This is a genomic window from Streptomyces xingningensis, assembly GCF_054957865.1.
In genome coordinates this window covers 1-55,302 of record NZ_JBDJPF010000041.1, presented here as the reverse complement: position 1 = coordinate 55,302, position 55,302 = coordinate 1, and the positions used below count along the sequence as shown (strand labels likewise).

General features: G+C 70.4%; 59 protein-coding genes, 1 pseudogene and 1 riboswitch (1 of these 61 only partly in view). Of the genes and pseudogenes, 29 read left to right on the top strand and 31 right to left on the bottom strand.

The features are described from left to right. Together ABCR83_RS21210 and ABCR83_RS21205 are read left to right on the top strand one after the other, a co-directional pair. Positions 1-609 carry the 3' portion of a beta-ketoacyl-ACP synthase III gene (locus ABCR83_RS21210; RefSeq protein ID WP_462696681.1) on the top strand. 330 nt of this gene lie to the left of the window's left edge, so the window shows 609 of its 939 coding nt (coding positions 331-939); its start codon lies beyond the left edge, outside the window; it ends in the stop codon at positions 607-609. Positions 610-680: 71 nt separating this feature from the next. Continuing rightward, complete coding sequence (locus ABCR83_RS21205; protein ID WP_462696680.1) at positions 681-1,070, top strand: VOC family protein; 390 nt, start codon at positions 681-683, stop codon at positions 1,068-1,070. A 1-nt stretch (position 1,071) separates the two neighbouring features. Here the strand turns inward: ABCR83_RS21205 and ABCR83_RS21200 are convergent, their stop codons facing one another. From ABCR83_RS21200 to ABCR83_RS21190, 3 genes are all read right to left on the bottom strand, one after another. After that, complete coding sequence (locus ABCR83_RS21200) at positions 1,072-1,761, bottom strand: helix-turn-helix domain-containing protein (protein WP_462696679.1); 690 nt, start codon at positions 1,759-1,761, stop codon at positions 1,072-1,074. Next, a complete protein-coding gene (locus tag ABCR83_RS21195) occupies positions 1,761-1,982 on the bottom strand; it encodes a hypothetical protein (protein WP_462696678.1) in 222 nt (73 codons plus the stop codon). The genes ABCR83_RS21200 and ABCR83_RS21195 overlap by 1 nt, the downstream gene beginning before the upstream one ends. A 226-nt stretch (positions 1,983-2,208) precedes the next feature. Beyond that, the gene (locus tag ABCR83_RS21190) at positions 2,209-3,120 is read right to left on the bottom strand and encodes a glutaminase (RefSeq protein WP_462696677.1); all 912 of its coding nucleotides are present in this window, start codon (positions 3,118-3,120) and stop codon (positions 2,209-2,211) included. A 217-nt stretch (positions 3,121-3,337) separates the two neighbouring features. On the opposite strand from ABCR83_RS21190, the gene ABCR83_RS21185 reads away from it, so the two are divergent. Continuing rightward, the gene (locus tag ABCR83_RS21185; RefSeq protein WP_462696676.1) at positions 3,338-4,252 is read left to right on the top strand and encodes a 1-aminocyclopropane-1-carboxylate deaminase/D-cysteine desulfhydrase; all 915 of its coding nucleotides are present in this window, start codon (positions 3,338-3,340) and stop codon (positions 4,250-4,252) included. A 15-nt stretch (positions 4,253-4,267) separates the two neighbouring features. Here ABCR83_RS21185 and ABCR83_RS21180 read toward each other — a convergent pair whose 3' ends face one another. Continuing rightward, positions 4,268-5,869: a Na+/H+ antiporter gene (locus ABCR83_RS21180; protein WP_462696675.1), complete on the bottom strand. Its 1,602-nt coding sequence runs from the start codon at positions 5,867-5,869 to the stop codon at positions 4,268-4,270. A 69-nt stretch (positions 5,870-5,938) separates the two neighbouring features. Here ABCR83_RS21180 and ABCR83_RS21175 point away from each other — a divergent pair, with 69 nt between their 5' ends. The 4 genes from ABCR83_RS21175 to ABCR83_RS21160 all read left to right on the top strand — a co-directional run bounded on the left by ABCR83_RS21175 (position 5,939) and on the right by ABCR83_RS21160 (position 8,486). Next, complete coding sequence (locus ABCR83_RS21175; protein WP_462696674.1) at positions 5,939-6,199, top strand: UBP-type zinc finger domain-containing protein; 261 nt, start codon at positions 5,939-5,941, stop codon at positions 6,197-6,199. Positions 6,200-6,385: 186 nt separating this feature from the next. Continuing rightward, positions 6,386-6,931, top strand: a complete 546-nt coding sequence (locus tag ABCR83_RS21170) for an N-acetyltransferase family protein (protein ID WP_462696673.1) — start codon at positions 6,386-6,388, stop codon at positions 6,929-6,931. Positions 6,932-7,129: 198 nt separating this feature from the next. Beyond that, entirely contained in the window at positions 7,130-7,546 is a 417-nt protein-coding gene (locus ABCR83_RS21165; protein WP_071962378.1) for an ATP-binding protein, read from the top strand. Between the two features lie 40 nt (positions 7,547-7,586). Beyond that, the gene (locus tag ABCR83_RS21160; protein ID WP_462696687.1) at positions 7,587-8,486 is read left to right on the top strand and encodes an RNA polymerase sigma factor SigF; all 900 of its coding nucleotides are present in this window, start codon (positions 7,587-7,589) and stop codon (positions 8,484-8,486) included. Between the two features lie 127 nt (positions 8,487-8,613). Here ABCR83_RS21160 and ABCR83_RS21155 read toward each other — a convergent pair whose 3' ends face one another. Further along, entirely contained in the window at positions 8,614-9,099 is a 486-nt protein-coding gene (locus tag ABCR83_RS21155) for a hypothetical protein (RefSeq protein WP_462696672.1), read from the bottom strand. Positions 9,100-9,205: 106 nt separating this feature from the next. Between ABCR83_RS21155 and ABCR83_RS21150 the strand changes: the two genes are divergently transcribed. Both ABCR83_RS21150 and ABCR83_RS21145 read left to right on the top strand, forming a co-directional pair. Continuing rightward, positions 9,206-10,174 carry a diacylglycerol/lipid kinase family protein gene (locus ABCR83_RS21150; protein WP_462696671.1) on the top strand — a complete coding sequence of 323 codons (969 nt, stop codon included), beginning with the start codon at positions 9,206-9,208 and terminating at the stop codon, positions 10,172-10,174. Positions 10,175-10,492: 318 nt separating this feature from the next. Next, positions 10,493-10,750 carry a WhiB family transcriptional regulator gene (locus ABCR83_RS21145; RefSeq protein WP_004937597.1) on the top strand — a complete coding sequence of 86 codons (258 nt, stop codon included), beginning with the start codon at positions 10,493-10,495 and terminating at the stop codon, positions 10,748-10,750. Between the two features lie 160 nt (positions 10,751-10,910). On the opposite strand, the gene ABCR83_RS21140 is transcribed toward ABCR83_RS21145, so the two are convergent. Then, on the bottom strand, positions 10,911-12,380 hold the full coding sequence (locus ABCR83_RS21140) for a sensor histidine kinase (protein ID WP_462696670.1): 1,470 nt from the start codon (positions 12,378-12,380) through the stop codon (positions 10,911-10,913). A gap of 492 nt (positions 12,381-12,872) precedes the next feature. Next, positions 12,873-13,523: a TetR/AcrR family transcriptional regulator gene (locus ABCR83_RS21135; RefSeq protein WP_462696669.1), complete on the bottom strand. Its 651-nt coding sequence runs from the start codon at positions 13,521-13,523 to the stop codon at positions 12,873-12,875. A gap of 83 nt (positions 13,524-13,606) precedes the next feature. Between ABCR83_RS21135 and ABCR83_RS21130 the strand changes: the two genes are divergently transcribed. Both ABCR83_RS21130 and nagB read left to right on the top strand, forming a co-directional pair. Then, a complete protein-coding gene (locus tag ABCR83_RS21130) occupies positions 13,607-14,368 on the top strand; it encodes an SDR family oxidoreductase (protein ID WP_462696668.1) in 762 nt (253 codons plus the stop codon). Between the two features lie 249 nt (positions 14,369-14,617). Beyond that, entirely contained in the window at positions 14,618-15,403 is a 786-nt protein-coding gene (gene nagB, locus ABCR83_RS21125; RefSeq protein WP_462696667.1) for a glucosamine-6-phosphate deaminase, read from the top strand. A 108-nt stretch (positions 15,404-15,511) separates the two neighbouring features. On the opposite strand, the gene ABCR83_RS21120 is transcribed toward nagB, so the two are convergent. The 4 genes from ABCR83_RS21120 to ABCR83_RS21105 form a co-directional block, all read right to left on the bottom strand. Continuing rightward, the gene (locus ABCR83_RS21120; protein WP_462696666.1) at positions 15,512-16,996 is read right to left on the bottom strand and encodes a glycoside hydrolase family 3 protein; all 1,485 of its coding nucleotides are present in this window, start codon (positions 16,994-16,996) and stop codon (positions 15,512-15,514) included. 10 nt (positions 16,997-17,006) lie between these two features. Further along, positions 17,007-17,837, bottom strand: a complete 831-nt coding sequence (locus tag ABCR83_RS21115) for a carbohydrate ABC transporter permease (protein ID WP_462696665.1) — start codon at positions 17,835-17,837, stop codon at positions 17,007-17,009. Beyond that, on the bottom strand, positions 17,834-18,811 hold the full coding sequence (locus tag ABCR83_RS21110) for a carbohydrate ABC transporter permease (RefSeq protein ID WP_462696664.1): 978 nt from the start codon (positions 18,809-18,811) through the stop codon (positions 17,834-17,836). Before ABCR83_RS21110 ends, ABCR83_RS21115 begins: the two co-directional genes overlap by 4 nt. A gap of 83 nt (positions 18,812-18,894) precedes the next feature. After that, positions 18,895-20,205: an extracellular solute-binding protein gene (locus ABCR83_RS21105; RefSeq protein WP_462696663.1), complete on the bottom strand. Its 1,311-nt coding sequence runs from the start codon at positions 20,203-20,205 to the stop codon at positions 18,895-18,897. A 242-nt stretch (positions 20,206-20,447) separates the two neighbouring features. Here ABCR83_RS21105 and ABCR83_RS21100 point away from each other — a divergent pair, with 242 nt between their 5' ends. The 5 genes from ABCR83_RS21100 to ABCR83_RS21080 all read left to right on the top strand — a co-directional run bounded on the left by ABCR83_RS21100 (position 20,448) and on the right by ABCR83_RS21080 (position 25,583). Beyond that, positions 20,448-21,218 (top strand): GntR family transcriptional regulator, encoded by a 771-nt coding sequence (locus ABCR83_RS21100; RefSeq protein WP_462696662.1) that lies wholly within the window; start codon positions 20,448-20,450, stop codon positions 21,216-21,218. A gap of 91 nt (positions 21,219-21,309) precedes the next feature. After that, a complete protein-coding gene (locus ABCR83_RS21095) occupies positions 21,310-22,359 on the top strand; it encodes an SPASM domain-containing protein (protein WP_462696661.1) in 1,050 nt (349 codons plus the stop codon). A 93-nt stretch (positions 22,360-22,452) separates the two neighbouring features. After that, complete coding sequence (locus ABCR83_RS21090; RefSeq protein ID WP_462696660.1) at positions 22,453-23,862, top strand: AlkA N-terminal domain-containing protein; 1,410 nt, start codon at positions 22,453-22,455, stop codon at positions 23,860-23,862. Between the two features lie 45 nt (positions 23,863-23,907). After that, complete coding sequence (locus tag ABCR83_RS21085; RefSeq protein ID WP_462696659.1) at positions 23,908-24,381, top strand: methylated-DNA--[protein]-cysteine S-methyltransferase; 474 nt, start codon at positions 23,908-23,910, stop codon at positions 24,379-24,381. Continuing rightward, positions 24,378-25,583, top strand: a complete 1,206-nt coding sequence (locus ABCR83_RS21080; RefSeq protein ID WP_462696658.1) for an MFS transporter — start codon at positions 24,378-24,380, stop codon at positions 25,581-25,583. The genes ABCR83_RS21085 and ABCR83_RS21080 overlap by 4 nt, the downstream gene beginning before the upstream one ends. A gap of 10 nt (positions 25,584-25,593) precedes the next feature. Here the strand turns inward: ABCR83_RS21080 and ABCR83_RS21075 are convergent, their stop codons facing one another. Next, entirely contained in the window at positions 25,594-26,469 is an 876-nt protein-coding gene (locus ABCR83_RS21075) for a helix-turn-helix domain-containing protein (RefSeq protein WP_462696657.1), read from the bottom strand. Positions 26,470-26,760: 291 nt separating this feature from the next. Between ABCR83_RS21075 and ABCR83_RS21070 the strand changes: the two genes are divergently transcribed. Continuing rightward, complete coding sequence (locus ABCR83_RS21070) at positions 26,761-27,264, top strand: RICIN domain-containing protein (RefSeq protein WP_462696656.1); 504 nt, start codon at positions 26,761-26,763, stop codon at positions 27,262-27,264. A 45-nt stretch (positions 27,265-27,309) separates the two neighbouring features. Here ABCR83_RS21070 and ABCR83_RS21065 read toward each other — a convergent pair whose 3' ends face one another. The 5 genes and pseudogenes from ABCR83_RS21065 to ABCR83_RS21045 form a co-directional block, all read right to left on the bottom strand. Next, a complete protein-coding gene (locus ABCR83_RS21065) occupies positions 27,310-27,696 on the bottom strand; it encodes a nuclear transport factor 2 family protein (protein ID WP_462696655.1) in 387 nt (128 codons plus the stop codon). A 36-nt stretch (positions 27,697-27,732) separates the two neighbouring features. Further along, positions 27,733-28,617 (bottom strand): hypothetical protein, encoded by an 885-nt coding sequence (locus ABCR83_RS21060; protein WP_462696654.1) that lies wholly within the window; start codon positions 28,615-28,617, stop codon positions 27,733-27,735. Between the two features lie 87 nt (positions 28,618-28,704). Beyond that, positions 28,705-28,881: pseudogene (locus ABCR83_RS21055) on the bottom strand (Scr1 family TA system antitoxin-like transcriptional regulator); the annotation flags it as partial. 300 nt (positions 28,882-29,181) lie between these two features. Next, positions 29,182-29,883, bottom strand: a complete 702-nt coding sequence (locus ABCR83_RS21050; RefSeq protein ID WP_462696653.1) for an HAD family hydrolase — start codon at positions 29,881-29,883, stop codon at positions 29,182-29,184. Between the two features lie 29 nt (positions 29,884-29,912). Beyond that, positions 29,913-30,413, bottom strand: coding sequence for a tetratricopeptide repeat protein (locus tag ABCR83_RS21045; protein WP_462696652.1), 501 nt, complete (start codon positions 30,411-30,413; stop codon positions 29,913-29,915). Between the two features lie 254 nt (positions 30,414-30,667). Between ABCR83_RS21045 and ABCR83_RS21040 the strand changes: the two genes are divergently transcribed. The 4 genes from ABCR83_RS21040 (at position 30,668) to mctP (ending at position 33,309) form a co-directional block, all read left to right on the top strand. Next, the gene (locus ABCR83_RS21040) at positions 30,668-30,997 is read left to right on the top strand and encodes a hypothetical protein (RefSeq protein WP_462696651.1); all 330 of its coding nucleotides are present in this window, start codon (positions 30,668-30,670) and stop codon (positions 30,995-30,997) included. Next, complete coding sequence (locus ABCR83_RS21035) at positions 30,994-31,263, top strand: hypothetical protein (protein WP_462696650.1); 270 nt, start codon at positions 30,994-30,996, stop codon at positions 31,261-31,263. Before ABCR83_RS21040 ends, ABCR83_RS21035 begins: the two co-directional genes overlap by 4 nt. Positions 31,264-31,423: 160 nt before the next feature. Beyond that, on the top strand, positions 31,424-31,687 hold the full coding sequence (locus ABCR83_RS21030; protein WP_462696649.1) for a DUF3311 domain-containing protein: 264 nt from the start codon (positions 31,424-31,426) through the stop codon (positions 31,685-31,687). Then, a complete protein-coding gene (gene mctP / locus ABCR83_RS21025) occupies positions 31,684-33,309 on the top strand; it encodes a monocarboxylate uptake permease MctP (RefSeq protein ID WP_462696648.1) in 1,626 nt (541 codons plus the stop codon). Before ABCR83_RS21030 ends, mctP begins: the two co-directional genes overlap by 4 nt. A gap of 40 nt (positions 33,310-33,349) precedes the next feature. On the opposite strand, the gene ABCR83_RS21020 is transcribed toward mctP, so the two are convergent. The 4 genes from ABCR83_RS21020 to ABCR83_RS21005 form a co-directional block, all read right to left on the bottom strand. After that, on the bottom strand, positions 33,350-35,701 hold the full coding sequence (locus tag ABCR83_RS21020; RefSeq protein WP_462696647.1) for an MMPL family transporter: 2,352 nt from the start codon (positions 35,699-35,701) through the stop codon (positions 33,350-33,352). A 91-nt stretch (positions 35,702-35,792) separates the two neighbouring features. Continuing rightward, on the bottom strand, positions 35,793-36,206 hold the full coding sequence (locus tag ABCR83_RS21015) for a DNA-binding protein (RefSeq protein WP_462696646.1): 414 nt from the start codon (positions 36,204-36,206) through the stop codon (positions 35,793-35,795). Next, on the bottom strand, positions 36,203-36,466 hold the full coding sequence (locus ABCR83_RS21010) for a CopG family transcriptional regulator (protein ID WP_462696645.1): 264 nt from the start codon (positions 36,464-36,466) through the stop codon (positions 36,203-36,205). The genes ABCR83_RS21015 and ABCR83_RS21010 overlap by 4 nt, the downstream gene beginning before the upstream one ends. Positions 36,467-36,483: 17 nt before the next feature. After that, positions 36,484-37,179 (bottom strand): PhzF family phenazine biosynthesis protein, encoded by a 696-nt coding sequence (locus ABCR83_RS21005; protein WP_462696644.1) that lies wholly within the window; start codon positions 37,177-37,179, stop codon positions 36,484-36,486. Between the two features lie 268 nt (positions 37,180-37,447). Then, positions 37,448-37,545: riboswitch (adenosylcobalamin-variant (AdoCbl-variant) riboswitch) on the top strand. 170 nt (positions 37,546-37,715) lie between these two features. Between ABCR83_RS21005 and ABCR83_RS21000 the strand changes: the two genes are divergently transcribed. Together ABCR83_RS21000 and ABCR83_RS20995 are read left to right on the top strand one after the other, a co-directional pair. Then, on the top strand, positions 37,716-40,115 hold the full coding sequence (locus ABCR83_RS21000) for a ribonucleoside-diphosphate reductase subunit alpha (RefSeq protein ID WP_462696643.1): 2,400 nt from the start codon (positions 37,716-37,718) through the stop codon (positions 40,113-40,115). Further along, complete coding sequence (locus tag ABCR83_RS20995) at positions 40,115-41,128, top strand: ribonucleotide-diphosphate reductase subunit beta (protein WP_462696642.1); 1,014 nt, start codon at positions 40,115-40,117, stop codon at positions 41,126-41,128. Before ABCR83_RS21000 ends, ABCR83_RS20995 begins: the two co-directional genes overlap by 1 nt. Before the next feature lie 52 nt (positions 41,129-41,180). On the opposite strand, the gene ABCR83_RS20990 is transcribed toward ABCR83_RS20995, so the two are convergent. Next, positions 41,181-41,495, bottom strand: coding sequence for a hypothetical protein (locus ABCR83_RS20990; RefSeq protein WP_462696641.1), 315 nt, complete (start codon positions 41,493-41,495; stop codon positions 41,181-41,183). A gap of 272 nt (positions 41,496-41,767) precedes the next feature. Here ABCR83_RS20990 and ABCR83_RS20985 point away from each other — a divergent pair, with 272 nt between their 5' ends. Further along, positions 41,768-42,121, top strand: a complete 354-nt coding sequence (locus tag ABCR83_RS20985; RefSeq protein ID WP_462696640.1) for a YciI family protein — start codon at positions 41,768-41,770, stop codon at positions 42,119-42,121. Between the two features lie 14 nt (positions 42,122-42,135). On the opposite strand, the gene def is transcribed toward ABCR83_RS20985, so the two are convergent. From def to ABCR83_RS20945, 8 genes are all read right to left on the bottom strand, one after another. After that, a complete protein-coding gene (gene def, locus ABCR83_RS20980; protein ID WP_462696639.1) occupies positions 42,136-42,765 on the bottom strand; it encodes a peptide deformylase in 630 nt (209 codons plus the stop codon). Between the two features lie 89 nt (positions 42,766-42,854). Beyond that, the gene (locus tag ABCR83_RS20975) at positions 42,855-43,841 is read right to left on the bottom strand and encodes a tetratricopeptide repeat protein (protein WP_462696638.1); all 987 of its coding nucleotides are present in this window, start codon (positions 43,839-43,841) and stop codon (positions 42,855-42,857) included. 321 nt (positions 43,842-44,162) lie between these two features. After that, a complete protein-coding gene (locus tag ABCR83_RS20970; protein ID WP_462696637.1) occupies positions 44,163-45,377 on the bottom strand; it encodes an HD-GYP domain-containing protein in 1,215 nt (404 codons plus the stop codon). Next, complete coding sequence (locus tag ABCR83_RS20965; RefSeq protein WP_462696636.1) at positions 45,374-46,825, bottom strand: HD-GYP domain-containing protein; 1,452 nt, start codon at positions 46,823-46,825, stop codon at positions 45,374-45,376. The genes ABCR83_RS20970 and ABCR83_RS20965 overlap by 4 nt, the downstream gene beginning before the upstream one ends. Positions 46,826-46,981: 156 nt before the next feature. Continuing rightward, positions 46,982-47,314, bottom strand: coding sequence for a mycothiol system anti-sigma-R factor (rsrA, locus tag ABCR83_RS20960; RefSeq protein WP_462696635.1), 333 nt, complete (start codon positions 47,312-47,314; stop codon positions 46,982-46,984). Beyond that, a complete protein-coding gene (locus ABCR83_RS20955; RefSeq protein ID WP_462696686.1) occupies positions 47,311-47,997 on the bottom strand; it encodes a sigma-70 family RNA polymerase sigma factor in 687 nt (228 codons plus the stop codon). Before ABCR83_RS20955 ends, rsrA begins: the two co-directional genes overlap by 4 nt. A 249-nt stretch (positions 47,998-48,246) precedes the next feature. Next, positions 48,247-48,951, bottom strand: coding sequence for an alpha/beta hydrolase family protein (locus ABCR83_RS20950; protein ID WP_462696634.1), 705 nt, complete (start codon positions 48,949-48,951; stop codon positions 48,247-48,249). 42 nt (positions 48,952-48,993) lie between these two features. Continuing rightward, positions 48,994-49,812, bottom strand: a complete 819-nt coding sequence (locus ABCR83_RS20945; protein WP_462696633.1) for an SOS response-associated peptidase — start codon at positions 49,810-49,812, stop codon at positions 48,994-48,996. Positions 49,813-49,953: 141 nt separating this feature from the next. On the opposite strand from ABCR83_RS20945, the gene ABCR83_RS20940 reads away from it, so the two are divergent. The 4 genes from ABCR83_RS20940 to ABCR83_RS20925 all read left to right on the top strand — a co-directional run bounded on the left by ABCR83_RS20940 (position 49,954) and on the right by ABCR83_RS20925 (position 53,560). Continuing rightward, a complete protein-coding gene (locus tag ABCR83_RS20940; RefSeq protein ID WP_462696632.1) occupies positions 49,954-50,718 on the top strand; it encodes a M50 family metallopeptidase in 765 nt (254 codons plus the stop codon). 29 nt (positions 50,719-50,747) lie between these two features. Further along, entirely contained in the window at positions 50,748-52,124 is a 1,377-nt protein-coding gene (gene aroA, locus ABCR83_RS20935) for a 3-phosphoshikimate 1-carboxyvinyltransferase (RefSeq protein WP_462696631.1), read from the top strand. 16 nt (positions 52,125-52,140) lie between these two features. Beyond that, complete coding sequence (rsgA, locus tag ABCR83_RS20930) at positions 52,141-53,148, top strand: ribosome small subunit-dependent GTPase A (protein ID WP_462696630.1); 1,008 nt, start codon at positions 52,141-52,143, stop codon at positions 53,146-53,148. An 88-nt stretch (positions 53,149-53,236) separates the two neighbouring features. After that, entirely contained in the window at positions 53,237-53,560 is a 324-nt protein-coding gene (locus ABCR83_RS20925) for a DMT family transporter (RefSeq protein WP_171167244.1), read from the top strand. Between the two features lie 13 nt (positions 53,561-53,573). Here the strand turns inward: ABCR83_RS20925 and ABCR83_RS20920 are convergent, their stop codons facing one another. Then, positions 53,574-54,200: a TetR family transcriptional regulator gene (locus ABCR83_RS20920; RefSeq protein ID WP_462696629.1), complete on the bottom strand. Its 627-nt coding sequence runs from the start codon at positions 54,198-54,200 to the stop codon at positions 53,574-53,576. 204 nt (positions 54,201-54,404) lie between these two features. Between ABCR83_RS20920 and hisN the strand changes: the two genes are divergently transcribed. Next, positions 54,405-55,199: a histidinol-phosphatase gene (gene hisN, locus ABCR83_RS20915; protein ID WP_462696628.1), complete on the top strand. Its 795-nt coding sequence runs from the start codon at positions 54,405-54,407 to the stop codon at positions 55,197-55,199. Positions 55,200-55,302 lie beyond the last annotated feature (103 nt).

Here is a 55,302-nt window from a genome sequence, read left to right as displayed (position 1 = left end):
GTGGTCTGCTCCGGCTTCACCCACGCCCTGGCCTCCGCCGACCACGCCATCCGCGCCGGTGCGGCGACCAACGCACTGGTCATCGGCGCGGAGAAGTTCACCTCCGTGGCCGACTGGACCGACCGCTCCACCTGCGTCCTGGTCGGCGACGGCGCGGGTGCGGCCGTGGTCACCGCCGCGCCGGAGCCGGGCATCGGCCCGGTGGTGTGGGGCTCGGTACCGGACATGGGGCATGCCGTCCGCATCGAGGGCACCCCGGCCCGGTTCGCCCAGGAGGGCCAGTCCGTCTACCGCTGGGCCACCACCCAACTGCCGCCGATCGCCCGGCAGGTGTGCGCCAAGGCCGGGATCGAGCCGGCGGAACTCGCCGCGGTCGTGCTGCACCAGGCCAATCTGCGGATCATCGAGCCGGTCGCGCGCAAGCTGGGCGCGGTCAACGCGGTGATCGCCACGGATGTGACCGAGTCCGGCAACACCTCCGCGGCGAGCATCCCGCTCGCCCTGTCCAAGCTGGTCGAGCGCGGCGAGGTGGCGCCGGGCGCACCCGTCCTGCTGTTCGGCTTCGGCGGCAACCTGTCGTACGCGGGGCAGGTCATCCGCTGCCCGTAGGGCGTATCGGCCACGAGCGGGGGTCCGATTCGTTCAAGACCCGCCCCCGGACCGCCGCCTACCGTGTCCGCATGACCGTACGTTTTGACTGCATCGGACTCACCGTGGCCGACATGGCCGCCTCCCTCGCCTTCTACCGCCGGCTCGGCCTGGACATCCCGGCCGAGGCCGACACCCTGCCGCATGTCGAGCACGAACTCCCCGGCGGGCAGCGGCTGCTCTGGGACACCGACGAGACCGTCCGCTCCTTCGACCCCGACGCGGCCCTGCCGTCCGGCCCGGGGCGGGTGGCGCTCGGCTTCGCCTGTGCGAACCCGGATGCCGTGGACGCGGCCTACGCCGAGCTGACCGGCGCGGGGTACCGGGGCCACCTGGCCCCCTGGGACGCCGTCTGGGGGCAGCGGTACGCCGTCGTCCACGACCCCGACGGCAACACCGTCGACCTGTTCGCCGCCCGCTGACTCAGCCGAGCAGCCCCGTGGGCACCATGCCGGTCAGCGCCTTCACCTCGCGCGCGAGGTGGGCCTGGTCGGCGTACCCGCAGCCGGCCGCCACCTCGGCCAGCGGCACGCCCGCCCGGGCCAGCTCCAGGGCCCGGTTCATCCGCAGCACCCGCACCAGGGTCTTGGGCCCGTACCCGAAGGCCCGCAGGCTGCGCCGGTGCAGCTGCCGCTCCCCCAGCCCGACCCGGGCCGCCAGCGCCGCCACCGGCTCCGCACGGCGCGCACCGCGCAGGATCGCGGCGGTCAGCGGGTCGTAGGTGTCCGGCTGCCGCCCGCGCGACCGTACGGCGGCCTCCAGCGCCCGCCCCGGAGCGTCCGCCTCCGCCACCCGCTGCGCGATGAGGCCTACCTCGCGATCCGGCCACAGCGCGTCCAGCGGCACCCGCCGGTCACGCAGCTCCTGGGCGGGTACGCCGAGCACGGCGGGGCCCGTGCCGGGGGCGAAGCGCAGGCCGGTGTAGCTCGTGCCGGGCACGGCCGCGGCCAGGTGGGCCCGGGTGTCGGGGCCCGCCACCAGCAGCCGTCCGGCGGCCCAGATCAGGTCCACACAGCCGTCGGGGATGACGCGTACGGGCGTGGCGGTGAGGTCCGTACGCGTCCAGACGGCCGCGCCGGGGATCTCCGGCGAGGTCCGTTCCCGATAGCTCACTACGGCGCCTCCCGCAGATAGAGCGCGCCGCAGGAGTGGCAGATCGGCACCTTGCCGGTGCCCCAGTCGTCGACCGACCGGACGGGTGCGGTGGGCTCCAGTTCGCGGCCGCACATGGCAGTGGCGCCGTCCAGCCGTACCACGTGCCAGAGCTTGACCGCCGGGTCCGGGTCGTTGGAAGGGCTGCCGTTCGCGTATTCCGCTCGCAACTCGTGTTCCATCGGCCACCTCCTGGTTCTCCTGAGACCCACGATGCGCCGCCGGATGTCCGGCCGCCACCGCTTTACCGGGCCGCCCCCGCGTCAGCCGCATCCCCGGGGGGCAACCCCCGGGCCCCCGGCCACACCCGGCCACCCCCATGTCAGAACACCGACCACCCCGTCAGCGTCGGGCCGCACCCCCCGGGGGCAACCCCCGGACCCCCGGCCGCCACCGGGTGCTTCCGCGTCAGAACACCGACCACCCCGTCAGCGTCGTGAAGTGGTCCAGCGCCGCCACGCCCGCCACCGAGTTGCCGCGGGCGTCCAGGCCCGGGCTCCAGACGCACAGGGTGCAGCGCCCCGGTATGACGGCGATGATGCCGCCGCCCACGCCGCTCTTGCCCGGGAGCCCCACCCGGTAGGCGAAGTCACCGGCCGCGTCATAGGTGCCGCAGGTCAGCATGACCGCGTTGATCTGCTTGGCCTCGCGGCGCGGCAGCAGCCTGGTGCCATCGGTGCGCAGGCCGTGGCGGGCCAGGAAGCCACCTGCGAGGGCGAGGTCGCGGCAGCTCATCTCGATGGAGCACTGCCAGAAGTAGTGCTCCAGCACGGTGGGCACCGGATTGTCGAGGTTGTCGTAGCTGGCCATGAAGTGTGCCAGGGCGGCATTGCGGTGGCCGTGTTCGGATTCGGATCTGGCCACGGCCGGGTCGAAGGAGACTTCCGGGTTGCCGCTCTCCGCGCGGAGGAACTCCAGCATCGTGGTACTGGCGTCGCCGGTCAGCGTCTGCAGCCGGTCGGTGACGACCAGCGCCCCCGCGTTGATGAAGGGATTGCGCGGGATCCCATTCTCGTACTCGAGCTGGACAAGGGAGTTGAAGGCATTTCCGGACGGTTCCGTGCCGACCCGTTCCCAGATCAGGTCGCCGCCCTCCGCCAGGACCAGCGCCAGCCCGAACGCCTTGGAGATGGACTGCACGGAGAACGGCTGTTCCCAGTCCCCCACGCCGTGCACCCCGCCCCCGACCTCGGCCACCGCCATCCCGAACTGGCCGGTGTCTATGCCCGCGAGGGCCGGAATGTACTGAGCCGCCTGTCCCCGGCCCACCAGCGGGCGGGCGAAGGCGGCGACCTCTTCGAGTACGGCCTGGTAGTCCATGCCCCACCCTTCCTGTCCCACTACCGACGAGCGTCATCCGGCCATGGCCGAATCGGCTCGCACGATATCCGAACGCCCGGGCCACCCGTGAACTTTTCGGTAGAACGGGGCCATTCAGACCTACGCGATCAGCAAGGAGGGCGGCCTCAGGGAGGGTCCGCACAGCTCGCGGCGGCCGAGCGGGCGCGCCGACCCGGCACCCGGCGACAATGGAGGCGTGACCAGCCCCGATCCCGCCCTCGCCGCACTGCGGCCGGACCTGCCGTCCCCGCTCCAGGAGCTGGCGGACGAGCGGTTCACGCACCGTGGCGTGCGGCTGCTGCTCAAGCGGGACGACCTGATACACCCCGACCTGCCGGGCAACAAGTGGCGCAAACTGGAGCCCAGTCTGCGGGCCGCCGCCGAGTCCGGGCGGCATACGCTGCTCACCTTCGGCGGCGCATACTCCAACCACCTGCGGGCCACCGCCGCCGCCGGGCGGCTGCTCGGCTTCGCCACCATCGGCGTGGTGCGCGGCGAGGAACTGGCGGACCGTCCGCTCAACTGGTCGCTGGCCCGCTGCGCGGCGGACGGCATGCGGTTGCGTTTCGTCGACCGCGCGACATACCGGCGCAAGACGGAACCCGAGGTGCTGGCCGCCCTCGCGCCGGATGGCTGCCTGGTCATCCCCGAGGGCGGCAGCAACGCCGCGGCCGCCCGGGGCTGTACGGCCCTGGGGCGCGAGCTGCAGGGCGTCGCCGAGGTCGTCGCGGTCGCCTGTGGCACCGGTGGCACACTGGCCGGGCTGGCCGCCGGACTGGGCGTGGGGCAGCGCGCGATCGGCTTTCCCGTGCTGAAGGGCGGATTCCTGGGCACGGAGGTCCGACGGCTCCAGCGGGAGGCGTTCGGGGGCGGGCGCGGCGACTGGCGGCTGGACGAGCGGTTCCACTGCGGCGGCTACGCCCGGAGCTCACCCCGCCTGGAGGCCTTCGCCGAGGACTTCACGGCCCGGCACGGCCTCCCGCTGGAACGGCTCTACGTCGCCAAGGCGTTGTACGGGCTGACGACGCTCACCGAGGAGGGCGCGTTCACGCCGGGCACCACGGTGGCGATGGTGATCACGGGCTCGGCCACACCTCAGGGCGTGTGCTGATCCATAAGACACGCCCTAACCGGCCGCCTCTTCCCGGTAGGCCGCCGCCTCTTCGAGATCCAGCCTCCGCAGCAGCGTCCGCAGCATCTCGTCGTCGATGCGCCGGGCGTCCCGCAGCGCCACAAAGACCTTCCGTTCCGCACCGATCACCTCCCGGGTCAGCCGCCGATAGGTGTCGTCCGCCGACTCCCCGGTGGTCTCGTGCACGGCGCCCAGCCGCTCCCACACCGCGTTGCGCCGCCGTTCCAGGACGGCGCGCAGCCGGTTGGCGAGGGGTTGTGGGAGCGCGTTGCGCTCGTCGGCCAGCAGCTCCTCGAGCCGGCGTTCGGCGGCGATCGAGGCCTCGCTCTGGGCCTGGGCCTCGGCCAGGGTCTCGGCCTGGGCGTCCAGGGCGGGCAACCGCAGGACGCGGATGATCGGGGGCAGGGTGAGGCCCTGCACCACGAGCGTGCCGATCACCGTGCTGAAGGTCAGGAAGAGCACCAGGTTGCGGGCCGGGAAGGCGTTTCCGGCATCCGTGACGACCGGGATGGAGAAGGCGATCGCCAGCGAGACGACGCCGCGCATCCCGGCCCAGCCGACGACAAAGGCGCCCTTGGGACTGGTGTCCGGCTCGCGCTCGCGAATGCGCGCGGACAGCAGCCTCGGTACGAAGGTCGCGGGGAAGACCCAGATGAAGCGGGCCGCCACCACCGCCAGGAAGATGGCGAGCGCATACCAGGCCGCCTCCCCCATCCCATACGTCCCAAGTCCGTGCAAAACCACGGGCAGTTGGAGGCCGATCAATGCGAAAACCACGGATTCCAGGATGAAGGCGACCATCCGCCACACCGCCGCCTCCTGCAGGCGGGTGGCGAAGTCGACCTGCCAGGAGCGGTGTCCGAGGTAGAGGCCGACCACCACGACGGCCAGCACCCCGGAGGCTCCCAGCTGCTCGGCGGCGGAATAGGCGACAAAGGGGATGAGCAGCGAGAGGGTGTTCTGGAGCAGGGGCTCACGCAGCCACTTGCGCAGCCAGTGCAGCGGCACCATCAGGATCAGGCCGACGGCGATGCCGCCGAGCGAGGCGACCGCGAACTCCCGGGCCCCATCGGCCCAGGTGGCCCCAGCACCCACGGCGGCGGCGAGCGCGACCTTGTAGGCGGTGATCGCGGTGGCGTCGTTCACCAGGGACTCGCCCTGCAGGATGGTGGTGATCCGGGAGGGCAGCCCCAGGCGGCGGGCGATGGCCGTCGCGGCGACCGCGTCGGGCGGCGCGACGACCGCACCGAGCACCAGTGCGGCGGTCAGCGGCAGGCCGGGTACCACCAGGAAGGCCACATAGCCCACCGCGAGCGTGGCGAACAGGACATAGCCGACGGAGAGCAACGCCACCGGCCGCAGATTGGCCCGCAGATCCAGGTAGGAGCTGTCCAGCGCGGCGGTGTGCAGCAGGGGTGGCAGCAGCAGGGGCAGCACGATGTCGGGTTCGAGGGTGTAGTCCGGCACCCCGGGCACATACGAGGCGACCAGCCCGGTGGCCACGAGCAGCAGCGGCGCGGGTACCGGCGTACAGCGGGCCAGGCCGGCAACGGCGGCACTGGCGGCGACCAGCATCAGCAGTGGCATTACGTCCATCGGTCCCCGCCTGTCTCCATCCGTCCCCGGCCTGGCCCGGTCTCGGCTGTGCGATCTAACCTGGCAATCATGATCGAGTGCCCCCACCTTCTTGAGCTGCCGCGCCCCGAGCCGGAGCCGCTGAGCGCCACCTGCCCCGAGTGTGCGGCGGTGGGCAGCCATCCCGTGCAACTGCGGATGTGCCTGGTGTGCGGACACATCGGCTGCTGCGACTCCTCGCCCTACCGGCATGCCACGGGCCACTTCGAGGAGACCGGGCACGCGGTGATGCGCAGCTTCGAGCCCGGGCAGAACTGGCGCTGGTGCTATGCGGACAAGCACCTCGTCTGAACCAGCGGACCCCGAGGGGGTGTACGAGCCGCCCGCCGAGCGGGCCCATGGAAGTCCGGTGCGGTACCGCGCCCGTAACGGGCGCGGGGCCCTGACACCGTGCGGCTCCGCCGCGTGGGCGCGGCCGGCCATGGACGGCCCGCGGCCGGTTGACCATACATCCAGCGGAGCGCCTAGCATGCACGCATGATCCGATCCGCGGTCCCCGCCGACGTTCCCGTCCTCCATGCGATGATCCGTGAACTCGCCGACTACGAACGGGCGGCAGAGGAAGCGCGGGCCACCCAGGAACAGCTGCGCGAGGCGCTTTTCGGGGCGCATCCGGCGGTCTTCGCGCTGATAGCGGAGAGTGACGGCAGCTCAGGGGATGGCGGTGCCGCCAGCGGCGAAGTCGTGGGCTTTGCGCTCTGGTTCCGCAACTTCTCCACCTGGACGGGCACGCACGGTGTTCATCTGGAGGATCTCTATGTCCGTCCGGGGGCGCGCGGCAGCGGACACGGCAAGGCGCTTCTCGCGGTCCTCGCGCGGCTCTGCGTGGAGCGCGGCTACCAGCGTTTTGAATGGTCAGTGCTGGACTGGAACGTACCCTCGATCAACTTCTACAAGTCCATCGGTGCGGAGCCGCTGGATGGTTGGACCGGACAGCGGCTGTCCGGAGATGCTCTCCGCGGTCTTGCGGCACTCGCGCAGAGTGACGAAAATCCCAACAGGCCGACTTCTCTTTCGATTTGAGACCTCAGACCCCTAGCCACTTTCCGTACTCATGGGCTTACCATGAGTGACAGTCGCGGGGGTGCGGCAGGGATCCGCAGATCGCGATAGCGTCGCAGCCGGAAATATGCCGCGGCGGCCTGTGTCACCCTTCGACCGAAGGGCGCGGGGCCGACGCCCATAACAGCTCAAGAAGCTTGTGCCACCTTGGAGGTGAGGGTGTCCCCAATCGCAGGCGAGCCTGGGACGACCCAGGACTTCGTGGAAGTCCGGCTGCCCGCTGCGGGTGCCTACCTGTCGGTGCTGCGGACGGCGACAGCCGGCCTCGCGGCCCGCTTGGACTTCACCCTCGACGAGATCGAGGACTTGCGCATCGCCGTGGACGAGGCATGCGCGATCCTCCTGCAACAGGCCGTTCCCGGTTCCGTACTCAGCTGCGTCTTCCGCCTGGTCGGCGACGCCCTCAGGGTGACCGTCTCGGCACCCACCACGGACGGCCGCGCGCCCGAGCGCGACACCTTCGCCTGGACGGTGCTCTCCGCACTGGCCGGTGAGGTCGACTCCACTGTCGCGGACGACCGTACGGTCAGCATCAGCCTGCACAAGAAGCGCGGCGCCGGCCCCGGACAGCCGTGACGGAAGAGGGGGCTCCGTGAGTACTGCATCATCGCGGGAAGTGCGTACCCCGGCCATCCCGCAGCAGCCTGCCCGACATCATTCGGGGAATGCGGCGGCTCTGGAGCCGGACCAGGCGAGTGACCCACCTGAGCGGGCGGACCACATGGATCAGTACCAGCACCATCAGGGGCAGCACCTCAACCCGCACGACCGCAGCGGAGCGCGGGCCCTGTTCGTCAAGCTGCGGGAGCTCCCCCAGGGCTCACCCGAGCGGGCCGAGCTGCGCAATCACCTCGTGCGGATGCACCTGCCCCTGGTGGAGCACCTGGCACGGCGGTTCCGCAATCGGGGCGAGCCGCTCGACGACCTGACCCAGGTCGCCACCATCGGCCTGATCAAGTCCGTGGACCGGTTCGACCCGGACCGGGGCGTGGAGTTCTCGACCTATGCCACGCCCACGGTCGTCGGGGAGATCAAACGCCACTTCAGGGACAAGGGCTGGGCGGTTCGGGTGCCGCGCCGGCTGCAGGAGCTGCGCCTGGCGCTGACCACCGCCACCGCCGAACTCTCCCAGCGGCACGGCCGGGCGCCCACCGTCCATGAACTGGCCGAGCACCTGGGGATCTCCGAGGAAGAGGTGCTGGAGGGGCTGGAGTCCGCCAACGCCTACAGCACCCTCTCCCTGGACGTACCGGACACCGACGACGAATCACCCGCCGTCGCCGACACCCTCGGCGCCGAGGACGAGGCACTGGAGGGCGTCGAGTACCGCGAGTCCCTCAAACCACTGCTGGAGGACCTGCCGCCACGCGAGAAGAAGATCCTGCTGCTGCGCTTCTTCGGCAATATGACCCAGTCCCAGATCGCCCAGGAGGTCGGCATCTCCCAGATGCACGTCTCCCGGCTCCTCGCCCGCACCCTCGCCCAGCTCCGCGAGCGGCTGCTGATCGAGGAGTAGGTGGGTCGTGGTGGGGGTTGTTTAGTGGGCTGATGCCGGATTGTGTGTGCGGGCGGGTCTGTGCGGGTCGGATTGATTGTGCGTGCTGAGGGCCTGTTGGTGCGGGCCCTCGGTGTCCGCTTGGGAGCTAGTCCGCGCGGGGGCCGATGCCCAGCGCCTCGGTCGCCGTGGGATTCACCAGCAGGCCCAGGGTCGCCACGGCGACCAGCGCCAGCGCCACTGCCGCCGCGATCAAGGCGCCGCCGGCGTTGTAGAGCGTCCAGGCGACCGGCAGCGCCATCAGCTGGGTGATCATCGCCGGGCCGCGGCTCCAGCGGCGCAGCAGCCACAGTCCGCGCGCCGCCGCCAGCGGCAGCACGGCCAGCGCGAGCACGGTCAGCCCGGCCATCTCCGCCTGTCGTGGGCTGTCCGGTTTACCCAACAGCCCCATGACCAGCAGGTACACCCCACTGATGACCAGCGCCACGCCCTGCAGGGCGGTGAGCGCCGCGGCGGCCGTCAGCCGGGCGGGCCGGCGGCCGGTCTGCGCGGGGGTCGCCGGGGGCTTGCTCTCACCGCGCTCGCGGGGGGCGCTCTTACGGGCGGACTTCAGCCCGGACTGCTTGCTGCTCACCCCAGCAGGGTAGCCCCGCTCCGGTTGAGTGCCTTGTTGAGTGCCTTGGCCGACGGAGGCAGACCTGGGATGAGGCGTGTACCGACAGGTAGGTAGGCTGGCGCGCATGCGTGCGCTTCTCGTGGTCAACCCCTCGGCCACCACCACCAGTGCCCGTACGCGCGATGTCCTGGTGCACGCGCTCGCCAGCGACCTCAAGCTGGAGGTCGCCACCACCGAATACCGGGGTCATGCCCGCGATCTCGCCCGGGCCGCGGCGGAGGGCGGCAACACCGAACTCGTGGTCGCGCTCGGCGGTGACGGCACCGTCAACGAGGTGGTCAACGGCCTGCTGCACCGTGGCCCCGATCCCGAGAGCCTGCCGCGCCTGGCCGTGGTTCCCGGCGGCTCCACCAATGTGTTCGCCCGCGCGCTGGGCCTGCCCAACGATGTCGTCGAGGCGACCGGCGCCCTGCTCGACGCGCTGCGCGAGGGCACCGAACGCACGATCGGCCTGGGCCATGCCGCGGGCACCCCGGGAAGCCAGGACGAGGGGGTGCCTCCGCGCTGGTTCACCTTCTGCGCGGGCTTCGGCTTCGACGCGGGCGTCGTCGGGCGGGTCGAGCAGCAGCGGGAGCACGGCAAACGTTCGACGCATTCCCTGTATGTGCGACAGGTCATGCGTCAGTTCTTCGGCGAATCGAATCGACGGCACGGCACAATCACCCTCGAACGGCCTGGCGAGGAGCCACTCGAGAATCTCGTTATGTCGATAATCTGCAACACCTCGCCATGGACCTATCTGGGCAACCGGCCGGTCTTCGCGCTACCCCAGGCGTCCTTTGACACCGCCCTTGACGTGCTGGGACTCACCAAACTGACCTCCTTGACAGCCAGCCGCCACATCAGTCAGCTGCTGACCTCGACCCCGGAGCGCGGTCCGCACGGCAAGCACGCTGTGTCATTGCATGACCAGACGTCCTTCACCTTGCATTCGCAGGTCCCTTTGCCGTTTCAGATGGACGGTGACCACCTGGGACTGCGTACCAGCGTGACGTTCACAGGCGTTCGTCGAGCACTGCGTGTGATTGTGTGAGTGCCAGGGCCTAAAGTCCTTCTACTCGAACGTTTAGGCTGGGTTCCACCCCCTGGAAGTACGGCTGTGACCTAGTCGACACCGAGGAATCAAAAAAAACTTTCCAGAAGGGGTTGTATCCGCCGTCGAGGTTTGCGAGTCTCTTCTTGGCGATCGGGACGGCCGCTCATCTTGGCTTCCCTAATTGCCCGAACCCCCTCACTCTTCCTGGACCGCACCAGTCTTCGGCTGGGCGTTGGCCCTTCCCTTGTGAGGGGATTCGTGAAAGCGTTCACATTCACAAGCAACGTAGCCGCAATACGAGGAGATGGAGCAGCCATGGACTGGCGTCACAACGCCGTTTGCCGCGAGGAAGACCCCGAGCTGTTCTTCCCCATCGGCAACACCGGTCCTGCGCTGCTGCAGATCGAGGAAGCCAAGGCCGTCTGCCGTCGCTGCCCCGTGATGGAGCAGTGCCTGCAGTGGGCGCTCGAGTCCGGCCAGGACTCCGGCGTCTGGGGTGGCCTCAGCGAGGACGAGCGCCGCGCGATGAAGCGCCGCGCCGCTCGCAACCGGGCGCGCAACGCGACCGCCTGACCACTCCCCTCCACGACGCCCCTCGGCCCCCGAGCCGCAGCGCGCAGTATCCCCCCTGTGCTCAGCACGTGAAGCTTTGAGCCCCGGACCCGCATCGGGTCCGGGGCTCAGTGCTGTCCGCGCTGTGCTGTCGGCGCTGTGCTGTCAGCATTCCGCCGCCTCACGGCTTCTCGGCGCCCACCGGAATGTCCAGCACCACCCGCGTTCCCCGGCCGGGAGCGGGCACCATGTCAAAACCTCCGCCGAGCTCCCCTTCGACCAGGGTCCTGACGATCTGCAGGCCCAGATTGCCGGTGCGGTGCGGATCGAAGCCTTCCGGCAGCCCGCGGCCATCGTCCTGCACCGAGATCAGCAGCCGGGCATCGGTCCGGGTGCCGCTGCGCACGGCGGTCACCTCAACCGTTCCCTGCTCCCCCGGACCAAAGCCGTGCTCCAGGGCGTTCTGCAGCAATTCAGTCAGGACCATCGACAGCGGGGTGGCCACTTCGGCGTCGAGAATGCCGAAGCGACCCGCACGGCGGGTGATGACCCGGCCCGGGGAGATCTCGGCGACCATGGCGAGAACCCGGTCGGCGATCTCATCGAACTCGACACGCTCGTCAAGGTTCTGCGACAACGTCTCATGGACGATCGCGATCGAACCGACACGTCGAACCGCCTCCTCGAGCGCCTCGCGGCCCTCGGCCGAACCGATCCTGCGCGCCTGGAGGCGCAAGAGGGCGGCCACGGTCTGGAGGTTGTTCTTCACCCGATGGTGGATCTCCCGGATGGTGGCGTCCTTGGTGATCAACTCGCGCTCACGCCGACGCAGTTCGGTCACATCGCGCAGCAGTACGAGTGAACCGATGTGAGTTCCCTTGGGTTTGAGCGGAATGGCCCGCAATTGGATGACTCCGCCATTGGCCTCGACCTCGAACTCGCGGGGCGCCCAACCGCTGGCGAGCTTGGCCAGCCCCTCGTCGACGGGGGCTCGGGTGGGCGCCAACTCCGCCGTGGTCTCCCCCAGATGATGGCCGACGAGGTCGGCGGAGAGGCCGAGCCGATGGTAGGCGGAGAGCGCGTTGGGGCTGGCGTACTGAACGATCCCATCCGCGTCCAGCCTGATCAGCCCGTCACCGGTGCGCGGGGAGGCGTCCATGTCGACCTGCTGGCCGGGAAAGGGAAAGGCCCCGGCGGCGATCATCTGGGCGAGGTCGGAGGCGCTCTGGAGGTAGGTGAGCTCCAGCCGGCTCGGCGTCCGCACGGTCAGCAGATTGGTGTTACGGGCGATGACGCCGAGCACCCGGCCCTCCCGACGGACCGGGATGGACTCGACCCGGACCGGCACCTCCTCGCGCCACTCCGGGTCGCCCTCCCGCACGATCCGGCCCTCGTCGAGGGCCGCGTCGAGCATCGGGCGGCGACCGCGCGGCACCAGGTGGCCCACCATGTCGTCCTGGTAGGAGGTGGGGCCGGTATTGGGCCGCATCTGGGCGACGGAGACATAACGGGTACCGTCCCGGGTGGGGATCCACAGGACGAGGTCGGCGAAGGACAGGTCGGAGAGCAGCTGCCACTCCGACACCAACAGATGGAGCCACTCGAGGTCCGAGTCGTCGAGGGCGGTGTGCTGGCGTACGAGGTCGTTCATGGAGGGCACGTTTGCGAGCCTACCGGGCCTCCTGGGCCCCGCAGAGGCATGGACAACGACGAATGGTCTAGTCCACAATGGGCACATGACTTCCGCCCCCTCCGCACAAGGGGGCGGAACCAGGCCGGGCGCTTCTCTGCCCTGACCGCGCCACGGCCACCGGTCGACCGCTCCGCATGCGGGACCCGCACACCCCGCGGCCCGGACGGCCGACCTCCGCTCCGGGCTGCGGCCCCGGCCGGGTTGAGGGTCCCGGCCAGGCGCCGCGGCCCGGCCACTAGGTGGGTCGTGGTGGGCCGGAACTATGTGGCTGGTGCCGGTGGGATGGCGCCGGTCCGTCGGGGTTGCCAGCGCGCGGGACTGGTGGGTCGTGGTGGGCCGGAACTATGTGGCTGGTGCCGGTGGGGAGGTGCCGGTCCGTCGGGGTTACCAGCGCGCGGGATCGCGGAATTGGGTTGGCGGCGTGCGGGGTTGAGGGTGCGCCGGGGCTCGCTATGCCAGCGCTGAGGGCTCAGGGCGCTTCGGAGATTCCGGGCGCTCCGCTGGACCGGGCCAGGCCCGGAGTGCCAACTCGGCCACCGCCTCCAGGTCTTCACGGCTCGCCCCGTCCCGCGCCTGCTGCGACATTCCCTGGACCGTGGCGGCCGTGAACCGGGCGAGTGCCCGCGGATCGACATCCGGGGGCAGCTCCCCCGCCGCGACATCCGCGGCGATCGCCCGCTCCATGGCCAGCGAGTTGGCCTCCCGCCGCATGCGCAGGGCCTCCATCACATCCGCCGACGCCGAACCGACGTTGGTGGCGGCCGCGATGACCAGACAGCCGTGCGGGTGCCCGGCCGCGGTGTATTCGACGGCTGCCTCCCGTAGCATCCGCTCGACCCCCCGGCGGGCCGTCGGCTCCTCCTCCAGGGCCCGGCCGAGGAACGCGCCGTATGTCTGCCCGTACTCCTCGACGACCTCCGTGAACAGGGTCTTCTTGTCGCCGAACGCGGCATAGAGGCTGGGTGCCCCGATGCCCATCGCCTGGGTCAGGTCGGCGATGGAGGTCGCCTCGTAGCCCTGCTCCCAGAAGGTCTGGATCGCTCGCTCAAGGGCGGTCGCGCGGTCGAACGACCGCGGGCGCCCGCGCTGTTTGGTAGCCACGGACGAATTCTATAGCGCTCACTCAAAAATCTCTGCTACTGTTCTTTCTGTAACGACCACTAGCGAAACAAGGGGGCCTCATCATGGGTGCGCTCACGGGCAAGACGGCACTGGTGACGGGCGGCAGCAGGGGCATCGGGCGAGGCATTTCGGAGCGGCTGGCCCGGGAGGGCGCGCGGGTCGCGGTCCACTACGGGCGCGATGACACCTCGGCGAAGGAGACGGTCGCCGCGATCCGGGCGGCCGGCGGCGATGCCTTCGCGATCCGCGCGACGCTGGGCGCACCGGGCGATGCGGAGGAGCTGTGGGCGGCCTATGACGCCCACGCCGAGGGCGTGGACATCCTGGTCAACAACGCCGGTACGGACGGTGTTCGTGAGTTCATCGACAAGATCGCACCGGAGGATTTCGACCATGTCTTCTCGGTGAACGCCAAGGCGCCGTTCTTCATCACCAAGCTGGGCCTGGAGCGCATGCGGGAAGGGGGGCGGGTCATCAACATCTCGACCGGTCTGACGCATCGCGCGCTGATGCCCGAGGTCATCACCTATGCCATGACCAAGGGCGCGCTGGACGTCTTCACCAGGACGCTGGCCCAGGGCGTCGGCAACCGCAGCATCACGGTCAACGCCGTGGCCCCCGGCGTGGTGGACACCGATATGAACGCGGGCTGGCTGCGCGGCGAGGCCAACAAGGCGACCCGGGAGGCGATCGCCGCGGCATCCCCGCTGGGGCGGGTGGCCGGGGCGGCCGAGATCGCCGATGTGGTGGCGTTCCTCGCTTCACCCGATGGCCGCTGGGTCACCGGTCAGTGGATAGACGCGACGGGCGGGGCGCTGCAGTAGCCCCACGCCCGGTCACGCCGGGTCGGCGCACAGGGCCGGATGTACCGTGGGCGGCGAACGGCCCGCCGCCCACTGCGGGCGCCCCGGTCCATCTCCCTCAACCTGCCACGGCCCCGCACCCCACCCGTGGGAAAACGGACACCAGGTGGACACCTTCCGGCCGGAGCCCTCGGCTCCTGCCTCTGTTAGATTGGGATTGGTCTATACCACACCACACAACATCCCACCTTCAAGATCGGCAGGCCCAGCGTGGAAGTTGTCATCGTCCCGGACGCCAAGGCAGGCGGCGAGCTCATCGCGGAGGCCATGGCCGCTCTGCTGAGCCGCAAGCCCGACGCGCTGCTCGGTGTGGCCACCGGCTCCACTCCGCTGCCCATCTATGAGGCGCTGGCGGCCAAGGTCCGCTCCGGTGCCGTGGACGCCTCACGTGCCCGTATCTGCCAGCTCGACGAGTATGTCGGGCTGCCCGCCGAGCATCCCGAGTCCTACCGCTCCACCGTGCTGCGGCAGGTCGTCGAGCCGCTCGGGCTGACCGTGGGCTCCTTCATGGGGCCCGACGGCACCGCCGGGGACGTCCAGGCCGCCTGCGATGCCTACGACCGGGCGCTCACCGAGGCCGGTGGCGTGGATCTCCAGCTGTTGGGCATCGGCACCGACGGGCACATCGGGTTCAACGAGCCGTGCTCCTCGCTGGCCTCCCGCACTCGGATCAAGACGCTGACCGAGCAGACCCGGGTCGACAACGCCCGGTTCTTCGACGGCGACATCGACCAGGTGCCCCACCACGTCATCACCCAGGGCATCGGCACCATCCTGGAGGCCCGCCACCTGGTGCTGCTGGCCACCGGCGAGGGCAAGGCCGAGGCCGTGGCACGGTCCGTCGAAGGCCCGGTCGCCGCGCTGGTGCCCGCCTCCGCGCTGCAGCTGCACCCGCATGCGACGGTCGTCGTCGATGAAGCAGCGGCCTCCCAGCTGAAGCTCGCCGACTACTTCCGCGCCACCTATGCGGCGAAGCCGCACTGGCAGGGCCTGTAGGGAGCGGGTTGCGGGGTACGGCGGGGGCCAGCCGGCCAGGGGTGGAACGGAATGGTGTGGCCGGTTTCTGCGCCATCCGGCGGGAGGTTACCGCCCACACCCCGCCGCTCACACCCCGGCGATGACCTCCGCGGCGGCCAGGCCGCACACTCGGGCGGCGCCATGCGTGGCGATGTGCAACGCCCCAACGGGCGGCGCCTGGTTGAGCCCCATCTCCACGACGACCGTGTCCGGCCGGGCGGCCAGCAGGGCCGCCAGCGTCCGCGCCATCCAGGAGTGACGGTGCACGTCCCGGACCACGGCGACGATCCGCCGCTCCCCGGCGGCGCGGAGCGCCTGTTCGGCGGCATCGGCGTCGCCGGGCCCGTAGGCGCCGGTCCCGGTGCCGGGCACCAGCCGGGCCAGCTCGGCGGCGACGCCCCAGGGCGTCTCATCGCCCACGGCGATATTGGCGACGGGTGTGAACGCGGCGACATAGGCGGGCCCGACCAGGGGCGTATGCCCGGTGGCGGTGGTCACGCTCAGCGCACGGCGGGCGGCGGCCAGTCCCACCTCGGGTGCGGGTGCGGTGCCCGCCGCCGCGCCCGCACCCGAGGTCCAGTGCGCCAGCGAGCGCACCCGTGCGGCGGCATCGGCGAGGCGCTCCTCGGCCAACTCGCCCTCGCGCACGGCTCGTACCAGCGCATCGCGCAACCGCAGCACGGTGTCCTCGTCCGCCGGGCCCCCGCCGACGCAGATGGCGTCGGCGCCCGCGGCGATGGCCAGGACGCTGCCGCGTTCCATGCCATAGGTACGGGCGATGGCCTTCATGTCTATGCCGTCGGTGATGATCAGCCCCTCGAAGCCCAGGCCGCCCTCGGCGGCGGAGGCCCGCAGCAGCCCGTGCAGGACCTGCGGGCTGAGGGTGGCCGGCAGCCGCGGGTCGAGCGCCGGCAGCAGGATATGAGCGCTCATCACCGCCTTGACCCCGGCCGTGATCGCGGCCCGGAAGGGCACCAACTCCCGTGACCGCAGGGTCTGGAGGTCCACGTCGATGCGTGGCAGATCGTGGTGCGAGTCGACGGCGGTGTCCCCATGGCCCGGGAAGTGCTTGGTGCAGGCGGCCACGCCCGCCGCCTGCATGCCCTCGACATAGGCGGCGGTGTGCCGGGCGACCAGCTTGGGGTCGGCACCGAAGGAGCGCACGCCGATGACCGGGTTGTCCGGGTTGGAGTTGACATCCGCGGACGGTGCCCAGTTGAGGTTGACCCCGCACTCGGCGAGCCGTCGGCCCAGCTCCCGGGCCACGGCCCGGGTCAGCTCGGTGTCGTCGACCGCGCCCAGGGCGAAATTGCCGGGGAAGGAGGAGCCGGTACGGACCTCGAGGCGGGTGACGTCGCCGCCCTCCTCGTCGATCGCGACCAGCACATCCGGCCGCTCCGCCCGCAAGTGCGCGGTGAGCTCGGAGAGTTGGTCCGGCGATGCGATGTTCCGGCCGAACAGGCCGACGGAGGCCAGCCCTTCGCCGAGCCGCTTCAGCAGCCAGCCGGGTGCGGTGGTACCGGTGAAACCCGGCTGGAGGACGGTCAGTGCATCACGGGTGAGCGTGTCCATGAGAGTAGTGCTAGCCCTTCACTGCGCCGGAGGTAAGGCCGCCAACCGCTTTGCGCTGGAGGATGACGAAGAGGATGAGGATGGGGATCGCAAAGAGCGAGGACGCGGCCATCGTCGCACCCCAGTCGTCGCCGAACGCGGTGCGGAATCCACTGATCCAGACGGGCAGGGTCTGGCTGCCGGGGTCCTTGTTGAGGATCAGGACGTAGGGGAATTCAGTCCAGACGGTGATGAAGCCGAAGAGCGAGGTGGCCATCAGCCCCGGCGCCAGCAGAGGGAAGATCACCCTGATGAACGCCTGGGTACGGGTGCAGCCGTCGACCATCGCCGACTCCTCCAGCTCCTTGGGCACGGCGGAGACATAGCCACGCAGGGTCAGGATGCTGAAGGGCAGCACCATCATGGTGTAGATCGCGATCAGCGGCACCAGGGAGTTCAGCATCTCCGCATCGCGCACGATCATGTAGTACGCGAGGGCCATGACCTCCCAGGGGGCCATCTGCGCCATCATCATCACCAGGATGAAGCTCTTGCGCCCCTTGAAGCGCATCCGCGCCACGGCGAACGAGGCCAGCAGTGCGATCAGCAGCGACAGGGCGACCGCGACCAGGGTGACCGTGAGGGAGTTGCCGACAAAGGTCCAGAAGCCGTCGGCGTCCACGGCCTTCTTGAAGTGGTCGAGCGTGGGGCTGGTCGGGAACCAGACCGGGGTCTCGCTGACGACGTCCTTGTTGGCCTTGAAGGCCGTGCCGAACATCCAGTAGACCGGGAACACAAAGCCGATGAAGAGAACGACCGCCGTCGCCCCCGGCCAGATGCGGCCCAGCAGTGAGCGCCTCACAGCTCGTCCTCCTCTTGCTTGAGCACCAGGCGCAGGTAGTACGCCGTCAGGGCCAGCAGGATCACGATGGTCAGGATCGAGATCGCCGCGCCCATGCCGAAGTGCTGGCTGCCCATGCCCTCCTGGAAGGCGTAGACGGGCAGGGTCTCGGTGAGCCGGTCGGGGCCGCCCTCGTTGATCGCGAAGACCTGGGTGAACGACTTGAAGATCCAGATGACTTCGAGGAACGTGGTGGCCAGGAAGAAGGGCTTGAGGAAGGGGAAGGTCACCGAGGTGAACCGCTTCCAGCCGTTGGCCCCGTCCAACGAGGCCGCCTCGTAGAGCTCCTTGGGGATGGTGGTGGTCGCCGCATAGAGGTTGATCGCCACAAAGGGCACCGACTGCCAGACGATCAGCACGGTGATGACGAAGAAGGTGGAGAACTGTCCGCCGGTCCAGCTGTAGCCGTGCATCGAGTGCCAGCCCAGCTTGTCCAGCACATAGTTGACCACTCCGAAGCGCTGGTCGAAGAGCCACTGGAAGACGGTGGTCGCGGCGACGACCGGCATGGCCCAGGCGAGGACCAGGCCCAGCGAGAGCAGCAGCCGCATCTTGGTGCCCAGCCGGGCGAGGAGCAGCCCGATGAAGCAGCCGATCGCCATGATCAGAACGACATTGGCGGCGGTGAAGACCACCGACCGGGCGGTGACGTGCCAGAAGTCGGAACTGCCCAGCTGTTCCCGGTAGTTGGCCACTCCGGTCCACTCGGTGACATGCCGGATCAGCTGGCGGGGGTTGAGGTTCTGGAACGACATCAGGCCGTTCTTCACCAGCGTCCAGCCGAGCAGCAGCACCGTCACCGTGGCGGTGGGGAGGATCAGCAGATAGGGGATGCCCCGGGCGGCCCGTTCCCGCCTGCCGGGTGACGGCGGGGCGCCGCCCTTGCTGATCCGGGGGGCGGACTGGGCCGCCGCCTCTTCGGTCCGCGCTGACATCGTCGTCCGCCTTCTCCCCTGTCAAACGGCATTGCGTGGCGCATGGCCGGCCGGGGGCCGCCCGGCCCCCGGCCGAAGCGAGGTCACTGCTTCTGGCTGAGGCGCTTGTTGAAGTCGCCCTCGACCTGCTTGGCGGCGTCCTCCGGCGACTTGCCGTTCAGCACGGCCGTCATATAGGCCTTGATCGGGTTGGGCGGGTTCTCCACCCCGGCCCACTCGGGGATCAGCGGCGTGGTGCCGCCGCCCGCCACGGCCGGGGCGCCCGCCTCACCGGCCGGGTTGCCCTTCACCTGGGCCACCAGGGAGTCCTTGTTGGGGGTGAGGCCGGCCTCCTTGGCCAGCGCGCCCTCGTTCTTGTCGGACAGGGCGATCTTCAGGAACTCCTTGGCGAGCTCCTTGTTCTTGCTGTTCTCGGCGATCGCGAGGTTGGAGCCGCCGAGGAAGACGCCCTCGGGCTTGCCGGCCGTCTCACCGGGGATGGTGAAGTAGCCCATGTCCTTCTCGATGGCCGGGTTCGCCTTGATGGCGGTCTGTGCCTCCCAGCCCATGCCGAAGAATGCGCCGGTCTTGCCCTTGGCGAAGACGTCCGCCTGCTGCGGGGTGGCCTCGTCCTTGTCCTTGGGCGCCTTGCTGAAGGCCTGGTACTGCTTGTAGATGTCCATGGCCTTGGCGACCTTGGGGTCGCCGAGGTTGGAGACGTACTTGCCACCGTCCTTCTTCACCAGCTCGGCGCCGGTGCCGATGGTCAGGCCGTCGAAGAAGTACCAGTTCTGGCCGGGCAGATAGAGCGGCTCGGCGTCGCCCTTCTTCTGGATGGCCTCCAGGTCCTTGAAGAACTCGGCGCGCGTCTTGGGGGTGTCCTTGATGCCCGCGTCGGCCCAGACCTTCTTGTTGTAGATCACCACGCGGTTGGCGGCCCACCAGGGAGCGGCGTACTGCTTGTCCTCGAACACCGCGGACTTGTTGAGGGAGTCGGTCCAGTCCCCGCCGATCTCCTTCTTCAGATCGCCGAGGTCGGCGAGACCACCGGTCTGGGCGTACGAGGGAGTCTGGGTGTTGCCGACCTCGAAGACGTCCGGCGGGCTGGACTCGGAGAGCGCGGTGGTGAGCTTCTGCTGGATCCCGTCCCACTTCTGGATCTGGATGTTCAGCTTGGCGCCGGTCTTCTGTTCGAACTCGGCCTTGACGGACTCCGTCCAGCCCCGCGGGTTCGAGCCATCCATGAACCAGATCGACAGGGTCTTGCCCTTGAAGTCGGCACTCGAACTCGGGCCCGAGCTCTTGTCGGAACCCTTGCCCGAATCCTTGTTGTCGTCGCCGCCGCTGGACCCACAGGCAGCAACACTCACCAACATGGCCACGACACCCGTCGCCGCTATGAGCCCACGCTTCACAGCAATCTCCTCAGGGACCGAAAAGTGGTCTTTAATGGTTTAGACCAGTGCCCGCAGCTTGGCCTAGACCTTTAGGGGTGTCAAGGGTGTATAAGAGTCGCTGTCGGCTCCGTTACCGGACCGACACCTCGAGGTCGACCTGGGCATCTCCGGTCCCCTCGGGCTCTGCCCGTGCCACCATGTGACCGCGACAGACGGAGGAGCCGGTGACGGCAGCAGGATCGGAGTCGGGAAGGCAGCCCATGGCGACCGAGGACGGTACGGCCGAGAGCGGCGGCACCGGAGGCGGTGCGGCACGCGCCGCGCGCGTCCCCAAGTACTACCGGCTCAAACGCCATTTGCTGGAAATGACCGAAACCCTGCCCCCGGGCACCCCCGTGCCGCCCGAACGCACCCTCGCCGCGGAGTTCGACACCTCGCGCACCACGGTGCGTCAGGCCCTGCAGGAACTCGTCGTCGAGGGACGCCTGGAGCGCATCCAGGGCAAGGGGACCTTCGTCGCCAAGCCCAAGGTCTCCCAGGCCCTGCAACTGACCTCCTATACGGAGGACATGCGGGCCCAGGGCCTCGAGCCCACCTCCCAGCTCCTGGACATCGGCTATGTGACGGCCGACGAACGGCTCGCCGGGCTGCTCGACATCGCACCGGGCGGCCGCGTGCTGCGCATCGAACGGCTCCGCCTGGCCAGCGGCGAACCGATGGCCATCGAGACCACCCACCTGTCGGCCAAGCGCTTCCCGGCACTGCGCCGCAACCTCGTCAAGTACACCTCCCTCTACACCGCCCTGGCCGAGGTCTACGACGTCCGGCTCGCCGAGGCCGAGGAGACCATCGAGACCTCCCTCGCCACCCCGCGCGAGGCGAGCCTGCTCGGCACGGATGTCGGACTGCCGATGCTGATGCTGTCCCGCCACTCGCTGGACGCACACGGCAAGCCCGTGGAGTGGGTCAGATCGGTGTACCGGGGAGACCGCTATAAGTTCGTCGCCCGGCTGCAGCGGCCCGCGGACTGAGGCAGGCGACGCAGTCTAGACCTATTGACGGCCATAGAAGTGGCTCATAGTGTCACCTGCGCCGCACCTCTGGCCTCGCGAGAGGACGATGATGAACGACGGCGCAGGCATACGGAGTTACGCCATCGCTGCCCCGGATCAGCCTCCAGGACCCCCTGCGACCGGCCTCGCCCAGGCGCACTCCCCACAGAAGGTGCTCGCCCACGGGGAACTGCTGCGCCAGTTCGTGGCGCGCCACAGGATCCACCCGGTCCATATGCGCATCAGCCTCCCGGGCGGCACCATCTCCACCGAGCACGCCATCACGCTGCTGGGCGAGTTCGCGGCCAACGGGGGCCACGCGGTGACGTTCCGCGGCCCGGGCGAGAGCACCGGCCACCCCGGCTATCCGGCCATCTGCGACGCCGGGCACGAGGCGGGCCTGCGCATCGGCCTGATCACCGACGGCTCCCGGCTGGGCCGGCCCGCCATGGCCGAGTGCGTGGCCACCACCCACACCTGGGTCCGGGCCGGGCTCGAGACGATCCGCCACCGGGACACTCCCGCCCTCCTCGACAACGTCGGCCTGCTGCGGCAGTCGGCGATCGACCCCGACTTCCGCATCGGCTTCAACTTCGTCGTCACCGAGCACAATCACCAGGACATCCTGGCCACCGCCCAGGCGGCCAGGGACGCGGGAGCGCACTACTTACGCTGCGAGCTGGACTCACCCGCCACACCCGAGATCTCCGCCGAACTCCACGAGGCGGCCCGGCTGGCCGCCCCCGGCTACGAGGTCTCCGTCTCCTCCCGCCACCAAGTGGCCTCGTCCGGCCCCGACTTCGACCGCTGCCACTACAGCCACTTCGTCACCGCCGTGGGCACTGACGGCCACCTCTACCCCTGCCCCCAGGTCCACCACAACAGCCACTACCGGATCGGCGACGTCCTCCGGGACGGCTATGCCGAGGTCCTGCGCGGCGAGGCCCGCGCGGCCTGGGAGACCTCCGACCCGCTGCACAACGATCTGTGCCGGGAGTGCGCCTACCGCCCGCAGAACGAACTGCTGGACCTGCTGCTGCGCGGCCGGATCGCACTGGAGGACGCGCTCGACGCCTATGCGCTCGAGGTCCCCTCCACCCTGCACGCGGACTTCGTCTGAGCCACCCCGGGCCCCGCCCCCGGCCGGCCGCCGTCCCACCACCAGGTCCGATCATGGCCGGACAACCGGCGCTCGACTCCCCACAATGGTCCCGTGTTCGACTTTGAGACCTGCTACCGAGCGATGGCCAGCCGTGACCCGCGGTTCGACGGGCGCTTTGTGGTGGCGGTGACGAGCACCCGTATCTACTGCCGGCCGATCTGCCCCTCCCGCACGCCCAAGCGGGAGAACACCCGGTTCTTCCCGGTCCCGGAGACGGCCGAGGCGGCCGGATTCCGTGCCTGCCTGCGGTGCAGCCCCAGGAGCGCACCCGACTCGCCGGGCTGGGACATCCGCGGCGACCTGGTGGCCAGGGCGCTGCGGCTGATCGAGGACGGCCTGGTGGACGAGGTCGGGGTCACCGGGCTCGCCGGCCGGCTCGCGGTCAGTGAGCGGCACCTGCACCGGCAGTTGACGGCCGAGGTCGGGGCCGGTCCGCAGGCGCTGGCGCTCAGCCGCCGGGCCCGGGTCGCCCGGCTGCTGATCGAGTCCCGGGCGCTGCCGCTGACCGAGGTGGCCTTCGCCGCGGGCTATGCCAGTGTGCGCCAGTTCAACCATGGGATACGGGCCGCCTTCGGGTGCACCCCGGGCGAGTTGCGCGGCCCGGGGGCGGCCGGGGACGGGCAGCCGCTGACGCTGCGGCTGGGCTTTCGCCCGCCGCTGCCCGCGGCACCCCTGCTGGACTGGTTCGACGGACGGACGCTGACCGGAGTGGAAACGGTCCGGGACGGCGAGTACCGCCGTACCCTCCGGCTGCCCCGCTCCACCGCCTGGATCGCGCTGCGCATCGGGGCGGCGCAGGCCACGCTGCGACTGGGCCTGACCGATCTGCGCGACCTGGCCACCGCGGTCCGGCGGTGCCGCGAACTGTTCGACCTCGACGCCGACCCGGACATGATCTCGGACGTGCTCCGCCCCGACCCACTGATCGGCCCGCTCGACGAGGCCCGCCCCGGACTGCGGATCCCCGGGCACGTGGACGGCCTCGAGCTCGCGGTCCGCACCGTACTGGGCCCCCGGGAGCGAACCCTCGGCGCCCGACTGGTCTCCCGCTGGGGCCAGTCGACGCAATCCCCCGAGCCGGGCCTCACCCACCTGTTCCCCACCCCGCAGGCACTGGCCGACGCGGACCTGGAGTCCGCCGGGGTGCCCGAACGGTGCGCCATCGCCATCCGAGCGCTGGCCTGCGCCGTCCACGACGGAACCCTCCGACTCGACCGGGACGCCGACCGCGAGCAGACCGCCGCCCTGCTGCGCCGCCTTCCCGGCCTGACCCCCAAGAAGGCCGCCCGCATCACCCGGCACGCACTCGGCGACCCCGACGCGTTCCCCCTCGATGACCCCCGCCTCCGCGAGGCCGTGCGGCTCCTCGGCGGCGATCCGCGCCGACTCGGCGAACTGGCCGACCGCTGGCGGCCCTGGCGCTCCTACGCCGCCATGCACCTACGGGCGCTCACGCCCTGATGTACCTACGGGCGCCCACGCCCTGATCTCCGGAAGGACCACCCCTTGCACGCCACCACCGTGCCGACCCCGGTCGGCCCGTTCAGCCTGGCCGCCGACGAACACGGCGTCTACGCGGCCGGGTTCACCGACGACCCCGCCCAACTGGAGCTCCCTCCCTGGCCACCCTCCGGTGCCGGTGACACCGACGCCGCGGCGGCCGCGGTACGCGCCTACTTCGCCGGAGAGGTCAGGGCACTCGACTCGGTCCGGATCAACCAGCGGGGGGACGGCTTCCGTTACGCCGCCTGGGAGAACATGCGCCGGATACCGCCCGGCCAGACCCGCAGCTATACGGAGCTGGCCGCCTCGGCGGGCAATCCACGCGCGGCCCGGGCGGCCGGTGCGGCCTGCGCCGGAAACCTGGTACCACTGTTCGTCCCCTGCCACCGGATCGTGCGCTCGGACGGCTCACTGGGCCACTACTACTACGGCCTGGAGATCAAGCGCAGGCTGCTCGAGCACGAGCGCGGCGCATGATGCGGCGCTATGCGGCCGTACTCGGCCGGACGGACTTCCGCCGCCTCTGGCTGGGGGCCACGGTCTCGCTGATCGGCGACGGGATGACCTTTGTCGCGCTGTCCTGGCTGGTCCTCGACCAGCCCCACGGCACCTCCCGGCTGGGGCTGCTCGGCGTGTGCTACACCGCCCCGGTCCTGCTGGGCGGGCTCGCCGTCGGACCCCTGCTGGACCGGTTCGACAAACGGACGGTGCTGATCGCCGACTGTCTGTTCCGCGCGGCAGCCGTGGCCACCATCCCCCTGTCCGCGGCCTTCCACGCCACACCCGCCTGGCTGCCGTTCGCGGTCGCCGGAGTGTACGGAGCGCTCAAGATGGTGCCGCTGGCCGGTTTCCCCTCGGCGATCCCCGCGCTCGTCGAGGAGACCCAACTGGACGCCGCCAACGCCCTGGAGACGCTGAGCTTCAGCCTGGCCGGAGCAATCGGCCCCGCGGCCGCGGGGCTGCTGACCGGCGCGATCGGCGCACCCGCCGTCCTCGCGGTCGACAGTGCCTCCTTCCTGGCCTTTGCGCTCGCCACGGCGCTGGTACGGCAGCCACTGCGCCCCGCCGCCCCGTCCCCCGCGGCCGACCCGGTGTCCTTGCGGAACGTGGGCCGTGACCGGGTGATCGTGGGCACCACGGCGGCCTTCATGGCCTTCAACATCGCCGAGGGCATGCTGCTGGTCACCGCGCCCTGGCTGGCCAGGCACCAGCTCTCCGGCGGAGCCACCACCCTCGGCGTCCTGCTCACCGCCACCGCGGTGGGCGAGTTCACCGGCGGTGCGCTGGCCGGGTCGTTCAGCCCGTCGTCCTGGTCGCCGGTCCGGGCGATCGCCGCGGTGCAGGCCGCGGCCGGCTGCACCTTCCTCGCCCTGCTGGCGGCCCCCCAGGTCCTCGCGGTGGGCGCGGGCTTCTTCCTGGTGGGCCTGCTCAGCGCGCCCCTCACCATCTGGGCGCAGTCACTGCGCATGCGGCGCATTCCCCATGAACTGCACGGCCGCGCCTTTGCATTGCTGCGCACCCTGATGCAGGCGACCCCGCCACTGGGCTCGGCGATCGTCACCCCCATGCTGGCGGCGGGCCATGTCGCACCCATCGCCATCACCATGACGGCGGTCGCCGGGCTGCCCGGCCTGCTGCTGCTCCTGGCTTCACCCGCTCGCCGCCCCGCCCCCGTCTGATGCCCGGTGGTCACCGGGCGAGCAGGATGCTGGTCACCTGCTCGGGCAGGAAGTCCAGGGGATCGTCGTCCGGGCTCCCGGCCGAGCGCGCATCGTGGAACCTGCCCGGGGTGCACCCCACCATCCCCTTGAAGGTGTGGGCGAAATGCGATTGATCGTGAAATCCGGCTCCGGTGGCCGCCAGGGCCCATGGCATGCCGCCCTGCTTCAGCCGTAACGCCGCCTGCAGGCGCAGCACTTGTGCGGCCCCTTTGGGGGTCAGCCCTATCTGCTCACGGAACCGCCGCTCCAGGTGGCGGCGGCTCCAGCCGGTCTCGGCGGCCAGCTCGCCCACCCCCGTCCGGCCACCGGTACGCCGCAACGCGCCCCAGGCCCGGACCACTTCGGGAGCACAGCCGGGCCCCGTACGCAGCCGGGCGGCCAGCTCCCGGTCGAGCAGCGCGAAACGCGACGGCCAGTCGGGGCATTCGGCCAGCCGCTCGATGAGCCGGCCGAAGCCACGGCCCAGCAGGTCGGCGGGGTCCGGAGTCAGCCGGCACCACTCGGTCATGGGAACGGCGAAAATCCGGTAGGCCGCCAATGGCGACAACAGCACCGTGATGCCGTGCAGTTGCCCATGGTGCTGCCCAATGGTCGCCGTGGTGCGCAGCCCATTGACCAGCGAGGTGGCCGAGGCCACGGTGCGCGGTTCCACCGCGTCCACCATGTCGAGCCTTGCTCCAAAGCCCAGCATCGCCTTCACCACCCCATCAGGCACCATCAGCCTGCGCCGCGGCGCCCGTGGCCCGAAGCGAAAGCCCCGATACCCCAGCACGGCACCGCTCAGCTCGGCACTCGGGGCGCTGCAGACCAGCTGCTGGGCGACGGGGCTCATCGTGGCGACCACGAATCCAACCGTACGGTCAATGGAGTTGAGCCCAATAGGGGAACCGGACAATCCGGTATCCCACGGCTTTAGGCATGCTAGATGGACATCCACCCCTTTCGTTCCGACCTCAGGTTGTCATTTTCGGTGGAGAATGAATTGCCGAGAGCAATACTCCTGCCAGTCGGTGCCAAATTTCAGACGCTGCCCCCAAAAGGAAAGAAGAAAAGGGTGTTGACCTTCCCCTGACCCCCTGGTGAACTGTTCGGCGTCAAACACGCGTTGACTCCTAAAACCGAGAGGAAGTCGACAATGAAGCGCGCGTCGAAACTCATCGCCCTGATAGCCGCACCGGCCGCCGCCGCTGCGGTCCTGGCATCACCCGGCACCGGCCAGGCCGCCCCGCGTCTGGTGCATCTGGTCAACGTAGAGAGCCGCAAGTGCCTGGAGATTGAAAACTCCAGCGGAGACAACGGCGCCCGAGCCCAGCAGTGGGACTGCGGCAACCAGGCAGGGTCGTGGTGGTATCTGGAGGACACAGGCAATCTCACACGCATCAGAAACTATGCAAGCGGGAAGTGCCTGGAAATCGCGGATTCCCGCACGGATGACGGGGCTCCGGCCCAGCAGTGGGACTGCGTGGATATCAACACTCAGAAGTGGTACATATTTGACGGGGCCGGTAGCGGGTATCAGTTCAGAAACCAGAACAGCTGGAAAGTTCTTGAGATTTCCAACGGGAGCCACAGCAATGGCGCCCGAGCCCAGCAATGGACGAACGTGTTCCACGACACTCAGCAATGGATCATCCGGTGAACGGCGCCCCGTCGGGTATGTGACAGGGCGCCGAGCTGCAGGCTCTCAGAGGAACTCGAGGCTGCGGCTGGTGAAGAGCCAGGCGCCGTCGGCTTGGCGGGCGAAGCTGTCGTGATAGCGGCCGACCGCGACCAGCTCCCAGAGCCCGTCGGCCAGCTTGTCGTAGATCAACAGGTCACTCACCGCCTCGGCTTCGTCCCCGTACAGTTCAATCGCGATATTGGTGTTCACATGACGGCGCTGCAGTTCAGGCTTGGTCGCCAGGTCCTGGCCGAGCATGAATTCGCGAATGGCGGCATGGCCGGTGCGGCCGGCGATCGAACCATCGGGTGCATAGGTCGCGATGCAGTCCTCGAAGCGACGGTCGTCGAGGGCAAGGTTGTTGCGTGCGATCGTCGTGCGAATCAGTTCATGGTCGGATACGGGCAGCACAATGTCCCCAATCCGGCTGCACCGCAGCCTGGTTAGTCAGTTGGAAAATCCTACCTTCCGGTGCCGATGTGAGGCACCGTCAGGGAATGCTCCTGATGAGCTTCTCCACATGGAGTGGGTCGCAGAGCATGTCCGCCCCGTGCGGTGCCGAAAGGATCCAGTACGCACCCGGCGGCTCCACCCGGTACGGGGGTGAAACTCAAGGTAGTTGCAGTGGCGACCCTCGCCGAGGCGTACGCTGCCGGGCGGTACGAGCACGCTGTACCGGTCCCGTGACCGGGAGACGATCACCGCACTGTCGACGCCAACGGCATGGAAGACGCGCTCGATTGCCGCACGGTCCTTGATGCCCCGGATGTGCCCCACCACGAGCGCTGCGGGCAGGTGGAGGACGTCGAAGTGCACGCCGGTCCGCAGCGTGGCAGCCCCTCCTCTCAGCCAGGCTGCACGGGCAACGGCCGGATGATCCTCCCCCGAGGCCAGCCACTGCGCAGCCCCGGACTCGGCCCGTGCCGCTGCCAATGCAGTGCGCAACAGGCCGGGCGACACCAACAGTTCGGGGTAGCGGCACAGGGGAGGACGGAGCCAGTGAACGGTTCCCTCATCCGCTTCCAGGGTGCCGTTCATGACGACATAGCAGCTCTCCCCGAGCGGAACGGTGCCCGGCTCCGACCACCGGTCGGCGGTCCCGGCCGGGGCGAGGAAGTAGGTGCGGCGCCGGGGTCCAAGAGGGTCACACACGATGGGGCCGGTGCGGCCCTTCGCCAGATACCCGAGGTGCTTCGCTGCGGCGACACCGAGCAGGCCGTCGATGGCGATCGCGTCCCACCAGCGGCCGGCGGCCACGCTGTCGAGGGTCCCCTCGGGCGGGAGCCAGTCGGGACGGACGCGGCGGGGTACGGAGACGGGCCTCGAGTTCATGTGCAGGACGGTACGCAGGGATGTTTCTCGTCACCTCCGGCGTTTCCCATTGTTTCTCACCGTTCCTCACGGGTTTCCCGATGTTGCTTACGCAAGGTCAAGTGACGCCCGCGCACGGGTGATTATCCGGCGAGCCTGACGGCCATACACAGCCGATTCATTCAGCGTCTCCCAGACTCGGTGATACAGAGCGATGTTCTCGGCATCGTCCAGCCAGAGTTCTGCATGCCAGTCCTCGGCGATGACAAGTCGCTCATCGTAGACGAGCTTCAGTGCCTCCTGAACCTCTCGGCGCTCCTCCTCCGTAAGGTCGTCGTCATCGACCTCAGGCAGCGGCGGGAGAGACTCGGCCTCCGCCTCGGCCTCCGCAATCAAGGCATCTACCTGCGCAAACTGTGCTTCGGCGGCTTCCACCTCGGCCATCTGCCGAGTGGCCGCATTGACGAGATAGGCCGAGACGTCCATACCCGCACGCTCTGCGTGGGCACGGATGCGCTCAGCGTGATCACTGTCGAGGCTGATACTGATCCTGGTCTTGGCCACGCCAGAAGTGTATGACGGGTATTACGCCCCGCCAAGGCCAGCAGTCTCCCACCGGGATCCACCCTCGCAGTGACTCAGCAGCCCGGGGAGCTCCCGCATATCGTCGAAGACCACCGTGCCCGGCCCCCGCAGCCGCTCAACCGGTGTCAGTCCCCCACCGCAATACCCGAACGCCCACATGCCCGCGGCCCGGGCCGCCTCGACGCCATATCCGCTGTCCTCGACAACAGCGCACCGTGCCGGATCGGCACCCATGGTGCGGGCCGCATGCAGGAAAAGGTCGGGCTCGGGTTTGCCCTTCGCCACGTCCTGGGCGCTGAAGATGCGGTCCTCGAAGTGGTGGTGGAGTTCGGTGGTACGGAGATTCCGCCGGATTGTGGTGTGGCCGCCGTTCGAAGCGACGCAGATCGGCATGGTGAGCCGTGTCAGCGCTTCGGCGATGCCGTCGACGGGCGTCAATTCGGCGTCGAAGGCTTCCTGGTACAGGTGCTCATACGGCTTCCACCAGTCATCTTCCAGGCTGCGCCCCAGCCGTTCCTCGATGGCCGCCTTGAACACCTCGCCCGAAGACCCCACAAAGCGCTCGATGATCTCTTTTTCGGTGAAGGGGCATCCCAGGTCGGCCAGCATCACGGCATCCACCCGGATGGCTATCGGCTCGCTGTCCACGAGCACGCCATCACAGTCGAATATCACCAGATCAAAGGGTCCGCTTGGGCTCATGGGCGGCAATCTACCTACCGATCGGTGTTTTACCGGCTTTCCGCATCCGCCACCAGCAGCCTCGCGTAATTGCCCAGCGACCGCTGGTAGCGGGGAAGGTGGGGAGCCAGGGCACCGAGCGCCAGTGAGACGGCCTCCCGTTCCCGCCCGGTGTCGACGAGGGCCAGGGCGAGGAAGGCGCGTACGGCGTCGTCCAAGTGGTCCGAACCGGCCGTCATTTCGGCCGTCAGAAGCTCGACGCTTCGCTCCACCTGTCCGACGTTCCGCAGCGAGCTGGCCATCTGAATGATGGCGCGTCGCCTGCGCTCGCCGGTGAGGCCCAGCTCAAGGGCCTGCTGGTAGAGCGGTATGGCCAGGTCGGAGTGGCCGGTCGTATCAAGGGCGGCCGCACGCTCGAAAATGCCGTCGCCATTGGCGGCGGGGGCCTCGGCGGCAAGCCTCTCGATCAGGGCCAGGAAGTCTTCCTCGCCATGCCGGTCGATCGACGCCCAGGCGTCCGCCACCCGTCGTTCCCAGTCCGCTGCGTTCACCGGCCGAGAGTCGCAGTCGGCCGCGGACCCGGTCAAGGCCTTTATGCCGATACCGGGCTTCGGTGACTTGCGTACCGAATCGTAGAACCGACTCCCTGCATGCGGAAACTTTGCCAAGTCTTGTACACGGTAGGCGACTTGGTCGTAGCGTGGGCCTACGGCAGATCGGTGGATCCGATGAGGCGGTGCCTATGTCGTTCGCAGCCGAGTGGGCTCAAGTCAAGTCCGAGGCGGCACAGCGAAGTTCACCCCATATGCAGCTGAACCACGCCGCACCGAAGAGTGGCGGAGACAACGGTGATTACGTGGTCACATCGAGCGACCTGGCCCACGTCGCCCACTGTGCTTACCGACTGCACGGCGGGTTGAAGGCGGCCGGCGGCCATGCGGACAAGAACAGCAAGCAGGCCGGGGCCGAGCTCGCCGGTGACCATCTGTCATCCGGCGCGGCACTCACCAGGCTCGCATCCACCTGGGAATCCCGGGTGAAAACGCTGCAGGAGGCCTGTGCACACATTTTCAATCACTTGATCTACTCCGAGCGGGTGGCCGGAGACAGCGATGAAGAAATCGCCACCAGTTGAAGATCGACGCCATGAACTTCAGTCGCACGCCCTTGAAGTTCAGGAACATCGAGAGAGCCGCGATCGGCGACGACGGAGTGGTGGCCGACGATGGTGTCTTCGTCGTGAATCGCTGTACCTACCGGGGTAGGCAGCAGATCTATATCCTCCAGATCGATGTCTTGGAAGCAAAGGGACAGAAGTCTCTCAAGCTCCGCAACGAACTGACCCACTTCGCCAAGTCATACCTCCCGACCGGCCTCAAGCTGATGGGCTGCGCAGCGTAGGCCGCCGCACGGCAACCGGGCCCGCTCCGGCAGCCCCGCCCGCACCTCCAGCAGGTCGTTGCCATACCGATATCCGGACAGGGGGTGACGCCCGGAGGCACCCTCCCCTAGATTGCGTGCGCATCACGCAAGTGACCGCACACGGGGACGGAGTCACCGCATGTCGGAACCAGAGCCACCGCCAGGCAATCGCAAACCGGTCATGCCCCTGCCGCTGGTGCTCGCGGGCATCTGCCTGGTCATCCCCTTCGGCGCGATGTTGTGGGTGGACTCCTATTCCCGGCTCACGCCCGCCTTCATCGGCATCCCGTTCTTCTACTGGTACCAGATGCTGTGGGTGCTGATCTCCACGCTGCTCACGGTGGTCGCCTACCTGCTGGTGCGGCACCACCAGCGCGCCCGCAAGGGCGGTGAGCGAGGATGAAGCACGACGTCAACGGCGTGGCACTGGCCGTGTTCATCGTCCTGTTCCTGGTCGTCACGGTCATGGGCTTCCTGGCCTCGAAGTGGCGGCGCGCGGAGAATGCGGACAACCTCGATGAATGGGGCCTCGGCGGGCGGTCGTTCGGCACCTGGGTCACCTGGTTCCTGCTCGGCGGCGATCTCTACACCGCGTACACCTTCGTCGCCGTTCCGGCGGCGATCTACGCGGGCGGTGCGGCCGGGTTCTTCGCGGTGCCGTACACCATCCTCTGCTATCCGCTGGTCTTCACCTTCCTGCCCCGCCTGTGGTCGGTGTCCCACAAGCACGGCTATGTGACGTCCTCGGACTTCGTGCGCGGACGGTTCGGGTCCAAGGGGCTGTCGCTGGCGCTGGCGCTCACCGGGATTCTGGCGACCATGCCCTATATCGCGCTCCAACTGGTGGGCATTCAGGCCGTGCTGGATGTGATGGGCGTCGGCGGTGGTGAGAACACCAACTGGTTTGTGAAGGACCTTCCCCTGCTGATCGCCTTCGGCGTGCTGGCGGCCTATACGTACTCCTCCGGGCTGCGGGCTCCCGCGCTGATCGCCTTCGTCAAGGACGCCCTGATCTATATCGTCATCGCGGTGGCGATCATCTACATCCCGATCAAGCTCGGTGGCTTCGGTGACATCTTCGCCAAGGCGGGTCACGCCTACGCGACCGTCGGTCCGTCCGGCAAACCGCGTGGCTCGCTCATCACGGGCCCGGACGCCCAGTGGGCGTATGCGACGCTCGCCCTCGGTTCGGCGATGGCGCTGTTTCTCTATCCGCACTCGGTGACGGCCGTGCTCTCCAGCCGGAGCCGGAACGTCATCCGGCGCAACACCACGATTCTGCCGCTGTATTCGCTGATGCTGGGACTGCTGGCGATGCTCGGCTTTATGGCCATCGCGGCCGGAATCAAGGTGAAGAACGGGCAGTTGGCGATTCCGGAGCTGTTCGCCAAGATGTTCCCGGACTGGTTCACCGGTGTGGCCTTCGCGGCGATCGGCATCGGGGCGCTGGTGCCGGCCGCCATCATGTCGATCGCGGCCGCGAATCTCTTCACCCGCAATATCTACAAGGACTTCCTCCGGCCGGATGCCTCGCCCGCGCACGAGGCCAAGGTGTCCAAGCTGGCCTCGCTGCTGGTGAAGGTCGGGGCGCTGGTGTTCGTCCTCACCATGGACAAGACGGTGGCGATCAACTTCCAGCTGCTGGGCGGTATCTGGATCCTCCAGACCGTGCCCGCGCTGGTGGGCGGGCTCTTCACCCGCTGGTTCCACCGGTGGGCGCTGCTCGCGGGCTGGGCGGTCGGCATGGGTTACGGGACATGGCGGGCGTATGAGACGCCGAGCGCCACCCAGGATCACTTCGGCAACACCAACCTGATCCCGTTCATCGGGGAGAAGGGATACATAGGGCTGACCGCATTTGTGCTGAATGTGGTGACGGTCGTGGTGCTGACGGTCGTCCTCAAGGCGGTCAAGGCCCCCGACGGGGTGGACGAGACCACCGCGGAGGACTACACGGCGGACGCGGGCGAGCCGGGTGTCAGCGCCGGACTCCCGCCCGCCACGGCGGGTGCCGGCGGGCATTGAGTCCGGCCGTGCCGGAGCGGGCGGCACCGGGGGTGGTCGCTCAGCCGGGCCGGTCGCCCCGGCCGACGAGTTCGTCCGCCGTCGCGGACGCGGGCTCCGGGACCCGGCGGGCGGTGCCGCGCCCCGGCGCGGGCCACCAGTTGGCGCTGCCCACCAGGGACATCACGGCGGGCACCAGCAGGGCACGCACCAGGGTGCAGTCGAGCACGACCGCCACCGCGAGGCCGAAGCCGATGAGCTGGAGCATGATGAGGTCGCAGAGGGCGAGGGAGGCCATCACCACGGCGAAGACCAGGGCGGCGGATGTGAAGAGCCGCCCGGTGCGCTGCAGACCGGCGGCGACGGCGAGTTGGGTCGGGGTGCCCCGGCGGTGTTCCTCGAGGATGCGGGAGAGCAGGAAGACCTCGTAGTCCATGGAGAGCCCGAACGCGGTGCAGAACATCACCGCCGGGATGACCACATCCATGGCGGCGGGTCCGTGCATCGGGCCGATCAGCGCCTCCAGCAGGCCCTGTTGGAAGACGGCGACGATGATGCCGAAGGTCGCCGCCAGGCTGAGCGCGTTCAGCAGCACGGCCTTGACCGGCACCAGCACGCTGCGGGTGTAGCCGAACAGCAGCAGGAGGGTGAGCGCCACGGTGAGCAGGACGGCGGTGGGCATCGGGGCGGTCAGGGCGTCCTCGGTGTCGGTGAGGCGGGCGCCGGGGCCACCGACCAGGGCCGGGGCGGGGGCGGGTACCGCCCTCAGCCGCTCGGTCAGTTGGCGGCCGTCGGGGGACAGCGGGGAATCCGTGCTGGGGGTGACGCTCAGCCAGGTCCCGGCCGGGCCGGTGAACTCGCGTGCCGAGGGGCCCGCGTTGGCGGTGAGTTGCCCGCCGCGATAGACGCCGGTGGCGGTCTCCACCTGCCGTACGCCCGGGAGCAGGGACAGGCGGGCGGCGTAGGAGTGCACGGCGGCCTGGTGGTAGCCGGCGCGGAGGTTCGACGGCGCGTCCAGCGGGGGCGGGAGGGCGACATGGACATCGGGCAGCACCACGGCCGCCGCGCCCGTCTCCCCGGGGAAGTCCGTGCGCAGCCGGTGCGAGGCCCGGGCGACCGGCGAGGAGGCCGGCAGGATGCGGTCGTCGTACATGCCGAATCGTGCGTCGAGGCCCGGCGCCGCCAGGACGCCGAGCAGGAGCAGCGTGCCGAGGGCGACCAGCGCGGGTCTCCGGGTCACCCAGATCGCCAGCCGGTACCAGCGGCCTTCGGCCAGCGGGCGAGGGGTGTCGCGGCGCCAACGGGAGAAGATGTCCCAGCGGTTGACCCGCTCCCCCAGCAGCACCAGCAGCGCGGGCAGCACCAGGAACGCCCCGGCGGCCGAGCAGATCGCGACGGCGGCGCCGCCGAGTGCCAGGGAGCGGGTGAGCGGAAGCGGGAAGACCATCAGCGCGCCCAGGGTGGCCGCGACGGTCGTCGCGGAGAAGGCGACGGCACGCCCGGCGGTCCGCATCGTATTGCGGGCCGCGGTGACCGGCGTTGCCCCGGTGGCGAGTTCCTCGCGGTAGCGGCTGACGATGAGCAGGCAGTAGTCGACGGCGAGGCCGAAGCCGAGTGCGGTGGCAATGTTCAGGACGAACATCGACACCGTCATCACCTCGCTGAGCGCGCGCAGCAGGGCGGTCGTGGCGACCACGGCGAAGGCGCCGACCGCGACCGGCAGCAGGGCTGCCACCAGGCTGCCGAAGACCCACAGCAGGATGAGCAGGACCAACGGGGCCACCAGGAGTTCGGCGACCATGGCGCCTTGGGTGCTGAGGCGTTCCATCTCGGAGAAGAGCGCGGTCTCACCGGCGACCGAGATCTTCAGTGGTCCGGCCCGGCCGGTTTCGCGGGTGGTCACCGCCTTGCTCGCGGCGCGAACGGCGCGCTCGTCGCCGTCGAAGCGCACGGCGACGACGGCGCTGTGCCGGTCGTGGCCGCGCAGTTCGGCCGGGTGGTGCGGCCAGTAGCCGCGCACCCAGGCGACCTGCCGGCCGGCGGTGAGACGGGCCGTCAGTTCATGGCCGGCCCGTTCGGCTTCGGGTGCGTCGATGGAGCCCTTGGCGGTGGCGAGCAGCAACAGGTGGGGCTGCCCGGCGGCAAAGCGGTCGGCCAGGAAGGTGTCGGCCCTGGTGGACTCGGCGTGGGCGGGGGTCCAGCCGCCGGGCGCCAGCCGGTCGCCGACCCCGCGGCCGCCGATCGCGGCCGCCAGGGCGACCAGGCACAGCAGGAGGAGGGTGCGCAGGGCGCGGCGGGGCGTGCCATGGAGGGTCCTGCTCAGGGAGGACCGGCGGTACGGGAGGGGCATCACATGGGCGTCCTTCGCGGGGTCGGACGGGGCCAGGAAGCGCGCATTCCGCAGAATAGTCACATAACGTAAAAAAGCGAATACGTTAGGCCATCGGAGCGCGTCGCCGGGCCGAGCTCGGACGCCGGGCCGGGAGCGTCCTCCATCCGCGGAGTCAGATCTTGACGACGGTGATCCGTCCGCCGCAGAGAGCGCTCAGGTCTTCCGGGTCCGAGGTGAGAACGGTGACGGGGCCGGGAGCCGCAAGAACCGTGGCACAAAGCATGGCGTCGATCGCGTACTTGTGCCCGTGCAGCCCCGCATCACCGAGCAGTGCTGTCGCGTGACGGGCGATGGGCTCCGTGACCGGCTCGACGACGATACGGGACAACGCCCATTCCAGAGCCGGGCGTTTGATCCTCGGGTGGACGACCTCGACGATGGTGGCGGCACTTGTGATCACGCGCATGTCGTCCGCGCGCGCCAGGGCGAGCCAGCCGGTGACGTCACGGTCACGCAGCACCGCCTTCGCCAAGCCCTCGCTGTCCAGAGCCAGGGTGCCGCCCGGCACGGCGGGAGAACGCGTCATGCCGCGTCCGTCTCCGAGTGGCGCTGCCGCTCGCGGGCGCGCTGGAGTTGGTCGCGCTTGGCCTGGATCTCTTCTTCGCCGATGGGCCCGTGCTCGGCTTCGGCTACCGAGATGAGCTCGTTGAGGTTGTCGCGCTCGATCTGACGAGCGACCGCAGCGGCAACATAGGCGGACAGCCCCGAGGGGCCGCTGCGGGCGCGGGCGGCTTCCGCGATGTCCCGGGGCATGGTGATCGAGTACTTTTGGGTAGGCTCGCTCATGCTCCTTATGCTACCTCTTACACTCCGACATCCGGCCGGTCAGGCGCGCGTTCTGCATCGCCGACCCGTCCCCCGACCGCCACCAGGCCGTCCCCCTCGAACCGGGTGAGGATCTGCGAGCCGGACCCCTGACGGATGTCCAGCGACCGCCCCAGCTGCGCGGTCAGCACGATCGCCGCGGCGCCCGTCGCCTCGTCCTCCACGATGTCGTCCCCGCGCCGGGGAAAGCCCCGGGCCCGGACGACGCCCCCGGCCTCGTCCAGCCAGGCCCAGGCGTAGAGCCAGCCCTCGCCCGGCGGCGGGGCGGGCAGGGCGTCCACCTCGGCGGCCGTGGCGAACCGTTGGGTACGCCGCCCGGAGGCCCACTCGGCGCGGACGCGGATCCAGGTGACGTCGCCCTCGGCCCAGGCCGGTACCTCACCGGCCGGCGGCCGGAGCACCTGCACGGCGTGGCCGTACCGCTGCCGCAGCAGCCAGGCGGCACCGATCAGCGGGTGCCCGCCGAAGGCGAGACGGGCACTCGGCAGGTAAATGTCCATTTCGCCCCGGTCCGGGTCGTCGATGAACACCGTCTCGCTGAACCCCAGTTGGGCAGCCAGGCGCTGCCGCCCGGCCGGGCCGGGCACGGCGGATCCGTCGTACACCACACCGAGCGGATTGCCGCCCGCGCCCTCCGGGCCGACGAATACCCGCACCACCTCGTGATCGGCCATGGCCCGATTCAACCACCGCGTGACAAGGGTCACGCGCCGGGGACCCGGCGGGCAACCCCCTCGGAAGACGGGTGCGTTGCCCGCCCCCCAGGGCGCCCTTGCAGGCGCCCTGGGGGCCCTGAGGGGCTGTGAGGCCCCCGCGGCACCCACCCCGGCCGCGCCCGCCCAAGCCACCCGCTACGCCCCGCCCATGGGCGCAGTATCGCGTTCCCGGCACTAGATGTGGGGGCGCATGCGATCACCGGCACTAGATGTATGCTCGTCCTCGCTGTCGCCGCAGGGGAATCCGGTGAAAATCCAGAACTGTCCCGCAACGGTGAATGTATGCGCATTTGTGCATGCGGAAGTCCGAGGACCTGCCGACGGCGCGCCCATGTCCGAGCCGCTCCGGCCCGGCCGTCGGGCGTCGAATACGTCCGGGCCTCGCGGGTTGGGCCGAGGGACGCTGCGCGCATGCCGTCAGGCGATCAGGCATGCCCGTATGCGACCGTCGCGCGCACCCGCCCGGCCCCCAGCCGAGCGAGGGAGAGCCACACGTGACCATCGCGCCCGCCGATCCGGTGTCAGGTCCCGTCCCAGCGACGTCGGAAGCGACCGGCGGTCCCGGGACCGCGCTGCTGCGCACCCTGACCGAACTCACCGCCGATCTGCCCGCCACCGACCCCGGCAAGGTCGCGGCCGCCGCGCTGCGCGGCCGGCACCCCGGCTCCGACGAGGCCGAACTCCGGTCGCTGGCCACCGAGGCCGCGGCCGGGCTGATCGCGGAGGAGCCCGAGTACTCCCGGCTCGCCGCCCGGCTGCTCACCCGCGCCATCGCCGAGGAGGCGGCCGGACAGGGGGCGGCCTCCTTCTCCGCCTCGGTCGCGGTCGGGCACCGCGAGGGCCTGATCGCGGACGGGACCGCGGAGTTTGTGCGGACGCACGCCGAGCGACTCGACGGGCTGGTGGATTCCGCGCTGGCCGAAGGCGCCGACGACCGCTTCGGCTACTTCGGGCTGCGCACCCTGCACAGCCGTTACCTGCTCCGGCACCCGATCACCCGCGATGTGATCGAGACCCCGCAGCACTTCCTGCTGCGGGTGGCCTGTGGCCTGGCCGAGGACCACTCGGAGCGGGCACTGGCGGACGTCGCCGAGCTGTACCGGCTGACCAGCACGCTCTCCTATCTGCCCTCCTCCCCCACGCTCTTCAACTCCGGCACCAGGCACCCGCAGATGTCCTCCTGCTATCTGCTGGACTCGCCGCTGGACCAGCTGGACTCGATCTACGACCGCTACCACCAGGTGGCCCGGCTGTCCAAGCACGCGGGCGGCATCGGACTGTCGTACTCCCGCATCCGCTCACGCGGTTCGCTGATCCGGGGCACCAACGGGCACTCCAACGGCATCGTGCCGTTCCTGCGCACACTGGACGCCTCCGTCGCGGCCGTCAACCAGGGGGGCAGGCGCAAGGGCGCGGCCTGTGTCTACCTGGAGACCTGGCACGCGGACCTCGAGGAGTTCCTGGAACTGCGGGACAACACGGGCGAAGAGGCCCGCCGCACCCACAACCTCAACATCGCGCACTGGATCCCGGACGAGTTCATGCGCCGGGTCGAGGCGGACGCCGACTGGTCGCTGTTCTCCCCGGTGGACGCGCCGGACCTGGTCGACCTCTACGGTGCCGAGTTCGACACCGCGTACCGGAAGTACGAGGCCGAGGGCAAGGCCGTCAAGTCCATCCCGGCGCGGGTGCTCTACGCGCGGATGATGCGCACCCTCGCGCAGACCGGCAACGGCTGGATGACCTTCAAGGACGCCGCCAACCGCACCGCCAACCAGACCGCCGAGCCCGGCCGGGTCGTCCACTCGTCCAATCTCTGCACGGAGATCCTCGAGGTGACGGACGACGGCGAGACGGCGGTCTGCAACCTGGGTTCGGTCAACCTCGCCGCGCATCTCGGTGACAGCGGCGAGCTGGACTGGGAGCGGCTGGACCGCACCGTCCGTACCGCCGTGACCTTCCTCGACCGCGTGGTGGACATCAACTACTACCCGACCGAGCAGGCGGGCGCCTCCAACTCCCGCTGGCGGCCGGTCGGTCTGGGCCTGATGGGCCTGCAGGATGTGTTCTTCCGGCTGCGGCTGCCCTTCGACTCGCCCGAGGCGACGGCGCTCTCCACCCGGATCTCCGAGCGCATCATGCTCGCCGCGTACGAGGCCTCCGCCGACCTGGCCGAGCGGCACGGCCCGCACCCGGCCTGGTCCGCGACCCGGACCGCGCGCGGAGTGCTGCACCCCGACCACTACCCCAACGCCGAGCCCCGCTGGGCGGACCGCTGGGCGGCGCTGCGCACCCGGATCGCCTCGGTGGGCATGCGCAACTCGCTGCTGCTGGCGATCGCTCCCACGGCGACCATCGCGTCGATCGCGGGCGTGTACGAGTGCATCGAGCCGCAGGTCTCCAACCTCTTCAAGCGCGAGACGCTCAGCGGCGAGTTCCTCCAGGTCAACACCTACCTGGTGGAGGACCTGAAGAAGCTCGGTGTCTGGGACCGCACCACGCGGGACGCCCTGACGGACGCCAACGGCTCGATCCAGGAGATGAACTGGATCCCGCAGGAGGTGCGCGATCTCTACCGCACCGCCTGGGAGATCCCGCAGCGCGCCCTGATCGACATGGCCGCGGCCCGTACCCCCTACCTGGACCAGAGCCAGTCGCTGAACCTCTTCATGGCCTCGCCCACCATCGGCAAGCTCAGCTCGATGTACGCCTACGCCTGGAAGCAGGGCATCAAGACGACGTACTACCTGCGTTCGCGCCCGGCGACCCGGATCGCCCGCGCGGCCTCGTCAGCCTCCTCCGCCGCCCCCGTCCCCGTCCAGCAGGCCGCGCCCGACGCGGACGCCATCGCCTGCTCCCTTGAGAACCCCGAGTCCTGCGAGGCCTGCCAGTAATGAGTGCCGAGAACAAGAACCTGCTCGACCCCGGCTTCGAGCTGACGCTGCGTCCGATGCGGTACCCGGACTTCTACGACCGCTACCGTGACGCGATCAAGAACACCTGGACCGTGGAGGAGGTCGACCTCCACTCCGACGTGGCCGACCTCGCCAAACTCTCCCCGGGCGAGCAGCACATGATCGGCCGTCTGGTCGCGTTCTTCGCGACGGGCGACTCGATCGTGGCCAACAACCTGGTGCTGACGCTGTACAAGCACATCAACTCCCCCGAGGCGCGGCTGTACTTGTCGCGGCAGCTGTTCGAGGAGGCCGTGCACGTCCAGTTCTATCTGACGCTGCTGGACACCTACCTCCCCGACCCGGACGACCGCGCCGCCGCCTTCGCGGCCGTGGAGAACATCCCGTCCATCCGGGAAAAGGCCCAGTTCTGCTTCAAGTGGATGGATTCGGTAGAGAAGATCGACCGGCTGGAGACCAAGGCCGACCGCCGCCGCTTCCTGCTCAACCTGATCTGCTTCGCGGCGTGCATCGAGGGGCTGTTCTTCTACGGCGCGTTCGCCTATGTCTACTGGTTCCGCTCGCGGGGCCTGCTGCACGGTCTGGCGACCGGCACCAACTGGGTGTTCCGCGACGAGACCATGCACATGAACTTCGCGTTCGAGGTGGTGGACACCGTCCGCCGGGAGGAGCCCGAACTCTTTGACGACGAGCTCCAACAGCAGGTCACCGACATGCTGAAGGAGGCGGTCGAGGCGGAGCTGCAGTTCGGCCGCGACCTGTGCGGGGACGGGCTGCCGGGCATGAACACCGAGTCGATGCGCGAGTATCTGCAGTGCGTGGCCGACCAGCGGCTGCAGCGGCTGGGCTTCGCTCCGGTCTATGGCTCGGAGAACCCGTTCTCCTTCATGGAGCTGCAGAATGTGCAGGAGCTGACCAACTTCTTCGAGCGGCGGGCGTCCGCGTACCAGGTCGCGGTGGAAGGTTCGGTCTCGTTCGACGACGAGTTCTAGCCCGTTCCCTCGCCCCGCCGCCGGAATCGGTTCCGGCGGCGGGGCTGCCTGTTCATTCCTCTTCGTCTTCTTCCTCTTCCGAGGGATCCACCGGGGCATGGTTGTAGAGGATGTTCTGCAACTCGATGGCTCTTGTGTGGAGCTTCGTCCACTCCTCGTGGGATCCCATGGGGTGCAAGGTCCCCGATTCCTCTCCCAGGGCCAACAGCCTCTCCAAGCTCCGTCGTGCCGACTCGAGCCGCGAGTCGAGAGAACGCCGCTCGTCCACCAGTTGCTCGGGAAGGGACTTCTTGGTTCCGGCTGCGCTGTCCGACGCTCTCCTTTCGTCCTCCATATCAGCCGCAAGCTGAGGGTCCGAAGCCGCCACGACACTCAGCCAGCCGCAGCTCCCTGAAGAGCCTTCAGGACAGATCCCGACCCCTACGTCACGCCACTACCATGCGGCACGTATGCCAACTACCGTACTGTCGTATCAAATTGAGGCACAAGCAGTTCCTGGAAACCCACTGCCCCTCGGGCGCACTGCCGGTGCTGGTGAAAAACGCGCGACACGTCGTTCCAGAGAGCTTCCGTCCAGCGCGGGGGTGAAGGGTGGGACCGGGCGGTCTCACCCTTCCGCTGCAGGCAAGGAGACGTGTGATGCGAGTGATGATGATCGTCATGGCGACCGAGGAGTCCGAGGCCGGCGTGCTGCCGTCCAAGGAACAGATCGCCGAGATGGGGAAGTACAACGACACCCTGGTGAAGGCCGGAGTGCTGCTGGCGGCCGACGGGCTGCGGGCCTCGTCCCAGGGCGCGCGCGTGGTGTTCGCGGGCGGGACGCCAAGCGTGATCGACGGGCCGTTCCCCGAGACCGAGGACCTGGTGTCCGGCTACTGGATCATCCAGGTCGGGACGATGGACGAGGCCCGGGAGTGGGCCACGCGCATCCCCTTCCGGGACGGGGTCGTCGAACTCCGCCCGGTCTTCGAGCCGTCCGACTTCCCCGCCTGACCGGGACCAGTCCGTCAGTCGTTCTCGACGACCGGGTAGCGCGGGGTGCCCTCTGCCATCTGCTTCAGCGCGTCCTTGCGGTCGCGCTTGGAGAGACGGTCGATGTAGAGGTAGCCGTAGAGGTGGTCGGTCTCGTGCTGGAGGCAGCGAGCGAAGTAGCCCGTGCCCCGCACCGCGACCGGGTTGCCGTGCATGTCCTGGCCCCGCACGACCGCGTAGTCGGGGCGGGCGAGGGAAGCGTAGGCGGTCGGCACCGACAGGCAGCCCTCGTTGGAGTCGTCCAGCACCCGCTGCTCGGCGGGGAGTTCGTCCAGGACCGGGTTGCAGACATGGCCGACATGGCGGACGCCCTCGTCGTCCTGGCAGTCGTAGACAAAGACCTTCCGGTCGACGCCGATCTGGTTGGCGGCCAGGCCCACGCCCTCGGCGGCGCGCTGGCTGGCGAACATGTCGTCGATGAGCTGCGCCAGGCCGGCGTCGAACTCGGTGACGTCCTGACACTCCCTGTGCAGCACCGGGTTGCCGTAGACGGTGATGGGACGGGAGGTGCCGCGCTCCCGGTGCGCGAGCTCGCGCCCTTCGCCGTCCGTCACGTCGTCGATGAACTCGTCGTTCACCGGCTGCTCAGTCTCTTGCTGCGCCATGGCCGCCGTATGCCTCTCTCACAACCCGAAAGCATTATCTTGCCCTGAATCCACTGGGCCCCATACAGGGTAAAGGGACGGCCCGGCGCTCAGCAGACCTCTTCCAGATCGCGCCACTCACGGGTGTCGGGGCTGTCGGCGACCCAGCCGTCCAGCAGCCCTCGCACCAGCCCGGCGGGCGCCGCGATCCCGCACTCGCGCTCGGGCACCCACAGCAGGCCCGAGCCCGCCGTGCGGTGGCCGAGCGGGCCGGGGTGGCCGGGCTCGCTGTGGTCATGGGGGTCCAGGTGCTCGCCGTCGCCCTCGTCGCTGGGCATCCGGCTCTCCGAGCAGGTGCGGCACAGCAGCCGCACCGAGGAGGACCAGTCCTCCGCGGCGAAGCCCGCGTCGGCCGCCAGCCGCTCCAGGGCGTCCCGGTCCGCCTCGGTGGCGGCCTCCAGGAGGACGACCCAGGTGGGCACGGGCGAGGGGGCCCACAGTTCGATCTCGTCGAAGACCGGGTAGGAGGGCCCGGCCGCGGTCACCCGCTCGCCGTGCGGGACGCCGTCGTGCAGCACCACCTCGCCCCAGCGGCGGCCGGAGGAGGGCAGCGGGATGGAGAGCACCTCCATCCGCGCCGGGTCGAGTCTGCGGCCCCAGACGACCTCGGCCTCGCCCTCGGGCGAGAGCCGCACGGCCGCGCTGCCCAGCTCCATGCCGACCGGCTCACCGGCCGGGCTGCCCTCGCCGGGCACCCGCAGCCCATACGCCTGCCAGGCGCGGCGGGCCAGCGGCCAGTCCTGGAGGGCGGTGGCGGCGATGCCCACGTTCCACCAGTCGGGGGCGCCCGCCTCGCGGTCCAGCAGCGCCACGGCCCGCAGGCCGGCGGCGCGGGCCTGCTCCCAGTCGTGCCGGAACTTGTGCAGCAGCGCGAGGTTGAACCACGACTCGGACAGCCAGGGCTCCATGTCCGCGGCGCGCGTCAGCAGCGCGCCGGCGTCCTCGTACCGGCCGTCGCCGATGAGAGTGAAGGCACGGTCGGTGGCCTGCCGCCACGAGGCGGAAGGCCGGTGCCGTACCCTGCCGAAGATCCTCACGATGTTCGCCTGCTGCCTTCTCGACGTCCCGCGTGCACCCACGCCGGATGGCCCAGGTGACCGGTGCCGTCCTCCCTGACGGCGGCCGGCCACGCCTCATCTCTCGCGACCCGGCCCGTGAACCGGGTCGCCGCTGCGGGGAGCGGCACCCACCACGTCTCCTTGCCGACGACGGCGTGCACGACACCCCCCGATCTCGCTTACTCACCATGCTCTTCGTCACTCGCCTTTTACGGCGTCTCTTCGCATCCAACCATGCCCCTTCGGACGCCCGCTCATTACCCGTGGGTTAGTCGTGCTACTCGGGCTTTCCATGGCGGCTCACCGGTCCGGAAGCACCGGCTCACCACGTGCGAGCACCCTCGCGAGCGCCTCCACCACCCGGGGCTCGTGGTCGTGGGCGGTGGCCCGTCGCAGCCGCTCCAGCGCATGCCGCCGCCCGCACGCGCCGGTGCCCGCGAGGTCGTCATAGGCGTCGGCGGTGCGCACGATGCGGGCCACCAGGGGCTGCTCCCGATAGGGGTCCGCCTGGCGCTCCACGGCGTGCGCGACCTCGGCCGGGACCCCGGTCCGGCGCACCACGGCCCCGCCCAGCCGGGCGATGCGCCGCCGGTCCTCGGGGGGCAGCTGCCCGGCGGGCACCGGATCGGGCAGTGAGAGCCGCCCTACGTCATGCATCAGCGCCGCGTACTCGACCATGGTGAGCTCGGCCTCCGACAGGCCGAGCTCCCGGCCGACGGCCCGGCTGAGACCGGCTACGCGCCGCGCGTGACCGGCGGGGGTGCAGCCGGCCAGCTCCGTGGCGCGGGCGAGGGAACCGGCGGTCTGCCGGCAGGTGGCGCGCAGGGCTTCGGAGCGGCCCGCGGTGAGCTGGACGGCCAGCAGCGGCAGACCGCACAGCGGCAGCGCCCAGAGCCCGGCGACGGCGGGCGCCAGCGCCGCCACCACGGCGGTGGCGCAGACGGCCGGGCCGGTGCCGGCCAGCGCGCGCAGTTCCGCGCGCAGCGCCGGGCCGTACCGCTCGTGGGTGCGGGCGTGGTGGAGCGCGGCGGCGAGCACCGCGTCGGACAGCACGGTGAGGGCGAGCAGGAGCAGCAACAGCGGTGCGAGGTACGGGCGGTGGCCGGGTGGGCCGAGGAGCGTGCCGGGGTGGTGCAGCGGGCGGCAGCAGAGCGCGGCGAGGGCGGTGGTGTGCACCCGGCGGGCGAGGTGGTCGGGGGTGGGCGGGCGGCCGATCGTGCCGGCCAGGGTGGCGCCGAGTACCACGGCGACGACCTGGGGGGCACCGTGCGTGGCGGGGTGCCCGCCGGCCTCGCCGAGCAGGGCGTAGCCGAGCGAGCCGGCGGCGGCGAGGGGGGCCTGCTGGTGGGGGGCGGTGCCGGGTGACCCGCGGCGGGCCGCTTCGCCGAGGGCGATCAGCAGGCCGTAGGCGAGGGCGACGGGTGGCTGGGCGAGGCCGTGCCAGGCGGTCCAGGCCAGCGCGAGCAGGGCGCCCGCTCCGGCGGTGGCGTGCACCCGGCGGACCAGGGGGGTCACCGGGGGCCGTCCGGAAGCGCCGGACGGTGATCAGGAGGGACGTTTCGGCGGGCCGGAGCGGCGACTTCGGGCCGCTCCACCGTGGGATGCCACTCATGGCTCCGCTCCTCCGTCCGAAGGAGGGGGGCCGCCAGCCCGAGTACTGCGGGCCGGTCCGGAACGGCCCCTTGCGGGGCAGGCGGAAGGCGCCACGGATCGGGGAAGCGATTCCCCTCCCGGCCGAAGCCGGGGGTTCCGTCGCCGGAAGACTGCCGGCGGTCGAGCGCGCGGGAGAGCGCGGCGACGATCCGGGGGTCGAACTGCGATCCGGCGCAGCGGCGGAGTTCGGCCAGGGCGGCGGACACCGGGCGGGCGCGGCTGTAGCAGCGGGTGGAGGTCATGGCGTCGAAGGCGTCGGCGACCGCCACCACCCGGGCGGACTCCGGGATTTGATGGCCCGCCAGGCCGTCCGGGTAGCCGCTGCCGTCGAGCCGCTCATGGTGGTGGAGGATCGCCGCCCGGGCCTCGCCCAGGAAGCCGATGTCGCGCACCAGCTCATGGCCGTACTCGGGGTGGAGCTGGACCACCCGCCGTTCCTCGGGGGTGAGCGGGCCGTCCTTGCGCAGCAGCCGGGTGGGGACCCCGAGCTTGCCGACGTCGTGCAGGATGCCCGCGAAGCGCAGCACCTCCAGCCGCCTGCCGCCCATGCCCAGCTCCCGGCCGATCAGCACCGAGGCGCGGCCGACGCGTTCGCTGTGGCCGCGGGTGTAGGGGTCCTTGAGGCCGACCGCCTGCACCAGGGCGCGGACCGCGGCCCGGCGGGCGGCGCGTTCGGGCCGGCCGGGGCCCGGGAGCCGGGGGCAGCGGGACAGCGGCAGCAGCACCAGCAGCGCCGCCGCCGGGCCGTACGGGCTCTGCCACAGGACGGCGGTGAGCAGCGCGGTGGGCCCGTACACCAGCGTGGGCACCAGCACTCCGCGCGGGGTGCCGCGCCAGGCCGTGCCCGGCGGGCAGCGTTCGGCGGCGATCCGGATGGCGCCGTCGAGGGCGGCGAGCACCAGGAAGAGCAGCAGGGCCGTGGCGAGCGCGGGCGGCAGCGCACCGGGGAAACCGGTGCCGCCCAGGCGGGCGTGGAGGTGGCCCGCCGCGCTCGCCGCCAGGGCGTGCAGCGCCGCGCGCCACACCCTGCGCAGCCACACCGGGCGCCCGTCGACCCGGCCGGGGAGCGCGCCGGCCGCGGCGACCAGGGCGGCGGCGGACGGTGGCAGCAGGAGGACGCCGGCGAGCAGCGCGGGAGGTGACAGGGAGCAGCGGGGCAGTCGTTCACCGGCCGCGCAGACGCCCGCGAGCAGGGCGACGGTCCCCCAGGGGACCTCGGACGGGGCGAGGGCGGCGGGTGCGGTGCACAGGGCCGCGGCGAGCACGGCGCAGGCGATGCCGCCGCGCGCCGACGCCGGTGGTGCCCCCATGGCGCGTCCTCCCCCGTCCCGTGGCACGGTCCTCGAACGCAGCCGTCCGAGGTGCCCGTCAGGATGGGGAGAATAGGCGTACGGCCGCCGGTCGGCGGCCGCATCCGGGTATTGCGCCGTCCGTTCGGGTGACGTTCCCGGGGCGGGCGGTTTGGATCAGTCCCGGGGGACTCCGCGGGCCTCGGCCTCGGCGGCCCGGGCCTCGGCGATCACGTCCTGTTCGGGGACCGCCTGGCCGGAGCGGATCAGTTCGATCCGGCCCATCACCTTGGACCGGAGGTCGGCCGGCACATCATCATGTCCGCAGCAGCGCTTGACGAGTTTCTTGACCGCGCGCTCCAGGCCGTAGGTCTCCAGGCACGGGGAGCACTCGTCGATGTGCACCTCGAACTTGGCGCAGTCGCCTTCGGGCATCTCGTGGTCGAGGAACTCGTAAAGGTGGTCGAGGACTTCAGAGCAGTCCGTCTCGTGCGGCTCTCCGCAACTCATGAGCCCGAACCTTTCCGATTGTGCGACTCGTCGGAGCCATTCGGCGCGGACGCGGCTCCGGCCGGGACCAGCCCGCGCTCACGGGCGTAGTCCTCCAGCAGTCCGCGCAGTTGGCGCCGGCCCCGGTGGAGCCGGGACATCACCGTGCCGATGGGGGTACCCATGATGTCCGCGATCTCCTTGTACGCAAAGCCCTCGACGTCCGCGAGGTAGACCGCTATGCGGAATTCCTCGGGAATGGCCTGGAGCGCCTCCTTGACATCGGAGTCCGGGAGGTGGTCGAGCGCCTGGGACTCGGCGGAGCGCAGCCCCTGGGACATATGCGACTCGGCGCGTGCGAGCTGCCAGTCCTCGATCTCCTCGGATGCGCTGCGCAGCGGCTCGCGCTGCTTCTTGCGGTACGAGTTGATGAAGGTGTTGGTCAGGATCCGGTAGAGCCACGCCTTGAGGTTCGTGCCGTCACGGAACTGGTGGAAGGACGCGTAGGCCTTGGCATACGTCTCCTGGACCAGGTCCTCCGCGTCCGCGGGGTTGCGGGTCATCCGCAGTGCGGCGGAGTACATCTGGTCGAGGAAGGTCAGCGCGTCACGCTCGAAACGGGCGTTGCGCTCCGCCGTGCTCTCGGCAGGCTGCCGCTCCGGGCTGTCGTTCGTTCCCGCGTCGGTCCCGACGACCGGACCCACCTCCTCCGACTTCCAGGCGAGGTCCGCTGCGGACCCGCTCGATTCGGAGAATAGACGACGATCCGCCCGGCCCGCCGCTCCGGCCATGGCTGCATGGGGCATGCCCATGACCGGCCAGCCGCCGTCGGCCGTCTGCGGGCGGGACAGGCATGCGATCGAACCCATTGCGGGAGTCTCCCGTTCCTTTGTCATGTGCCGGTACGTGACTACGCCTCACACAACACCCGCACCGCGCACGTCATTCCCGCTTCACCGGCATTCCCGCTTCGCCAGCCAGGCCGCGACCGCGCCCGTGAGCACACCCAGGGCCTCCTCCTGGGTGATCTCCGCCCTCCTGGGCACGGCGAAGCCATGGTCGCCGTGCGGCACGGCGACCGGGTCGGTGCCGGGCGGGAACTCCTCGGGACGGCCGAAGGGGTCGCGCGCCCCCTGGACCACCAGGGTGGGCAGGCCGGTGCCGAGCAGTTCGTCCGCCCGGGACTTCTCCGGCCTGCCGTTGGGGTCTCCCCTGCTCGAGCGAAGCCGAGAGCTTGGGGAAGGGTGCAGCGGAAAGCTCAGCGCGAGCACCGCGGCGGCCCCCAGCTCGCCGGCCGTCCGGCAGGCGACCCGGGCGCCCGCGCTGCGGCCACCGGCCACCACCGGCACCCCGGGGGCGGTGAGTGCGGGCCACAGGGCGCGCCAGGCCTCGTCCAGGGCACGCGGTGCGGGGGCCACCTTCCGGCCCGCGACCTTTCCCCAAGCTCTCGGCTTCGCTCGAGCAGGGGAGACCCCAATGGGCTGTTCGACCAGGGCCACGGTGATGCCCAGCGGGGGCAGGGCCGCGGCGAGCGCCCGCAGGTCACGGGCCTCGATGCCGCCGCCCGCGCCATGCCCGAGGGCGAGGACCAGGCGGGGCCGGGTCGCCGGGTGCCAGTGGATGCGGGCTTCCCCGCCGGGGGTCTCTGCTTTCTCCACGATCACCCGGACATCCTGCCTCCCCGGCCCCTCGGACCGCCGTCAGAACAGCGTCGACTCCTCGGGCGCCGCCAGCTCCGTGGTGAGCTCGGGCCCGTTGTTGCGCACATCGCTGACCGCGGTGGCCACCGGGTGGGCCCGCAGCAGACCCGCCGGGAGCGGCTCCAGCAGCGAGCGCAGCTCATCGGGGTCGGTACGGGCCGGATCCAGCCAGGCCGCCCAGCGGTCGGGCGGGAGGATCAGCGGCATCCGCGGATGGATATCGGCCAGCGAACGCGGCCCGCCCTCGTGCTGCTCCCCCGCGAAGGGCTCGGTGTCGGCCTCCGTGGTTATCACCGAGCAGGTCACCCACCAGGCTTCCGGGTGATCGTCCGGCAGCGTACGGTCCCGCCAGAACTCGTACAGCCCGGCCATCGCCAGCACCGAACCGTCGGCCCGGGTGACGAAATAGGGCTGCTTGCGCGGCCGCTTCCGGCGGCCCTGTTCCTCCAGCTCACGCTCCCGCGCCCCGGTGACCCATTCGTAGTAGCCGTCCGCGGGGAGCAGGCAGCGCCGGGCCGTGAAGGCCCGCCGGAAGGACGGCTTCTCCTGGACCGTCTCCACCCGCGCGTTGATCATTCTCGCCGCGCCCTCCGGGGACTTCGCCCACGAGGGCACCAGCCCCCAGCGCAGGGCGCGCAACTGCCGGACGGGGCGCGGGTCTTCGGAGCCCTTGAGCGGACGTTCGAGCACGGCGTGGACGCGCTTGGTGGGGGCCACGTTCCAGTCGGGGGCAAGCGTCTCGGTCGGCTCCCACTTCTCCACCTCGAAGAGCCCGGCCAGATCCTCCGGCCTCCGGCCCGCCGCATACCGCCCGCACATCTCCGACGCCCCTCCGGCTCATCCGCCCGTGCTGCCCCTCCCGACACGGTGCCACACCCCACCCGGGCCCCGGGAACCGTGCCCCCGTCCCGACCGTCCCTCAGCAAGGACGCCCGGACGCGCAAGGAGAGCGGTTCGCACATGGACAGCACCACCGCCACCACCCTGTGGGACCGCGTATTCGGCACGCAGCCCGAACCCTCCCACTGGACGGTGATCGTCACCGGGGTGATCGCGCTGCTGGCCGTCACCCCGCACGGCGTCTGGCGGGTGACCCGCAACGCCGTCACCATCGCCCACGAGGGCGGCCACGCGCTGGTGGCCCTGCTCAGCGGGCGCCGGCTGGACGGTATCCGGCTGCACTCGGACACCTCCGGGCTGACCGTCTCGCGCGGCAAACCCACCGGGCTCGGCATGATCCTGACCGCGGCGGCCGGGTACACCGCGCCCTCACTGCTCGGCTTCGCCGGGGCCGCACTGCTCGCCGCCGGGCACACCACCGCACTGCTGTGGGGCGCGGCCGCGCTGCTCGCCGCAATGCTGGTGATGATCCGCAACGCCTATGGCGTGCTCACGGTGGTGCTCAGCGGGGCAGCGTTCGTCCTGGTCTCCTGGCTGGCGGCCACCGAGGTGCAGGCGCTGTTCGCCTATGGAGTGGTGTGGTTCCTGCTGCTGGGCGGCGTACGCCCGGCCTTCGAGCTGCAGCACAAGCGGCGGCGGGAGTGGGGCGGCGCGTCAGCGCCTCGATCAGGGGTGGCGGTCGGGCGACGGGTGGGCGCGCGGGATTCCGACGCGGACCAGCTGGCCCGGCTGACGGGCATACCACCCACCCTCTGGCTGCTGCTGTTCCATGCCGTCTCGCTGGCCTGTCTGCTGGGCGGCGGCCGCTGGCTGCTCGGAGTGTGACCCGGAAACGAGCCACTAAGGTTGAGGGCATGACCGAGAGCCCCGAGCACACCGACCTCTGGCCCGCCCCGACCGCGACCGGATCCGTCGACGCGACTGTCACCGTGCCCGGCTCGAAGTCGGTCACCAACCGCGGTCTCGTCCTCGCGGCCCTGGCCGCCGAACCCGGCTGGCTGCGCCGCCCGCTGCGCTCCCGCGACACCCTGCTGATGGCCGAGGCGCTGCGCGCGATGGGCGTGGGCATCGAGGAGACCGTGTCCTCCAGCTCCACCGGCGGGGCCGACGGCACCGGCGAGGCCTGGCGGGTGATCCCGGCCCGGCTGTCCGGCCCGGCCACGGTCGACGTCGGCAATGCGGGCACGGTCATGCGCTTCCTGCCCCCGGTCGCCGCGCTCTCCGACGGCCCGGTCCACTTCGACGGCGACCCGCGCAGCCATGAGCGTCCGCTGCACGGCGTGATCGACGCGCTGCGCGTGCTCGGCGCCCGGATCGAGGACAACGACCGCGGCGCGCTGCCGCTGACCGTGCACGGCGCGGGCGCCCTGGACGGCGGGCCGGTGCGGATCGACGCCTCCTCGTCCTCCCAGTTCGTCAGCGCCCTGCTGCTGTCCGGGCCGCGCTTCAACCAGGGCGTGGAGGTGCGGCACACGGGCTCCGCGCTGCCCTCCCTGCCGCACATCCGGATGACGGTGGACATGCTGCGGGCGGCCGGCGCCCAGGTGGACACCCCCGAGTCGGGCGGCGAGCCGGACGTCTGGCGGGTCTCGCCGAGCGCCCTGCTCGGCCGCGACCTGGTGGTGGAGCCGGACCTGTCCAACGCGGCGCCGTTCCTGGCCGCCGCCCTGGTCACCGGCGGCCGGGTCACCATCCCGGACTGGCCCGAGCGCACCACCCAGCCCGGCGACGCGCTGCGCGAGATCTTCACCGCCATGGGCGGATCCTGCGAACTCACCGACGCCGGGCTGACCTTCACCGGCACCGGACGGATCACCGGCATCTCCGCCGACCTGCACGAGGTCGGCGAGCTCACCCCGGTGATCGCCGCCGTCGCCGCGCTCGCCGACTCCGAGTCCGAGCTGCGCGGCATCGCCCATCTGCGGCTGCACGAGACCGACCGGCTGGCCGCCCTCGCCAAGGAGCTCAACGAGCTCGGCGGCGATGTCACCGAGACCGCGGACGGGCTGCGCATCCGCCCCCGCCCGCTGCACGGCGGTGTCTTCCACACCTATGACGACCACCGGCTGGCCACCGCGGCCGCCGTCATCGGCCTCGCCGTCCAGGGCGTGCGGGTGGAGAACGTGGCGACCACCGCCAAGACCCTTCCCGACTTCCCGGAGCTGTGGACCGCCATGCTCGGGAAAATCCTCGGATCCGTCGCGGGGGCGACCACGGTGCCGAGCACCTGAGAGACCTGGACGACCCATGCGCCGCTACGGCAAGCACACCGACGAGGACGACGTCCGCGTCCGCCCCAACCGCAAGGGCAACCGGCCGCGTACCAGCATCCGCCCCAAGCACGAGGACGCCGCCGAGGGCTTCGTCCTCACCGTCGACCGGGGCCGGCTGACCGTCCTGGTCGAGGGCCGGACGATCACCGCGATGAAGGCGCGGGAACTGGGCCGCAAGGGCGTGGTGGTCGGCGACCGGGTCGCGGTGGTGGGCGACCTCAGCGGTGCCAAGGACACCCTCGCCCGGATCGTCCGGGTCGAGGAGCGCCGCTCCGTGCTGCGCAGGACGGCCGACGACACCGACCCCTTCGAACGGGTCGTGGTGGCCAACGCCGACCAGCTGGCGATCGTCACCGCCCTCGCCGACCCCGAGCCGCGCCCCCGGCTGATCGACCGCTGCCTGGTCGCGGCGTATGACGCGGGCCTGGAGCCACTGCTGGTCCTGACGAAGTCGGACCTGGCTCCGGCGGCAGAACTGATGGCGTCCTATGGCGCGCTGGGCGTGCCCCATGTGGTCACCAACCGCCGGGAACTGGCCGACGGCGAGGTGGCCGACCGGGTGCGCGAGCGGCTCAGCGGCCGGATCACCGCATTCGTCGGACACTCCGGGGTGGGCAAGACCACCCTGGTCAACGCCCTCGTCCCGGACCGGCAGCGGGCCACCGGCCGGGTCAACGCCGTCACCGGCCGCGGCCGCCACACCACCACCTCGGCGCTCGCACTGCCCCTGCCGGACGGCTCGGGCTGGGTCATCGACACCCCGGGCGTACGGTCCTTCGGGCTGCACCACATCGACCCCTCGCGGGTCATCCACGCCTTCCCCGACCTGGAGCCCGGCACCGAGGACTGCCCGCGGGCCTGCAGCCACGACGAGCCGGACTGCGCCCTCGACCGGTGGGTGACGGACGGGCACGCCGATCCACAGCGGCTCTACTCACTGCGGCGGCTGCTCGCCACCCGGGAGCGGCGCGAAGGCGATTGATCGCCTACGTTTGCGAATGACCGCCAGCGGCAAGTGCATCAGCACACCCGAGACCGATGGGGCGGTCTACGACACGGGAGGCAAACTGATGGCGTGGCTGCTGGTCGTGGTCGCCGGACTGCTGGAAACCGGTTTCGCCGTCTGTCTCAAGCTCTCACACGGCTTCACCAGACTCTGGCCCACGATCGCCTTCGCCTGCTTCGCGCTCGGCAGCTTCGGCCTGCTGACGCTCTCGCTCAGGAAGCTGGACGTGGGCCCGGCATACGCGGTGTGGACGGGCATCGGAGCGGCCGGAACGGCGATCTACGGCATGGTCTTCCTCGACGACCTGGTCTCCACGCTGAAGCTGGTCTCGATCGCCTTTGTCATCGTCGGCGTGATCGGGCTGCAGCTGTCGGGCTCGGCGCACTGAAACGCGCCCGGCCTCAGCCCGGTTGGTCCAGCAGGGCCCGGACCACCCGGGCGACCTGCCCCGCCGCCTCCGCGTCCGAGGCCACGGGGGCGATCACATAGGACAGGGTCATCCGCACGGCCGCCTCACAGGCCCGCCGTATCGCATCCGGCTCGGTGTCCCCGGCGACCGGCCGCACCGTCCCGGCCGCGCTCCCGCACATGCGATCGAGCAGCGCCTCCGGCGAAGGAGCGCCCCGCATGGCTGCCGGCACCGGCGGCGTGCGCGGCGCGGGCACCGCCGGCACCGCCTGGGCGGGCAGCCGCTCACCTCGGCACCCGGTGAGCGCGGCCCGGACCAGCGGGTTGGTACGGGCCGCGTGCAGGGTCCACACGGCCGCCGCCGCACAGCACTCCCCGGCGTCCGCGCCGCCCTGGGCGGCGGCGTCGGCCAGCGCACGGTCCACCCCGGCGAGGAAGGCGTCCGCCTCGCGCCGTACGAGGGCGCGGGCCAGGCCGTCCTTGCTGCCGAATTCGTTGTAGAGGGTCTGCCGGGAAACCCCGGCCGCGGCCGCGACGTCGACCATCCGGACCCCGTGCCAGGGCCGGTTGCCGAGCGCCTCGAAGGCCGCGTCCAGCAAGAGTTCTCGTGCCGCGGGCATCGTCGCCTCCCCGGCCGTACGGTCCGCACGACAGTTGCCGACCAGTTGCTGCCACAGAATTGACGCGTTGCCAGACGGTGTCAAGAGCCCCGACAGGCCAAGGGGGTGTCCGCGGGAAACCGCTCGGCGCGGCCCGGCCGACACAACCGGCCGGCGGGGTCGCCCGGACCGTCAATGCGGGGAAACACCAGTAATGTTCCAGGCATGTCCGACTACCACGATGATCTGCGGTTGGCCCACGTCCTCGCGGACGCCGCCGACGCGGCCACCATGGACCGGTTCAAGGCCCTCGACCTCAAGGTCGAGACCAAACCGGACATGACCCCGGTGAGCGAGGCGGACAAGGCCGCCGAGGAGCTGATTCGCAGTCAGCTCCAGCGGGCGCGGCCGCGCGACGCCATACTGGGCGAGGAGTTCGGCAGCGAGGGCACCGGCCCGCGCCGCTGGGTCGTCGACCCCATCGACGGCACCAAGAACTACGTTCGCGGGGTGCCGGTGTGGGCGACCCTCATCTCGCTGATGGTGCAGGGCGAGGGCGGATACCAGCCGGTCGTGGGCGTGGTGTCGGCCCCGGCGCTGGGGCGCCGGTGGTGGGCCGCGAAGGACTCCGGCGCCTACACCGGGCGCAGCCTGATGTCGGCCAGCCGGCTGCAGGCCTCGCAGGTGGGGCGCATCGCGGACGCGTCGTTCGCCTACTCCTCGCTCTCCGGCTGGGAGGAGCGCGGGCTGCTGCCGGGCTTCCTGGATCTGACCCGCGACTGCTGGCGCACCCGGGGCTATGGCGACTTCTGGCCGTACATGATGGTCGCCGAGGGCTCGGTGGACATCTGTGCGGAGCCGGAGCTTTCGCTGTGGGACATGGCGGCGAATGTCGTCATCGTCGAGGAGGCCGGGGGCCGGTTCACCGGCCTGGACGGCCGTCCGGGCCCGCACAGCGGCAATGCCGCCGCGTCGAACGGCCTGCTGCACGACGAACTGCTGAACTACCTGCGGATCTGACCGGCCAGGGGCGTGCGGTGGAGGGATCCTTCCGGGGTTCCTCCACCGCACGCCCCTTGTCCTCGTAGCGCCCCCGTGTGAGGATGAAGCCCGCCACGCTTGT

Coding starts and splice junctions, on each gene's coding strand:
- ABCR83_RS21070 (WP_462696656.1), top strand. CDS start 26,761: ATGAAGCGCGCGTCGAAACTCATCGCCCTGATAGCCGCACCGGCCGCC.
- ABCR83_RS21140 (WP_462696670.1), bottom strand. CDS start 12,380: ATGAACGACCTCGTACGCCAGCACACCGCCCTCGACGACTCGGACCTC.
- aroA (WP_462696631.1), top strand. CDS start 50,748: ATGACCGAGAGCCCCGAGCACACCGACCTCTGGCCCGCCCCGACCGCG.
- ABCR83_RS21170 (WP_462696673.1), top strand. CDS start 6,386: ATGATCCGATCCGCGGTCCCCGCCGACGTTCCCGTCCTCCATGCGATG.
- ABCR83_RS21130 (WP_462696668.1), top strand. CDS start 13,607: ATGGGTGCGCTCACGGGCAAGACGGCACTGGTGACGGGCGGCAGCAGG.
- ABCR83_RS20925 (WP_171167244.1), top strand. CDS start 53,237: ATGGCGTGGCTGCTGGTCGTGGTCGCCGGACTGCTGGAAACCGGTTTC.
- ABCR83_RS20920 (WP_462696629.1), bottom strand. CDS start 54,200: ATGCCCGCGGCACGAGAACTCTTGCTGGACGCGGCCTTCGAGGCGCTC.
- ABCR83_RS21190 (WP_462696677.1), bottom strand. CDS start 3,120: ATGGACTACCAGGCCGTACTCGAAGAGGTCGCCGCCTTCGCCCGCCCG.
- ABCR83_RS21080 (WP_462696658.1), top strand. CDS start 24,378: ATGATGCGGCGCTATGCGGCCGTACTCGGCCGGACGGACTTCCGCCGC.
- ABCR83_RS20965 (WP_462696636.1), bottom strand. CDS start 46,825: ATGGGGGCACCACCGGCGTCGGCGCGCGGCGGCATCGCCTGCGCCGTG.
- ABCR83_RS20940 (WP_462696632.1), top strand. CDS start 49,954: ATGGACAGCACCACCGCCACCACCCTGTGGGACCGCGTATTCGGCACG.
- ABCR83_RS21150 (WP_462696671.1), top strand. CDS start 9,206: ATGCGTGCGCTTCTCGTGGTCAACCCCTCGGCCACCACCACCAGTGCC.
- ABCR83_RS21040 (WP_462696651.1), top strand. CDS start 30,668: ATGCAGCTGAACCACGCCGCACCGAAGAGTGGCGGAGACAACGGTGAT.
- ABCR83_RS21120 (WP_462696666.1), bottom strand. CDS start 16,996: ATGGACACGCTCACCCGTGATGCACTGACCGTCCTCCAGCCGGGTTTC.
- rsrA (WP_462696635.1), bottom strand. CDS start 47,314: ATGAGTTGCGGAGAGCCGCACGAGACGGACTGCTCTGAAGTCCTCGAC.
- ABCR83_RS20985 (WP_462696640.1), top strand. CDS start 41,768: ATGCGAGTGATGATGATCGTCATGGCGACCGAGGAGTCCGAGGCCGGC.
- ABCR83_RS21110 (WP_462696664.1), bottom strand. CDS start 18,811: ATGTCAGCGCGGACCGAAGAGGCGGCGGCCCAGTCCGCCCCCCGGATC.
- ABCR83_RS21205 (WP_462696680.1), top strand. CDS start 681: ATGACCGTACGTTTTGACTGCATCGGACTCACCGTGGCCGACATGGCC.
- ABCR83_RS20995 (WP_462696642.1), top strand. CDS start 40,115: ATGAGTGCCGAGAACAAGAACCTGCTCGACCCCGGCTTCGAGCTGACG.
- ABCR83_RS21100 (WP_462696662.1), top strand. CDS start 20,448: ATGGCGACCGAGGACGGTACGGCCGAGAGCGGCGGCACCGGAGGCGGT.
- ABCR83_RS21005 (WP_462696644.1), bottom strand. CDS start 37,179: ATGGCCGATCACGAGGTGGTGCGGGTATTCGTCGGCCCGGAGGGCGCG.
- ABCR83_RS21195 (WP_462696678.1), bottom strand. CDS start 1,982: ATGGAACACGAGTTGCGAGCGGAATACGCGAACGGCAGCCCTTCCAAC.
- ABCR83_RS21010 (WP_462696645.1), bottom strand. CDS start 36,466: ATGAGCGAGCCTACCCAAAAGTACTCGATCACCATGCCCCGGGACATC.
- ABCR83_RS21145 (WP_004937597.1), top strand. CDS start 10,493: ATGGACTGGCGTCACAACGCCGTTTGCCGCGAGGAAGACCCCGAGCTG.
- rsgA (WP_462696630.1), top strand. CDS start 52,141: ATGCGCCGCTACGGCAAGCACACCGACGAGGACGACGTCCGCGTCCGC.
- ABCR83_RS21015 (WP_462696646.1), bottom strand. CDS start 36,206: ATGACGCGTTCTCCCGCCGTGCCGGGCGGCACCCTGGCTCTGGACAGC.
- def (WP_462696639.1), bottom strand. CDS start 42,765: ATGGCGCAGCAAGAGACTGAGCAGCCGGTGAACGACGAGTTCATCGAC.
- ABCR83_RS20945 (WP_462696633.1), bottom strand. CDS start 49,812: ATGTGCGGGCGGTATGCGGCGGGCCGGAGGCCGGAGGATCTGGCCGGG.
- ABCR83_RS21060 (WP_462696654.1), bottom strand. CDS start 28,617: ATGAACTCGAGGCCCGTCTCCGTACCCCGCCGCGTCCGTCCCGACTGG.
- ABCR83_RS21095 (WP_462696661.1), top strand. CDS start 21,310: ATGAACGACGGCGCAGGCATACGGAGTTACGCCATCGCTGCCCCGGAT.
- hisN (WP_462696628.1), top strand. CDS start 54,405: ATGTCCGACTACCACGATGATCTGCGGTTGGCCCACGTCCTCGCGGAC.
- ABCR83_RS21030 (WP_462696649.1), top strand. CDS start 31,424: ATGTCGGAACCAGAGCCACCGCCAGGCAATCGCAAACCGGTCATGCCC.
- ABCR83_RS21175 (WP_462696674.1), top strand. CDS start 5,939: ATGATCGAGTGCCCCCACCTTCTTGAGCTGCCGCGCCCCGAGCCGGAG.
- ABCR83_RS21050 (WP_462696653.1), bottom strand. CDS start 29,883: ATGAGCCCAAGCGGACCCTTTGATCTGGTGATATTCGACTGTGATGGC.
- ABCR83_RS21180 (WP_462696675.1), bottom strand. CDS start 5,869: ATGGACGTAATGCCACTGCTGATGCTGGTCGCCGCCAGTGCCGCCGTT.
- mctP (WP_462696648.1), top strand. CDS start 31,684: ATGAAGCACGACGTCAACGGCGTGGCACTGGCCGTGTTCATCGTCCTG.